General features: G+C 69.4%; 45 protein-coding genes and 1 pseudogene (2 of these 46 cut by a window edge). 31 read left to right on the top strand and 15 right to left on the bottom strand.

What is annotated here, in order from left to right:
• Positions 1-445 carry the 3' portion of a TetR/AcrR family transcriptional regulator gene (locus tag ROP_RS07675; RefSeq protein WP_012688769.1) on the top strand. The gene continues 179 nt to the left of window position 1, outside the view, so the window shows 445 of its 624 coding nt (coding positions 180-624); its start codon lies beyond the left edge, outside the window; the stop codon is at positions 443-445.
• 51 nt (positions 446-496) lie between these two features.
• Complete coding sequence (locus ROP_RS07670) at positions 497-2,074, top strand: FMN-binding glutamate synthase family protein (RefSeq protein WP_012688768.1); 1,578 nt, start codon at positions 497-499, stop codon at positions 2,072-2,074.
• A 16-nt stretch (positions 2,075-2,090) separates the two neighbouring features.
• On the opposite strand, the gene ROP_RS07665 is transcribed toward ROP_RS07670, so the two are convergent.
• The 3 genes from ROP_RS07665 to ROP_RS07655 all read right to left on the bottom strand — a co-directional run bounded on the left by ROP_RS07665 (position 2,091) and on the right by ROP_RS07655 (position 5,645).
• Positions 2,091-3,113, bottom strand: coding sequence for a magnesium transporter CorA family protein (locus ROP_RS07665; protein ID WP_012688767.1), 1,023 nt, complete (start codon positions 3,111-3,113; stop codon positions 2,091-2,093).
• Between the two features lie 37 nt (positions 3,114-3,150).
• Positions 3,151-4,353: an FAD-dependent monooxygenase gene (locus ROP_RS07660; protein ID WP_012688766.1), complete on the bottom strand. Its 1,203-nt coding sequence runs from the start codon at positions 4,351-4,353 to the stop codon at positions 3,151-3,153.
• Positions 4,354-4,421: 68 nt separating this feature from the next.
• Positions 4,422-5,645: an MFS transporter gene (locus ROP_RS07655; RefSeq protein ID WP_012688765.1), complete on the bottom strand. Its 1,224-nt coding sequence runs from the start codon at positions 5,643-5,645 to the stop codon at positions 4,422-4,424.
• A gap of 48 nt (positions 5,646-5,693) precedes the next feature.
• On the opposite strand from ROP_RS07655, the gene ROP_RS07650 reads away from it, so the two are divergent.
• From ROP_RS07650 to ROP_RS07635, 4 genes are all read left to right on the top strand, one after another.
• Positions 5,694-6,500, top strand: coding sequence for an IclR family transcriptional regulator (locus ROP_RS07650; protein ID WP_012688764.1), 807 nt, complete (start codon positions 5,694-5,696; stop codon positions 6,498-6,500).
• A 62-nt stretch (positions 6,501-6,562) separates the two neighbouring features.
• Positions 6,563-7,639, top strand: a complete 1,077-nt coding sequence (locus tag ROP_RS07645; protein WP_012688763.1) for a cupin domain-containing protein — start codon at positions 6,563-6,565, stop codon at positions 7,637-7,639.
• Between the two features lie 6 nt (positions 7,640-7,645).
• A complete protein-coding gene (locus ROP_RS07640; protein WP_012688762.1) occupies positions 7,646-8,473 on the top strand; it encodes a fumarylacetoacetate hydrolase family protein in 828 nt (275 codons plus the stop codon).
• 6 nt (positions 8,474-8,479) lie between these two features.
• A complete protein-coding gene (locus tag ROP_RS07635; protein ID WP_012688761.1) occupies positions 8,480-9,199 on the top strand; it encodes a maleylpyruvate isomerase family mycothiol-dependent enzyme in 720 nt (239 codons plus the stop codon).
• A 1-nt stretch (position 9,200) separates the two neighbouring features.
• On the opposite strand, the gene ROP_RS07630 is transcribed toward ROP_RS07635, so the two are convergent.
• Positions 9,201-9,893 (bottom strand): SDR family NAD(P)-dependent oxidoreductase, encoded by a 693-nt coding sequence (locus ROP_RS07630; protein ID WP_012688760.1) that lies wholly within the window; start codon positions 9,891-9,893, stop codon positions 9,201-9,203.
• Between the two features lie 131 nt (positions 9,894-10,024).
• Between ROP_RS07630 and ROP_RS07625 the strand changes: the two genes are divergently transcribed.
• The 15 genes and pseudogenes from ROP_RS07625 to ROP_RS07555 all read left to right on the top strand — a co-directional run.
• Positions 10,025-10,918: a LysR family transcriptional regulator gene (locus tag ROP_RS07625; RefSeq protein WP_012688759.1), complete on the top strand. Its 894-nt coding sequence runs from the start codon at positions 10,025-10,027 to the stop codon at positions 10,916-10,918.
• A gap of 152 nt (positions 10,919-11,070) precedes the next feature.
• A complete protein-coding gene (locus tag ROP_RS07620; RefSeq protein ID WP_012688758.1) occupies positions 11,071-12,435 on the top strand; it encodes an MFS transporter in 1,365 nt (454 codons plus the stop codon).
• A 28-nt stretch (positions 12,436-12,463) separates the two neighbouring features.
• Complete coding sequence (locus ROP_RS07615) at positions 12,464-13,366, top strand: shikimate dehydrogenase (protein ID WP_012688757.1); 903 nt, start codon at positions 12,464-12,466, stop codon at positions 13,364-13,366.
• Positions 13,363-15,315 (top strand): FAD-dependent oxidoreductase, encoded by a 1,953-nt coding sequence (locus tag ROP_RS07610; RefSeq protein ID WP_012688756.1) that lies wholly within the window; start codon positions 13,363-13,365, stop codon positions 15,313-15,315. The genes ROP_RS07615 and ROP_RS07610 overlap by 4 nt, the downstream gene beginning before the upstream one ends.
• Positions 15,312-16,109 carry an aldo/keto reductase gene (locus ROP_RS07605; protein WP_012688755.1) on the top strand — a complete coding sequence of 266 codons (798 nt, stop codon included), beginning with the start codon at positions 15,312-15,314 and terminating at the stop codon, positions 16,107-16,109. Before ROP_RS07610 ends, ROP_RS07605 begins: the two co-directional genes overlap by 4 nt.
• On the top strand, positions 16,109-17,200 hold the full coding sequence (locus ROP_RS07600) for a Gfo/Idh/MocA family protein (protein ID WP_012688754.1): 1,092 nt from the start codon (positions 16,109-16,111) through the stop codon (positions 17,198-17,200). Before ROP_RS07605 ends, ROP_RS07600 begins: the two co-directional genes overlap by 1 nt.
• Positions 17,197-18,915 carry an FAD-dependent oxidoreductase gene (locus ROP_RS07595; protein ID WP_012688753.1) on the top strand — a complete coding sequence of 573 codons (1,719 nt, stop codon included), beginning with the start codon at positions 17,197-17,199 and terminating at the stop codon, positions 18,913-18,915. Before ROP_RS07600 ends, ROP_RS07595 begins: the two co-directional genes overlap by 4 nt.
• Positions 18,912-19,733: a sugar phosphate isomerase/epimerase family protein gene (locus tag ROP_RS07590; protein WP_012688752.1), complete on the top strand. Its 822-nt coding sequence runs from the start codon at positions 18,912-18,914 to the stop codon at positions 19,731-19,733. The genes ROP_RS07595 and ROP_RS07590 overlap by 4 nt, the downstream gene beginning before the upstream one ends.
• A gap of 28 nt (positions 19,734-19,761) precedes the next feature.
• Positions 19,762-20,673: a LysR substrate-binding domain-containing protein gene (locus tag ROP_RS07585; protein WP_012688751.1), complete on the top strand. Its 912-nt coding sequence runs from the start codon at positions 19,762-19,764 to the stop codon at positions 20,671-20,673.
• A gap of 137 nt (positions 20,674-20,810) precedes the next feature.
• Positions 20,811-22,124, top strand: a complete 1,314-nt coding sequence (locus tag ROP_RS07580) for an MFS transporter (protein ID WP_043824384.1) — start codon at positions 20,811-20,813, stop codon at positions 22,122-22,124.
• A gap of 1 nt (position 22,125) precedes the next feature.
• Positions 22,126-24,072, top strand: coding sequence for an FAD-dependent monooxygenase (locus ROP_RS07575; RefSeq protein WP_012688749.1), 1,947 nt, complete (start codon positions 22,126-22,128; stop codon positions 24,070-24,072).
• Positions 24,073-24,081: 9 nt separating this feature from the next.
• Positions 24,082-25,815 carry a dihydroxyacetone kinase subunit DhaL gene (gene dhaL / locus ROP_RS07570; protein ID WP_012688748.1) on the top strand — a complete coding sequence of 578 codons (1,734 nt, stop codon included), beginning with the start codon at positions 24,082-24,084 and terminating at the stop codon, positions 25,813-25,815.
• A 125-nt stretch (positions 25,816-25,940) separates the two neighbouring features.
• Positions 25,941-26,735, top strand: a complete 795-nt coding sequence (locus ROP_RS07565; protein WP_012688747.1) for a hypothetical protein — start codon at positions 25,941-25,943, stop codon at positions 26,733-26,735.
• Between the two features lie 124 nt (positions 26,736-26,859).
• Positions 26,860-27,183, top strand: a complete 324-nt coding sequence (locus ROP_RS07560) for a hypothetical protein (RefSeq protein ID WP_012688746.1) — start codon at positions 26,860-26,862, stop codon at positions 27,181-27,183.
• Positions 27,184-27,226: 43 nt separating this feature from the next.
• Positions 27,227-31,399 (top strand): annotated as a pseudogene (locus tag ROP_RS07555) (HAD-IC family P-type ATPase); the annotation flags it as partial.
• On the opposite strand, the gene ROP_RS45210 reads toward ROP_RS07555, so the two are convergent.
• Positions 31,333-31,521, bottom strand: coding sequence for an Rv1535 domain-containing protein (locus ROP_RS45210; RefSeq protein ID WP_419789311.1), 189 nt, complete (start codon positions 31,519-31,521; stop codon positions 31,333-31,335). The pseudogene ROP_RS07555 and the gene ROP_RS45210 overlap by 67 nt on opposite strands.
• A 141-nt stretch (positions 31,522-31,662) precedes the next feature.
• Between ROP_RS45210 and ROP_RS07550 the strand changes: the two genes are divergently transcribed.
• Positions 31,663-31,971 (top strand): hypothetical protein, encoded by a 309-nt coding sequence (locus tag ROP_RS07550; RefSeq protein WP_012688744.1) that lies wholly within the window; start codon positions 31,663-31,665, stop codon positions 31,969-31,971.
• A gap of 14 nt (positions 31,972-31,985) precedes the next feature.
• On the opposite strand, the gene ROP_RS07545 is transcribed toward ROP_RS07550, so the two are convergent.
• Complete coding sequence (locus ROP_RS07545) at positions 31,986-32,492, bottom strand: hypothetical protein (protein ID WP_012688743.1); 507 nt, start codon at positions 32,490-32,492, stop codon at positions 31,986-31,988.
• Between the two features lie 113 nt (positions 32,493-32,605).
• Positions 32,606-32,875, bottom strand: coding sequence for an ANTAR domain-containing protein (locus ROP_RS07540; RefSeq protein ID WP_043824382.1), 270 nt, complete (start codon positions 32,873-32,875; stop codon positions 32,606-32,608).
• Positions 32,876-33,010: 135 nt separating this feature from the next.
• Between ROP_RS07540 and ROP_RS07535 the strand changes: the two genes are divergently transcribed.
• On the top strand, positions 33,011-34,108 hold the full coding sequence (locus ROP_RS07535) for a GIY-YIG nuclease family protein (protein ID WP_012688741.1): 1,098 nt from the start codon (positions 33,011-33,013) through the stop codon (positions 34,106-34,108).
• Between the two features lie 76 nt (positions 34,109-34,184).
• Here ROP_RS07535 and ROP_RS43815 read toward each other — a convergent pair whose 3' ends face one another.
• Positions 34,185-35,087: an MSMEG_6728 family protein gene (locus tag ROP_RS43815; protein ID WP_012688740.1), complete on the bottom strand. Its 903-nt coding sequence runs from the start codon at positions 35,085-35,087 to the stop codon at positions 34,185-34,187.
• Positions 35,088-35,243: 156 nt separating this feature from the next.
• On the opposite strand from ROP_RS43815, the gene recC reads away from it, so the two are divergent.
• The 3 genes from recC to recD are packed head-to-tail and all read left to right on the top strand — an operon-like array spanning position 35,244 to position 43,689.
• On the top strand, positions 35,244-38,513 hold the full coding sequence (gene recC, locus ROP_RS07525; RefSeq protein ID WP_012688739.1) for an exodeoxyribonuclease V subunit gamma: 3,270 nt from the start codon (positions 35,244-35,246) through the stop codon (positions 38,511-38,513).
• Entirely contained in the window at positions 38,510-41,821 is a 3,312-nt protein-coding gene (locus ROP_RS07520; RefSeq protein WP_012688738.1) for a UvrD-helicase domain-containing protein, read from the top strand. The genes recC and ROP_RS07520 overlap by 4 nt, the downstream gene beginning before the upstream one ends.
• Positions 41,818-43,689 (top strand): exodeoxyribonuclease V subunit alpha, encoded by a 1,872-nt coding sequence (recD, locus tag ROP_RS07515; RefSeq protein ID WP_012688737.1) that lies wholly within the window; start codon positions 41,818-41,820, stop codon positions 43,687-43,689. Before ROP_RS07520 ends, recD begins: the two co-directional genes overlap by 4 nt.
• On the opposite strand, the gene ROP_RS07510 is transcribed toward recD, so the two are convergent.
• From ROP_RS07510 to ROP_RS07485, 6 genes are all read right to left on the bottom strand, one after another.
• Entirely contained in the window at positions 43,607-44,137 is a 531-nt protein-coding gene (locus ROP_RS07510; protein WP_012688736.1) for a DoxX family protein, read from the bottom strand. The genes recD and ROP_RS07510 overlap by 83 nt on opposite strands.
• Positions 44,138-44,156: 19 nt before the next feature.
• Positions 44,157-44,648, bottom strand: a complete 492-nt coding sequence (locus ROP_RS07505; RefSeq protein ID WP_012688735.1) for a DUF4188 domain-containing protein — start codon at positions 44,646-44,648, stop codon at positions 44,157-44,159.
• A gap of 127 nt (positions 44,649-44,775) precedes the next feature.
• Positions 44,776-45,279, bottom strand: a complete 504-nt coding sequence (locus tag ROP_RS07500) for a pentapeptide repeat-containing protein (protein ID WP_043826347.1) — start codon at positions 45,277-45,279, stop codon at positions 44,776-44,778.
• Between the two features lie 211 nt (positions 45,280-45,490).
• The gene (locus ROP_RS07495; protein WP_012688733.1) at positions 45,491-45,877 is read right to left on the bottom strand and encodes an excalibur calcium-binding domain-containing protein; all 387 of its coding nucleotides are present in this window, start codon (positions 45,875-45,877) and stop codon (positions 45,491-45,493) included.
• 142 nt (positions 45,878-46,019) lie between these two features.
• Entirely contained in the window at positions 46,020-46,943 is a 924-nt protein-coding gene (locus ROP_RS07490; protein ID WP_012688732.1) for a polysaccharide deacetylase family protein, read from the bottom strand.
• Positions 46,944-46,973: 30 nt separating this feature from the next.
• A complete protein-coding gene (locus ROP_RS07485; protein WP_012688731.1) occupies positions 46,974-48,467 on the bottom strand; it encodes a purine-cytosine permease family protein in 1,494 nt (497 codons plus the stop codon).
• 87 nt (positions 48,468-48,554) lie between these two features.
• On the opposite strand from ROP_RS07485, the gene ROP_RS07480 reads away from it, so the two are divergent.
• From ROP_RS07480 to ROP_RS07460, 5 genes are all read left to right on the top strand, one after another.
• Positions 48,555-50,054 (top strand): PucR family transcriptional regulator, encoded by a 1,500-nt coding sequence (locus tag ROP_RS07480; RefSeq protein ID WP_012688730.1) that lies wholly within the window; start codon positions 48,555-48,557, stop codon positions 50,052-50,054.
• A gap of 301 nt (positions 50,055-50,355) precedes the next feature.
• Positions 50,356-51,690, top strand: a complete 1,335-nt coding sequence (locus ROP_RS07475; protein WP_012688729.1) for an MFS transporter — start codon at positions 50,356-50,358, stop codon at positions 51,688-51,690.
• Between the two features lie 64 nt (positions 51,691-51,754).
• Positions 51,755-52,975, top strand: a complete 1,221-nt coding sequence (locus ROP_RS07470; protein ID WP_012688728.1) for a M24 family metallopeptidase — start codon at positions 51,755-51,757, stop codon at positions 52,973-52,975.
• 74 nt (positions 52,976-53,049) lie between these two features.
• Complete coding sequence (locus tag ROP_RS07465; protein WP_012688727.1) at positions 53,050-53,862, top strand: IclR family transcriptional regulator; 813 nt, start codon at positions 53,050-53,052, stop codon at positions 53,860-53,862.
• Positions 53,863-53,928: 66 nt separating this feature from the next.
• The gene (locus ROP_RS07460; protein WP_012688726.1) at positions 53,929-57,414 is read left to right on the top strand and encodes a serine/threonine-protein kinase; all 3,486 of its coding nucleotides are present in this window, start codon (positions 53,929-53,931) and stop codon (positions 57,412-57,414) included.
• Here the strand turns inward: ROP_RS07460 and ROP_RS07455 are convergent.
• On the bottom strand, positions 57,326-57,671 hold the 3' portion of the coding sequence (locus tag ROP_RS07455) for a hypothetical protein (RefSeq protein WP_148222443.1). It continues 338 nt past the right edge of the window; only the last 346 of its 684 coding nucleotides appear in the window; its start codon lies off the right edge, out of view; its stop codon occupies positions 57,326-57,328. The genes ROP_RS07460 and ROP_RS07455 overlap by 89 nt on opposite strands.

The raw sequence follows: 57,671 nt of genomic DNA, 5'->3' as shown, positions 1-57,671 counted from the left end.
TCTCGAGGTGCTCGGGCTCATCCATGCCACCAAGGGGCAGGAGATCGCGGCGGCGCTCGGCGGCGGCGACACGATGGAGGAGCGACTCGAGGCGTTCCAGGCCTGGGCGGAGAAGACGCTCGGCGACGTCGGATGGACCATGCTCGAATTCGAGCTGATCGTGTTGTCCCGTCACGACCCCGAACTCCGCGACGCCCTCACTGCCACCCTCGGTGTCGCGCGGGAGATCACGGTGACGCTGCTGAAGTCGTTCACCGACTCACTCGGAGTGGTCCTGCCCGTGCCCGCGCAGGACGCCGCGAGCAGCATCCTCAGTCTCGGTGTCGGACTGGGCATTCAGCGCGCCATCGATCCCACCATTTCCGCCCGGGTGGTCACCGACAATTTGCGCGTGCTGCTGTCCGTGTCCCAGGAGGCTCCGACGCCGGGGGCGATGCCGGGGTGAAGTTGCCGTGAGGAGCTGATCTGGGCGGCGGCGCGCGCGTACGGTGAATGCATGAAGCGGTGGCATGGTCTGGCAGTTCCGGCCGCCGCTGCGGCTGCGATCGCGTCGTACGACCTAGTTCAGCGAAGTCACGCGCTACTCCGGAACTTTCCCGTGGTCGGGCACGGTCGTTACCTGCTCGAGTCGCTCGGCCCGGAACTCCGGCAGTACATCACGACCAACAACGACGAGGAACGTCCCTTCACCCGGGACCAGCGTCGCTGGGTGTACGCGTCGTCGAAGCGGGTGACCGACACGTTCGGTTTCGGTACCGACAACGATATCGAGTTCACCGATGGCTACACCATCATCAAGCACCGGACGTTCTCGGACATTCCTCCGTCGTCGATGCCGCATGCCGATGAACACCTCGCGATCCCGTCGGCGAAGGTGCTCGGAGCGGCACGGGGCCGGGCACGTGCCTTCCGTCCGCGCTCCATCGTGAACATCTCTGCGATGAGTTTCGGGGCACTGTCGTCCGCCGCAGTGATCGCGCTCAACCGTGGTGCCGCTGCCACTGAATGTCTGCACAACACCGGCGAGGGTGGAATCTCGCGACACCACCGGAACGGCGCAGACCTGATCTTCCAGATCGGGACCGCGTATTTCGGTTGCCGCGACGAGAACGGACGGTTCGACCTGGCACGGCTTCGGGCGCTGGTCGAGTCGGCGCCGGTGCGAGCCATCGAAATCAAACTCAGCCAGGGAGCCAAGCCGGGCCTCGGTGGACTCCTGCCAGGGGCGAAGGTGACACCGGAGATCGCCGAGATCAGAGGCGTACCCGAGGGTCGTGACTGCATCAGCCCGTCCAGGCACACGGCCTTCCGGGACGTCGACAGCATGCTCGACTGGGTGGAGCTCCTCGCTGCCGAGACGGGGCTGCCGGTCGGGATCAAGTCCGCGGTCGGCGACCCGACGTTCTGGGACCTGCTCGTCGAGGCGATGAGCAACTCTGGGCGGGGTGTCGACTTCGTGACCATCGACGGGGGTGAGGGCGGCACCGGCGCTGCGCCGCTGGTGTTCACCGATGCGGTCTCGCTGCCGTTCCGAAGCGGCTTCGCGCGCGTGTACGCCAAGTTCGCGGAAGCCGGGCTGACCGACGGCATCACGTTCATAGGCTCGGGCAAGCTGGGCCTGCCCGACAATGCCGTGGCGGCGATGTCGCTCGGGTGCGACCTGATCAACGTGGCGCGTGAGCCGATGCTCGCGGTCGGATGCATCCAGGCGCAGAAGTGTCACACCGATCGGTGCCCGACGGGTGTTGCGACGCAAAACCCTTGGCTCGCACACGGACTCGATGCCAACATCAAATCCGTCCGGGCCGCGAACTACCTGCGGGCGTTGCGCCGGGACGTATTCAAGGTGGCCGAGGCGTGTGGAGTCGCGCACCCTGGCCTGATCACGGCGTCGGACGTCGAGGTCGCAGACGGCAACCGGCATTCCATCACTCTCGCCGACCTCTATGGTTACCGGGCTGGCTGGGGGCTGCCCGGTGACGCCGACCGTGCCGAGATTGCCCGCCTGATGACCGAGGCCGCCGCCGTTCCCGCAGGCGAGACCGGGTCACCAGGAGCAAAGTCGGCGCCCTGACGGCGTGCCGGTCCCACTACAGCCAGTCGCGCCGGCGGAAGAGGATGTAGAGCACGCTCGCGGACGTCACGATCACGACGGTGCTGACGATCGCCCCCGACACCTGCCCGACTCCGGGGAACAGGACGTTCTGACCGAACCACCCCGTCACCGCGGTGGGTACCGCGATGATGGCCGCCCACCCGGTGAGCTTCTTCATGACGGTGTTGAGCCGGGCATCCTGCAGCGACAGATTCGTCTCGAACACGGTCACCACCATGTCGCGCAACGACTCCGTCCACTCGGCGGCACGCGTCACGTGGTCGTAGAGATCGGTGTACAAGCTGTCGAGAACCGGCGACCGATCGCGTTCGGACTCGGCGCGCCCGCGGATGACGGCGCCCACCACCTCCCGCATCGGCAGCACGACGCGACGCAGTTGCACCAGTTCCTTCCGCAGCCGGTATGTGCGCTGCTGGATCTCCTTGGTCCTCGCGGACTCGTCGAACAGTCCCTCCTCGAGCGCTTCGATCGCGTCGTCGATCGTCTCGATCGTCTCGAACTGCCCGTCCACGACGGCGTCGAGCAGGCCATGCAGGAGCGCGAGCGCGCCGGAACCCGGTGTGAGCAGCGCGGGGTCCTCCTCCCAGCGCTCCACCACCTGCGACATGTCGAACCGGTCGTCCCGCCGCACCGTGATGATCCCGTTCGACAGCACGAACGCCGAGACGCGGCTGAGCCGAAGCCGTGAGTCGAGGACGCCGAGCGTGACGGCGTCCTCGGCGTCGAACCAGGTGGCGTACGCGGTTACGAACGCGTGGCCCGCATAGCGCGTCGCCTTCGGCCGCTCACCGCGGGCGACGGCATCCTCGATGGCGTTCGGATCGAGCGACAGTTCGTTCGCCAACTCGGTCAGACACTCGTGGTCGGGGTCGCACAGATCGACCCACACGAGCGCATTTTCGTCCTGCACCTTCTCGGACACGTCGGCGAGCGGAAAGTCCTCGCCCACGCACTCCCCATCACGCCACACACGGGTTCGCACCAGGTTGAGGGTCACCTCCCCAGTCTGCCGAACCCTCCGCCCGGGGAGGCGGTTATCCCGCGCGGTCGGACGAATAACCCCACAGCCAGTCGGTGTACTTGTAGCTCGACGTGTCGCGGGTGCGGAACAGTTCGTTGCGTGCGATGCGGGCGGTGCCGTCGAGGTGCCACAACTCGCCCCACATGCGCCCGGTGGTGAGGATGCGATTGCAGCGCGGTGCGCGTTCGGTGTTGACCTCCTTCAGGATCTGCGGCCACGCGGAGTTGCCGCCACCCGCGGAGAAGTCCTCGGCGGCATAGTCGGCGAGGCACTTCGCGTCCTCGATCGCCATCACCGCTCCCGAGGCCAGGTACTGCAGTGGCGGGTGCGCGGCGTCGCCGAGGAGGATCATCCGTCCGTCCACCCAGTTCTCGATGGGCTCGCGGTCGTACATCGGCCACCACCGGTCCTTCCACAGGTAGTCGATACCGCGGCGGACGTTCTCGTGGCAGTGCGCGTAGGCCTGTTCGAGTTCCTCGGGGCCACCCCAGTTCTCGACCCCGTTCTTGTAGCCGGGAGATTCGAACACCGCGACCTGGTTGAGCATTTCGCCGCCACGCAGCGGGTACTGGATGAAATGGCAGTGCGGTCCGATGTAGCCGACCACGTCCTCGATGTCCCCGGCGAGTTCCACGTCCTGATAGGGGGTGGTTCCCCGGTAGGCGGCGTAACCGGACGACACCGGTTCGTCGTCCGAGATCTTCTCCCGCAACCGGGATTTGAGGCCGTCCATACCGAGGGCGATGTCGGCCTCGTGGGTGCGGCCGTCGTCCGTGCTCACGTGCACCCGGTCGCCGTCGGTGACCACGTCGGTGACGGTGACGCCCGTGTGCAGTTCCGCGCCCGCGGCGCGGGCCGCGTCGACGAGAGTGGCGTGCAGGTCGCTGCGGTGCGTGACGAAATAGGGCCCGCCGTATCGGGCCCGGAACTCGGCGCCGAGATCGATCTTGGTGAGCACCTCCGCGGTGATCGCGTCGCGGAAGACGATGTTCTTCGGCAGGAACGCGCGGGAGAGGACGTCGTCGAGGACGCCCCAGGAGTCGAGGATGCGGGCACCGTGCGGACCCACCTGCAGTCCCGCGCCGACCTCACCGAATTCGGCGGCCCGCTCGAACAGGGTGACGTTCGCGCCCTTCCTCGCGAGGGCGAGGGCGTTGGCTGCGCCGCCGATCCCGCCTCCGGCGATGATGATGCGTGCGTCCTGCAGGTTCGACATGAGATTTCCTTCGTTTCGAGCGTTCAGGGCAGGTGAGTGGCAAAGCGTGCCGGGGCACACGGCGGCACTCACGTGGGGAAGCGGCGCCAGATCACGGTGAGCAGCAGCGCGGCGACGAGGGCGCTGACGCCGAAGAGGACGAAGTTCGACTCGGCACCGAGCCCGGCGGCGAGCAGCCAGCCACCGATCTGCGGTGCGGCGACGGCGCCGACCCGGCCGACGCCGAGCGCCCAGCCGAGGGCCGTGCCCCGCAGATGGTCGGGGTAGTACGACGCCACCGCGGCGATGATCAGGCACTGGGTTCCGTGTGTCCCGACTCCGGCGAGAACGAAGATGAGGTAGACCAGCGCGACCGGCGGATTCGTGAGCAACGTCAACAGGGCGAGACCCGCGAGGAGTGCGGCGACGATGCTGGTGGGGATCGTGCCGAATCGCACTCCGCCCCAGGCGGTCACGAACGATCCTGCCACGGCGCCCAAGTTGAGCGCCAGCGCGAACGTGAGCGCGCTGCCGAGGTCGGTGCCCTCGCCCTGCATGAGCTTGGGCAGCCACGTTCCGAGGCCGTACCACGCCAGCAGGGTCACCATGGTCGCGAGCGCGAACATGATGCTGACGGAACGGAATCGGGTACCGAGCAGCGCGCTGAAGCCGGTTGCCGGACGCACCTCCGTGGACGTCACCGCCGCAGTGTGCTCGGGCAGCGTCCTCCACGCGAGGGGGACGAGCACGACGAGCGGGATCAGAGCGAACAGGAACATCGGCTCCCAGCCCCAGTGCGGGATGACGGGAATACCCAGCAGGGCGGCCACCGACCCGCCGATCGGCACCCCCGACATCATCATCGTCGCGACCGCGGCTCGCCACCGCGGGGACACGAGTTCCGCCGCAAGCGCATTCGACGTCGGCACGAGACCGCCCAGGCCGAGTCCCGCGATCAGGCGCAGCCCGCCGAACATCACCGGGCCGGTCGCCACTGCGCACAGGGCGGTGAACACGGACAGGACGATGGCGCATCCGATGACGGCGCGCTTGCGTCCGACGATGTCGGACAGGCGGCCTGCCAGGACGGCCCCGATCATCATGCCCAGGAACGCGAGGCTGCCGAGAGTGCCGGCGGTCGCGGCGCTGATGCCCCATTCCTTCTGCAGGCTGGGGATGACATTGCCGTAGACGATGAGGTCGTAGCCGTCGAAGACGACGAACAACCAGCAGACGACGACGGCGATGGCGGCCTTGCGGTCCAGGCCGATGCGGTTCGCCGACGGCGCTACGGAGGTGGCGGTAAGGGGCATGAATCGAGGGTGATGCGGCGCACAGCGCTCCTGCAATAGAGTTCTGCTGTGCAGAAAAAGAAGACGATCGAAAAGCCGGCATACATGTTGGAGTCCGTCGACAACGCCTTGCGCCTGCTGCAGATGCTGCGCGACGTCGGTGGGCTGCGGCTCAAGGGCGCCGCCCAGGAACTCGGAATCGCGCCGTCCACCGCACACCGGCTGCTGGCGATGCTCGTGTACCGGGGTTTCGCGGTCCAGGACGAGAAGCGGATGTACCACCCGGGGCCGGCGATGGGTGCCGGCCCCGCGCAGCGCGGGTGGACCCGCGAGTTCACCGACCTGTGTCGCCCCCACATGGAGGCGCTCTCGATCCTGTGCGGCGAGACGGTCAACCTCGTGATCCGGGTCGGCACCCAAGCGCGTTTTCTATGGTCTGCCGAATCGACGGGGATGCTGCGCGTCGGCGATCGTCAGGGGCAGGTTCTCGATGCGGAATTGACTGCGGGAGGACGGATTTTGCTGGCCGAACTGCCGCGGGAGATTCTCGAACAGTTGTATCTGCTGCCCGCGGATCTGGCCGACGACGAACGCGAGTGGGGCGACCGCCGCCTGCCCGCCGACGCATTCGATCGCTTCTGCCGAGAATTGTCCGCCGCCCGTGCCGTCGGGTTCGCGCTCAACGTCCAGCAGACCGAGGAAGGGGTCGCGGCGTTCGGTGTCGCGATCCGGAACCGGGCGCGGACGGCGGTGGGCGCGTTGACCGTGGCCGTGCCGATCACGCGCTTCCGGCAGCACTCGCAGGGACCGCTCGTGTCGCAGATGAAGAACGCGATCCGCGAACTCGAGGTGGACATCGCCGACCTCGAACCCTGACGCAGTTCTGCACAGCAGAATTATCTCCCTGGGGCGGCCGTCGCCCTCCTAGCGTCGACGACATGACCGCCACCGAACCGCACATCGACGACGCACCCCTCGCCCAGTTGTATCGGGACTTCGAGGCCGAGCACCTCAATCCGTTGTGGACCCAGCTCGGCGATTTGATGCCGATGACGCCGACGTCGCGGGCGGTGCCGTTCGTGTGGAAGTGGTCGACGCTGTATCCGTTGGCGCAGCGCGCCGGCGACCTGGTCCCGGTCGGACGCGGTGGCGAACGCCGGGCGATCGCCCTGGCCAACCCCGGACTGGGTGGGGTGCCGTATGTGACGCCGACGTTGTGGGCGGCGATTCAGTACCTGGGCCCGAAGGAAGTCGCGCCGGAGCATCGGCACGCGCAGAATGCGTTCCGGTTCGTCGTCGAGGGGGAGGGGGTGTGGACGGTCGTCAACGGTGATCCGGTCGCGATGCGCCGCGGTGACTTCCTGCTCACCCCGGGCTGGCATTTTCACGGTCATCACAACGAGACCGATCAGCCGATGGCCTGGATCGACGGCCTCGACATCCCGTTCGTGCACTACACCGACACCGGGTTCTTCGAATTCGGGTCGGAGAACGTCACCGACGACTCCACCCCGGACGTGTCCCGGTCGGAGCGGTTGTGGGCGCATCCGGGTCTGCGACCGCTGGTCGGGCTGGACGCGAAGACGTCGTCGCCGATCGCGGCGTATCGGTGGGAGCACACCGACGCCGCGCTGCGTGAGCAGTTGGCGCTGGAGGACGAGGGGTACGCGGCCACCACCGAACCCGGACACGCCGCGGTCCGGTACACCAACCCGACCACCGGCGGCGACGTGATGCCCACCATCCGGGCCGAGTTCCACCGTCTCCGCGCCGGTGCCCGCACCCGGCCGCGCCGGGACGTCGGGTCGACGGTCTACCAGGTGTTCGAGGGGGCGGGCCGGTTCGTCCTCGGCGGGCAGACCCGTGAGGTCGGCACGGGCGACATGATCGTCGTCCCGTCGTGGACGGAGTGGTCGATCGAGGCCGAGTCCGAGTTCGACCTGTTCGCGTTCTCCGACGCCCCGATCGTCGAGCGCCTGCATTTCCATCGCACGTACATTTCCGAAGGAGCCTGAAATCTCATGAAGCTTGCCACCCTGCGCCACGACGGTGCGACCGTCGCCGTCCGTGTCGATTCCGACACCGCCGCCACGATCATCGACGGGTACCCGGATCTGTCGGCGCTGCTGAGCATTCCGGGCTGGAAGTCGGTCGCGGAGAATGCGTCCGGCGATGTAGTGAGCCTGGACGGCGCGGATTACGCCCCGGTGGTCCCGAACCCGGGCAAGATCATCTGCGTCGGCTTGAACTACGCGAACCACATCAAGGAGATGGGCCGCGACCTGCCCGAGTACCCCACCTTGTTCGCCAAGTTCCGGGAGGCGCTGACCGGCCCGTACGACGACGTGATCGTCCCGTCCTATGCGGCGGAGCAGTTGGACTGGGAGGGGGAGTTGGCGTTCGTGATCGGGAAGCAGGCGTACCAGGTGTCCGAGGCGGACGCCGAGCGGTACATCGCCGGGTACTCGGTGATGAACGATTACACGATGCGGGACTACCAGTACCGCACGCTGCAGTGGGATCAGGGCAAGACGTTCGAGAAGACCAGCGGCTTCGGACCGTTCCTGACCACCACCGACTCGTACACGTTCGGCGGCGCCCTCGTCACGAAACTCGAGGGTCAGGTGGTGCAGACCACCACCACCGACGATCTGGTGTTCACCCCCGCGAAACTGGTGGAGTACATCTCGCACATCGTCACCCTGCAGCCCGGGGACGTGGTCATCACCGGCACCCCCGGCGGGGTCGGACACGCCCGCAAGCCCGGTCTGTACATCCAGGACGGTCAGACGGTCGAGGTCACCATCGAGGGCCTCGGCACCGTCCGCAACAAGACGATCGTCAAGTAGCGGCTCGTGAGTTTTCAGGATCTTTCCCTGGCCGAACAGTTGACGCTCGCCCGCCGCGGCACCGCGTTCTTCGCGCAGCGACTGGCCGAACTGACCGACGCGCAACTGTCCGAGCCGACGGCGCTGGAGGGGTGGTCGCGGCGACATCTGGTCGCGCACGTCGGGTACAACGCGGCCGCGCTGTGCCGGTTGACGGACTGGGCGGCGTCGGGGGTGGAGTCCCCGATGTATGCGTCGGCCGAGCAGCGCGGGCAGGAGATCGCCGAGGGTGCCACCCTGTCGGCGGCGGCGTTGCGGAACCTGTTCACCCACACCGTCGCCCGCCTCGACGAGAAGTGGCGGAACCTCCCCGCGTCGGCGTGGTCGGCGCAGGTCCGCACCGCGCAGGGCAGAACCGTGCCGGCGTCGGAGACGGCGTGGATGCGGACCCGGGAGGTGTGGATCCACGCCGTCGACCTCGGCAACGGCGGCCGGTTCGGCGACTTTCCTGGCGTGGTGACCGATTCGCTGCTCGCCGACATCGTCGGAATGTGGCAGAAGAAGGGTCTCGGTGCCGGGCTCGTGCTCGAGGTCGACGGCTGCGCTCCCATTGCGGTGCAGGAGCATTCGGCACCGACGACGAAGGTGTCCGGACCCCTCGCCGCGGTCGTCCGGTGGGCCGCAGGGCGCGGAGCCGTCGGGGTGAACGTCGAGGGGGACGCCCAGGAGCCGCCGAGGTGGTTGTGAGCTAATACGACGCCCGGCCGCCGCTGGCGTCGTAGACGGCGCCGGTGGAGAAGCTGAGTGCCGTCGACGACAGCCAGGCGACGAGTTCGGCGATCTCCTCCGGCCGTCCCATCCGGGCCATCGGGGTCAGGCTCTGCGAGCGCGCGAGGATCGCCGGGTCGGTGCCGGCGTTCATCGGGCTCTCCACCGCGGCCGGGGCCACCACATTGGCGAGAACGCCGGTGGTCGCGACCTCCTTACCAAGTGATTTCGTCAGGGCGATGACGGCAGCCTTGGAAGCGGAGTACGCACTCTGGCCGGGGTTGCCGTCCTTCGCCGCGATGCTCGCCAGGTTCACGACGCGTCCCCAGCCCGCTTCGACCATCCCCGGCACGAACGCGCGGCACAGGAGGAACGTTCCGTCGACGTTGATCCGGAACGTGCGCCGCCACTCCGCGAGGTCGACGTCCACGAGCGGCGCCGACGGTCCCACGACTCCCGCGCTGTTGACGAGAATGTCCACCCGGCCCAGCCGGGCGCGGAGGCTGTCGACGGCGTCGGGATCGGTGACGTCCAGGCGCTCGTCGGCACCGGCTGCGATATCGGCGGTGACGACTCGGACGCCGTCGTCGGACAGTCGTTTCGCGCAGGCCGCGCCGATTCCACTTGCGCCGCCGGTGACGAGGGCGGTCGCGCCGTCGGGGTAGGTGAGCATGGTGAATTCTCCTCGCGCTGAGTGCGCAGTAGTCTTACTCTATGTGCGAAATCGGCATGATGATTTCCACACTGTGTATGAATCTGGATATATGACGTGAGCGACAAACGTCAAGTCTTCGAGGAGGATTCGTGGAGATCCGCTGGATCCAGGCGTTCGTCGCCGTGGCCGAGGAACTGCATTTCGGGAGGGCCGCGGCCCGGCTCCAGATGGCCCAGTCGCCGCTGAGCCAGACCGTGCGCAAACTCGAGAAGGATCTCGGGGTGCCGCTGTTCGAGCGCAGCACCCGCAGCGTCGCCCTCACCGCGGGGGGCCACGCGTTCCTGCCGCACGCCTACCGCATCCTCGAGAGTGTCGACATCGCGCGGCAGGCCACCCGCGCGTCGGCCGGGGGCGTGTACGGCCGCATCCGGATCGGCTTCACCGGCGTCCTGAATCATCTGTCCCTGCCGCCGCTCACCCGCGCGCTCCGGCAGCGCTACCCCGACATCGAACTCACCCTCGTCGGCCGCATCATGACCCGCGACGCGGTGACCCAGTTGGACAGCGGCGCGCTCGATCTCGCGTTCGTCGGACTGCCGGTCGAAACGGCCTCGGTGTCGACGCGGCTGATCCGCCGCGAGGCGTTCGGAGCCGTGCTGCCCGCGGATCACCCCCTCGCGTCGGAGCCGGAGATCGACCTGCGCGACCTCGCCGACGACGGGTTCGTCACCACCCCGCTGTCGGCCGGATCGGCGCTGCAGGAGGTTGCGATGCGGGCGTGCGTCGATGCCGGTTTCCGGCCGCGGGTGGTGCAGGAGATCACCGATCCGTACATGATCCTGATGCTCGTGGCGACGGGTGTCGGCGTGGCGCTCATGACGTCGGGGATCGCCGCGATCACACCCCCGGGCACGGTGTTCGTGCCGCTCACCGGTGAGCCGATCTACATGAACCACGGACTCGCCTGGTCACCCCGGCGTGTGTCCGACGCGCTCGCCGTGGCCCTGGAGGTGTCGGAGGAGATCCTCCCCACCCCCGAGTAAGACGCTTTTGGTCTTTATCTGAGACTGTTTTGGTGTTGGACGCGACATAGTTATCCGTGACACGCTCGTCACTGTCCGGATCTTCGAGTGAGGTGAGTCACCCCCGAAGAAAGCCTCGCGGCGTCCCGGATTCCTGGGACGAAAGGAACACCATGGCAAGCACGTCTACTCGCGACACCGGGGGACAACCGAACGAGAACGCCCGCCGGGCCGCCGTCTCGGGATTCCTCGGAAGCACGCTGGAGTACTACGACTTCTTCATCTACGGGTCGGCGGCAGCGCTCGTCTTCCCGAAGATCTTCTTTCCCGGCGGTGGAGCGACGGCGACGCTGCTGTCGATCGGCACGCTGGGTGTCGCCTACATCGCCCGTCCGCTCGGCGCCGTGCTGTGGGGGCACCTCGGCGATCGCTACGGACGCAAGAACTCGCTCCTCGCCTGCCTGCTGCTCATGGGTATCGCGACCGTCGTCGTCGGCTGCCTGCCGACCTACGAGCAGATCGGCATCGCCGCGCCCATCATCCTGGTGCTCCTGCGACTGCTGCAGGGACTGTCCGCCGGCGGAGAATCGCCCGGATCGTCGGCACTGACCCTCGAACACGCCCCGGACCGGCGCCGTTCGTTCTTCACCTCGTTCACCATGAGCGGCATCATGTTCGGCATCGTCATCTCGAGCCTCGTGTTCATCCCCGTGGCCGCCCTGCCGGACGACGCGCTCTACTCGTGGGGCTGGCGGGTGCCGTTCCTGCTCAGCATCCTCGTGACGGGTGTCGCGGTCTGGCTGCGTCGCAAACTCGACGAACCGGAAGTCTTCGAAGACCTGCTGGAACACGACGACACCGCCGGAATCCCCGTCGTCGAGATGTTTCGCGCGCACTGGCGCACCGTGATCCGGATCAGCCTCAGCGCGACCTTCGCGATGATCAACACGATCGTCAACGTCTTCGCCCTCGCGTATGCGGTCCAGGTCGCCGGATTCGAACGGTCCACCATGCTGTGGGCCATCGCCACCGCCAACTTCGTCGCGGTGCTCACCCAGCCGCTGTTCGGCATGCTCGCCGACCGCATCGGACGCAAGCCGGTGTTCGTGACGGGCGCCGTCGGGTCTGCCGCGATGGTGTTCGTGTTCTTCCACGCCATCGGAACCGGAAGCGCCCCCATGGTGTTCGCGGCCGGCATCGTCCTGATCGGCCTGTTCTACGCGATGCCCAACGGCGTGTACCCGGCGTACTTCCCCGAGCAGTTCCCCGCGAAGGTCCGGTACACCGGCATGGCCGTGAGCCTCATGCTGGGACTGCTGGTCGCCGGTTTCACCCCGGCCATCGCGCAATGGCTGTCGGCGGGCGACACCGCGAACTGGACCCCCGTCGCCTGGATGTGCCTGGGCTTCGCCCTGCTGTCGTCGGCGGCCGCACTCACCGGTCCCGAGACATACCGCACGCCCACCGACCAGCTCGGCGAGCCCCGCACCGCGACGGCCGCCGCCCGGCCCGAGGCGCTCGTCCGCAACGACGCCTGACCGGACCGAACCACGCAGGAGAATCTTCATGGGCCCCGAATCCAGCTGTCACCGAATCGGACTCGTCGGGGCAGGGATCGCCACGTCCCTGTCGCCGGCGCTGCACGCACACGAAGCGGACGCTCTCGGCCTCACCGGCTACCGCTACGAACTGATCGACCTCGACGCCTCGGCGGTTCCGGTCGAGAGCGCCGGCACGGTTCTGCGCGACGCCGTCGCCATCGGGTACACCGGCCTCAACGTCACGCACCCGTGCAAGCAGATCGTCGTGGACGCCCTCGACGAACTGTCGGACAACGCACGCCTCCTCGGCGCCGTCAACACCGTCGTCGTCCGCGACGGCCGGCTGATCGGCCACAACACCGACCACAGCGGATTCCTCGCCGCCCTGGAACGGGGACTGCCCGACGCGGCGCTCGGCCGGGTCGTCCTCGCCGGCGCCGGTGGGGCTGGATCGGCGGTCGCCTACGCGCTCGCCTCGGCCGGCGTGCGGGACCTGCGGGTCGCCGACGCCGACCCGGCCCGTTCGGCGGACGTGTGCACCCGGGTCGGCGCGGCCTTCCCGTCGACCCGGGCCACGCCGATCCCGATCGCCGCGATCCCCGAGACCCTGCGGTCCTGTGACGGTGTCGTCAACGCGTCCCCCGTCGGCATGGTCGGTCACCCGGGAACCCCCTTCGACACCGGTGCACTGCACCCCGGCCTGTGGGTCGCGGACATCGTGTACCGCCCGCTGCACACCGAGCTGCTCTCGGCCGCAACCAGCCTCGGCTGTTCCGTGCTCGACGGCGGACAGATGCTCGTCGCGCAGGCCGCCGACACGTTCGCCCTCGTCACCGGGGTCCGGCCCGATCCCGAACGTATGCGACACCACCTCGGTGAACTCCTCGCCGGGCAGGGTGTCCCAACCCTTCTCGAGGAGTCCCGATGACCGCACCACTGCCGTTCGCGGCACCGCTCGACCTCGGCAGCGTGCGACTGCGCAACCGCTTCGTGTCCGCGCCGATGGAACGCAACTACTGCGAGATCGACGGCACGATGACCGACGAGTACATCGCCTATCTGGAGCGACGCGCCGCGGGCGGGGCCGCTCTCGTGTTCACCGAGGCCAGTTACGTCCGCGCCGACGGCAAGGGCCGCATCCGGCAGATGGGCGTCGACGTCGACGAACGCATTCCCGGCATCGCGAAGATGGCCGAGGCGATCCACGCGCAGGGCGCGCTGGCCGGTGTCGAGCTCAACCACGGCGGCCGCACCGCGCAGGGCGCCGTGAGCGGCTTCGTCCCCGTCGCACCGACACCCATCCCGTGCGCGGTGGTGGGCGGCGAGATGCCCGAACAACTCGAGAACGACGACATCGAGCACATCATCGAGTGCTTCGGTGAGGCGGCCGTGCGCTGCCGGCAGGCCGGTGTCGACGTCCTGTCCCTGCACGGCGGTCACGGCTACCTCATCCACCAGTTCCTCTCGCCCGTCTACAACCACCGCGACGACGAGTGGGCCGACCCGACGCTGTTCGTCAACCGCATCATCGACGCCGTCCGCACGATGGCCCCGGGTATCGCTCTGGGACTGCGGTTCTCGGCATTCGAAGGGATCGACGGTGGTCTCGACGCCGAGACCACCCGGGCGTGCATCGACGCGATCGACACCGACCGGCTCGACTTCCTCGACGTCTCGGCCGGCAACTACGAGTCCGGGCAGTGGATCATCCAGCCGGGTGAGTGGCCACGCGGACTCCTGGCCCCGTACTCCGAGCAGTACACCCGGGACTTCGACCTTCCCGTGGGTGTCGCGGGCCGGATCAGTTCACCCGAAGCCGCCGCGCGGATCATCGAATCCGGGCAGGCCGACTTCGTCAGCATGGCCCGCACCCTGCACGCCGACCCCGACTTCCCGAACCGCGCGCTGGACGGCGGCCGGTACCGCCCGTGCATCGCCTGCAACTACTGCATCGACAGCCTCGCCGCCGGACCCGTCCCGTGTTCGGTCAACCCCTGGGTGGGCCGCGAACTCGAGCAGCCGTCGAAACCTGTGGACGTGACGGTGCGGGTCGCCGTAGTCGGAGCCGGACCGTCGGGCATGGCCGCCGCCCGCGACCTCGCGCTCGCCGGGCACCGCGTCGATCTGTACGACGAACGCGAGTACCTCGGTGGCGATTTCGCATTGGCGTCGCGGCTGCACGAGTACCCCGAGTACTCGCGGATCGTCGACTGGTATCTCGCCGAGATCGCCGACCTCGATGTCACGTGCCATACCGGCACCCGGGTCGATGCGGCGGCACTCGCCGCCGCGGACTTCGACGCCGTCGTGCTCGCGACCGGCGGCCGCGGACCCGCGGTCGATCTCCCCGGGGCCGAACTGCGCCGAGTCCGGGACGTCCGTGACTTCCTCGCATCCGGAGAACCTGCACCCGACGCGATCACGATCTTCGGCGCCGACCGGGAGGCCGCGGCCGTCGCCGACGACCTGCTGCTGCACGGCACCACAGTGGTCATGATCGGCCCGCAGGAGACCATCGCCCACGACGTGGGCAGGCGCGGCAAGATCGTGCTGCTCCCGCGGCTCGCGGCGAGCGAGAACCTCACCACCCATCTGTCGTCGATCGTGACGCGGGTCGAGGAGGATCGGGTGGTGATCTCGACCGGCGGCGTGGAGCGCACGGTCGACGCACCCGGCGAGTTGCTGATCTCGCACGGCGTCGAGCCGCGTGCCGACCTGCTCGCCGAACTCCGCTCGCTGGCACCGCGACTCGGCGTCCACACGGTCGGTGACGCCAGCGGCGACGGCGGCTCCATCCACGCCGCGATCGTCACCGCCGTCGACGTCGCCACGAAGATCACGGCCGCCGCCGCTGCCCGCGAGCAGGTGAGCGCATGATGGTGACCCCGCCCCTCGGTCTCGGCACGTGGCCGCTGACCGGCGCCGACGCCACGCGTGCGGTGCTGTCGGGCATCGAGTCCGGCTACCGCCTGATCGACACCGCCGCGATCTACGAGAACGAGGACGCCGTCGGCGCCGCGCTGGGCGAATGCGGGGTGCCGCGGGACGAGCTGTTCGTCACCACGAAACTCCGCGGGAGCGACCACGTGTCGGGCGACATCCGCGGCGCGCTCGAACGCAGCCTGAAGCACCTCGGCCTGGATCGGCTGGACCTGTTCCTCATCCACTGGCCGCTCCCGCGGCTCGACCGGTACGTGGCCGCGTTCGAGGCCATGCTCGCCTGCCGGGACGCCGGTCTCGTCCGCTACGTCGGCGTCTCCAACTTCCTCGAGAAGCACCTGTGCCGCATCGTCGCCGAGACCGGAGAGGCGCCGGCCGTCAACCAGATTCAGATGGACCCGTCGCTCGCCCGGCTGCCCGTGCGGCGCGCGAACGACGAACTCGGGGTGTGCACGCAGTCGTGGAGCCCGCTGGGACGCGGCGAGGTCCTGGACGATCCGGTCGTCGTCGACATCGCCCGGCGCCTCGGCTGCACACCCGCGCAGGTGATCCTGGCGTGGCATCGCGCGCAGGGTGTCGTGCCGGTGGCGCGGTCCGCGAATCCGGCCCGCCAGGCCGAGAATCTGGCCGCCCTCGACGTGCGGCTCACCGCCGAGGACGTCGCCGCCCTGAACGGTCTCGACCGCGGCGAGTCCGCCGCCCGGGACGTCGAAACGGAGGAACACTTCTGATGGCACTGCGCATCGGCATCGTCGGCTGCGGAAAGATCGCCGGCAACCACGCCCGGGCCCTGCAGCAGGTGCCCGGCGTCGAGGTGGTCGGGTGCTGCGACCCCGACCTGGAACGGGCCCGGGCGTTCGCGGCGGCACACGGCATCGACCGGGCGGTCGGCTCGGTCGCGGAACTGCTCGCACTCGGCCTCGATGCGTGCACCGTCTGCACGCCGCATCCCGTCCACGAGGAGATGGTTGTCGCCGCGGCCGAGGCCGGCATCCATGTGCTGTGCGAGAAGCCGATCGCCGTCGACGTCGCCGCGGCCGATCGGATGATCGAGGCCGCGGACCGCGCGGGCGTCACGTTCGGGGTGCTGTTCCAGCGCCGCTTCTGGCCCGCCGCCCGGCGGATCAAGGCCGCGATCGACGACGGCCGTCTCGGTGTGCCGGTGCTCGGCGACGCCTCGGTGATCCTGCACCGCCCGTCGTCCTACTACTCCGCCGACGCGTGGCGTGGCCGGTGGGACACCGACGGCGGCGGCGTCCTCATGACGCAGGCCGTGCACCAGATCGACATGCTGCAGTGGTTCATGGGCGAGGCCGTCCAGGTGAGCGGTTTCATCCGCACCCACACGCACGGCGAGCACATCGAGACCGAGGACAGCGCGTCGGCCGTCGTGTCGTTCGCGTCGGGCGGCACCGCCACCGTCACCGCGACCACCGGCGCCAGCCACAACCTCGGCAACCGGGTCACCGTGATCGGGCAGACCGGTGCGATCGCGAGCGTCCTCGAGTTCCCCGAGGGCCGGGAGGGTGTCAACGAAATCTGGACCGTCCCCGGCGAACTGGAGTTCCGTGCACCGTTCACCCCGGACGTCCGAGCCAATCTCGACGTCACCGAGGTCAACGCCGGCCTCGCCGATTTCCACACCCTCCAGGTGCAGGATTTCGCGGACGCCGTCCTCACCGGACGCGAACCCGCCGTCACCGGACGCGACGCCCGCGCCTCGCTCGCGATCGTCGCCGCCGTGTACGAGTCGTCCCGCACCGGCCGGGTCGTGACCCTCGCGCCCGCTCCCACTCTCGCCACCACCGAGGAGAACCGATGACCCCCGACACCACCACCTATGACGTCGTCGTCATCGGCTCCGGCGCGGGCGGCCTGTCCGCGGCGATCGCGGCGGCGCACGGCGGCGCGTCCGTCCTCGTCGCCGAGAAGGCGGACACGTGCGGCGGCGCCACGGCGTGGTCCGGCGGCTGGATGTGGACGCCGCGGAACCTGTTCGCGCACGCGGACGGTGTGACCGAGGACCGCTCGGCGCCCCGTACCTATCTCGAACACCGGCTCGGCGAGAACTTCGACGCCGCCAAGGTGGACGCCCTCCTCGACGGCGCCCCCGAGATGGTGGAGTTCTTCGAGAAGCAGACGGCGCTGCAGTTCGTTCCGGGTGCGAAGATCGCCGACATCCACGGCGACACCCCCGGCGCCGGAACGGGTCACCGCTCGGTCGGGCCGAAGCCGGTGAGCCTGCGGAAGCTCGGCCCCGACGTCGCGGCCCTGCTCCGGCGGCAACTCTACGAGACGTCGTTTCTCGGCATGGGCATCATGGCCGGTCCGGATCTGCAGGCGTTCCTGCATTCGACGCGTTCGGCGAAGGCGTTCGTGCACTGCGCCCGCCGCGTCTCGACGCACCTGCTCGACCTCGCCACCAAGCGGCGCGGCCAGCACCTGGTCAACGGCACCGCGCTCGTCGGCCGGTTGCTGCGGTCCGCGCTCGACGCCGGCGTCGAGATTCGCGTGAGCACGGCCGCCACCGCGCTGACCACCGACTCCGCAGGTAGTGTCACCGGTGTCCGGCTGGAAGGCCCCGGCGGCGCGTACACCGTGCACGCCCGCCGCGGAGTCGTCCTCGCGACGGGCGGTTTCTCCCACGACCTGGACCGGCGCCGCGAACTCTTCCCCCGCACCCCCACCGGGCGCGAGCACTGGACCCTCACCCCGTCGACGACCACCGGCGACGGCATCACCCTCGGCGAATCCGCCGGCGGCCGGCTCGACCGCTCCCTCGCCTCCCCGGTGGCGTACTGCCCGGTGTCGATCATCCGGTATCGCAACGGCAAGGAGGGGGTGTTCCCGCACATCCTCGACCGCGGAAAGCCGGGCGCCATCGGCGTTCTCGCGGACGGTCGCCGGTTCGTCAACGAGGGGCTCGGGTACCACGACTACACCCTCGCGATGGTCGAGCAGGTGCCCGACGGCGAGGAGGTCTGCTCCTGGCTGATCGCCGACCAGCGGTACCTGCGGTACTTCCCGCTGGGGATGGCCAAGCCCCTCCCGATCCCCACCTGGCCGTACCTGAAGTCGGGCTACCTCACCCGCGGCCGCACGGTCCGCGAGTTGGCGGAGAAGATCGGCGTCGACCCGGACGGCCTGGAGAAGACGGTCGCGGCGTTCAACGAGGGCGCCCGCGACGGCGCCGATCCCGAATTCGGCCGCGGCACCACCCCGTTCACCGTCGGCTCCGGCGACCCCGACAACCCGTGGCCGAACCCGGCGCTCGCGCCGCTCGAGGAGGGACCGTTCTACGCCGTCAAGGTGGTCCCCGGCAGCTTCGGGACGTTCGCCGGACTGGTGACCGACGCGACGTCGCGGGTGCTGAACGACGAAAACCAGCCTATCGACGGCCTGTTCGCCGTCGGAGTCGACCAGTCCAGCGTGATGGGCGGTCACTATCCGTCCGGCGGCATCAACCTCGGACCGGCCATGACCTTCGGCTACCTCACCGGTCGCCGCCTCGCCTCGACGACAGGAGTTTCCCGATGACCGCCCCACTCGGCCTTGCCGCGCTCACGGTGCTCGACATCGCGCCGCTGGAGCAGGTGGACCTCGCCGAGAAACACGGCTTCGACACCATCGGCATCCGGTTGCTGCCCGCGGCGCCGGGCACCACCGCGTATCCGCTGCACGAGAACGACGCCGCGCTCGACGCGCTCGTGCGGCGGCTCGACGACTCGCCGGTCGACGTGTTCGACCTCGAAATCATCCGGCTGGGAGCCGATTTCGACCCGAAGCGCTATGTTCCGCTGCTCGAGGCGGGCGCTCGGCTCGGCGCGAGAGCGGTTCTCGTCGGCGGCGACGACCGCGACCGCTCGAGGCTCACCGACTCCTACGTCCGGCTCGCGGAACTGTGCGCGTCGTACGGCATCGTCGCCAGCCTCGAGTTCATGCCGTGGACCGCGGTGCCCGACGCGACCGCGGCGGTCGAGATCGTGTCGCAGGCCGACGGGCCGGCGCGCAGCGTACTGGTGGACGGCCTGCACGTCGGACGGTCCAGCACCACACTCGACGACCTGGCGGCGATCCCGCGGGACTGGCTGCACTACGCGCAGATGTGCGACGGCTCGGTGCCGGTGCCGGTGGACGACGCCGAGTTGATCCGGCAGGCCCGCGAAGAGCGACTCGTGCCGGGGACCGGCGGAATCCCGCTCTCCGGCATCTGGTCGACGTTGCCGGCCGGCCTACCGGTGAGCATCGAACTCCCCAACGAGCCGCTCCGGCGGGCCGTCGGCACGGATGCGTGGCTCGCGCGGCTGGTCGCCGCCACCCGGGACGTTCTCGCGCAGGTCCCGGCGGCCACCTGACCGGGAGGTCCCGCGCTACCGTTCTTCCATGGCCCGCCCCGACAACGTCCCCGTGTACACGATGCGCCAGCTGGCGGCGTTCGTGGCGGTCGCGGAGACCGGAACGATCAGCGGTGCCGCCGAGCGGATGCACCTGTCGCAGTCGGCGCTGTCCGCGGCGGTGACCGACCTGGAGAAGGCGCTGAAGGCGCAGTTGTGTGTGCGCAGGCGCGCCCGCGGTGTGCAGCTGACCCCGACGGGGGAGGCGGTGCTGTCCCGGGCGCGGGCACTGTTGCAGCAGGCGGGGGAGTTGCAGGCAGACGCCTCCGGGGAGGGCGGCGCCGTCGCCGGGCCGATCGCCGTCGGTTGCTACCCGGCGCTGGGCCCGACGATCCTGCCGTCGATGCTGTACGCGTTCACCACCGAGTTTCCGCGGGCGTCCGTGGAGTTCCGGGAAGACACGCAGAACCGGCTGCGCACCCAGCTCGAGGGCGGCGAACTGGACGTCGCGATCGTCTACGACCTCGACCTGCCCCCGGACTGGCAGACCGTGCCGCTGATGACCCGCGAGCCGATGGTGGTGCTCGGGGCGGCGCATCCGCTTGCGGGAGTCCAGGGGCCGGTGCGCCTCGCGGATCTGGCGGAGCACCCGATGGTGCTGCTCGATGCGCCACCGAGCACCAACCACGCGATGGACGTCTGCCGGGAGGCCGGTTTCGCGCCGCGGGTGGCTTACCGGACCGCGAACTTCGAGACCGCCCGGGCCTTCGTCGGGCGCGGCCTCGGATGGACGCTGCTGCTGCAACGGCCACGCGTGGACGTCACGTACGAGGGTCTGCCCGTCGTCGTGAAACCGATCGCCGAACCGAAACCGGCGTCGGTGGCCGTCGTCGTGGCGTGGCATCAGGAGGCGACTTTGAGCCGGGTCGCGCGGGCGTTCATCCGGTTCGTCACGGCCTGAACTGCGAAGACGCGCATTCCACGGAATTTCCGCAATTCATGCGGGGATAGTCCCGCTTTTCAGACGTATGTGAGTGGGGTCATTGTCATTCCGGTAACGCGATGAGTGTGCGCGCAGCAGAACCGGGAAGGCAGAAGATGACGGCAATCACCGAGGCGACACCGACGGTGTCCCCCAAGGAAGCGCGCAGGGCAGTCCTGTCGAGTTTCGTCGGCACCGCGATCGAGTGGTACGACTTCTTCATCTACGGCACTGCCGCGGCCCTGGTGATCGGACCACAATTCTTCCCCGGCGCGTCGACGTTCGCCGGAACCCTCGCCGCGTTCGCCACCTTCGCGGTCGGCTTCATCGCCCGCCCCATCGGTGGCGTCGTCATGGGCCACTTCGGTGACCGCATCGGGCGCAAGTCGATGCTGGTGCTGTCGCTCACGATGATGGGCGCCGCGACCGTCGGCATCGGACTGCTCCCGAACTTCGAGGCCATCGGGGTGGCCGCACCCATCCTGCTGGTCGCGTTGCGGTTCGTGCAGGGCATCGGCGTCGGCGGTGAATGGGGCGGCGCGGTGCTGATGGCCACCGAACACGCCCCCGAAGGCAAGCGCGGACTGTACGGCGCGGCACCGCAGATGGGTGTCCCGGCCGGTGTGATCATGGCGAACGTCGTCTTCCTCGGCGTCACGCAGTTGCTGTCCGACGACGCATTCCAGACCTGGGGCTGGCGCGTGCCGTTCCTCACGAGCGCGGTGCTCGTCGGCGTCGCGATGTGGATTCGCCTCGGCGTCTTCGAATCCCCGGCCTTCGCCGAGGCCAAGGAGAGCGACACGATCGTGAAGATGCCGATCGTCGAGGTACTCACGAAGAACTGGCGGACCGTGCTGCTCGCCGCGGGCACGTTCATCGCGACCAACGGCATCGCCTACGTCTTCATGGTCTACGTGCTGACGTACGGCACGAAGGAACTCGGCTTCAGCCGCGCCACGATGCTGACCCTGCTGATCGTCGCGTGCCCGGTCTGGATGGCGGGCATGGCGGTGTCGGCCCGGAAGTCGGACGTGCTCGGCAGGCGCCGCGTGTACACGTGGAGTTCGATCGCGCTGGTGGTCGTCGCCGCGGTGTTCTTCCCGCTGATCGACACGGCGTCGCTCCCGGTCATGCTGCTCGCGATGGTCGTGATGGCCGCGGTGCTCGGCACCACCGCCGGACCGCAGTCGGCGCTGTTCGCGGAACTCTTCCCCGCCCACATCCGCTACAGCGGAGCATCTCTCGGCTACCAAATCGGCGCCATCCTCGGCGGTGGGCTCGCACCGGTCCTCGCGACGTGGCTGTTCGGGGCCTTCGGCAGTTCCGTCGCGATCAGCGCCTACTTCGTGGTGATCGCCGTGATCAGTCTCGTCGCCATTCTGCTACTGCCGGAAACGAACAAGAACGCACAGAAGGCGGAGGTCGCCTGACATGTCCACCTACTTTCAGCCACAGAAGTATTCGGCGACGGACTTCGCGTCGACCGCCGCAACCGACGACACCCTGCCCGTCGTCGTCGTGGGCGCAGGACCGGTCGGCATGGGCGTGGCGCTCGGTCTCGCGCAGCGCGGCATCCCCGTCACCGTGCTCGAGGCCGCCGACCAGGTGTCGTTCGGCAGCCGCGCGATCTGTATCTCCCGGCACAGCCTCGAGGTGGCCGCCCGGCTCGGTTTCGGCCCGGAACTCGAGAAGATCGTGCTGCCCTGGGTGGGCGGGCGCAGCTTCTACCGCGACGAGCAGGTGCTGCACTTCGAGATGGCGCACGGCGAGCACGACGTCCGCGGTCCCATGGTCAACGTGTCGCAGTCCGAGATCGAGCAGATCATGACCGACACGCTGCTCGCGCACCCGCTGATCACATTCCATTGGTCGTCCAGCGTCGCCGGGGTCCTGCGGTCGGACGAGGACGTGACACTCGACATCGACACCGCGTTCGGCACGCGCCGGCTGCGCGCGCGGTGGGTGGTGGCCGCCGACGGCGGGCGCAGTCGCATGCGCGAACTCGCGGGAATCCGGTTGCAGGGAAACAGCTATCAGGGCAACTACGTCATCGCCGACATCCACTGGGAATCGACGCTGCCCGCCGAACGGATGGTGTGGTTCGACCCGCCGAGCAACCCCGGCTCGACGATCATCATGCATCAGCAGCCCCGCGACATCTGGCGCATCGACTACCAACTCGACGGCTCCGACGACGCCGAACTCGAGACACAAGAAGACCGCATCCGCGACCGGATCACCCGGCACCTCGACTGGCTAGAGAACGACGTGCCGTGGACCCTCGAGTGGCACGGCTTCTACCGCGCGCACGCGCTCGCGCTGGACGACTTCACGCACGGTCGCATCCTGTTCGCCGGCGACGCCGCGCACCTGGTGCCGATCTTCGGCGTCCGCGGGCTGAACTCCGGAATGGAGGACGCCGAGACCCTCGCCTGGACGCTGGCCGCCGTCGTCCACGGAACCGCGGACGAAGCACTGCTGCAGGCATATTCGGCTGAACGTCGCGGTGCCTGGCAGCAGAACGTCGACAACGCCGGAAAGTCGACGCTGATCATGTCGCCCGGCAGCCACGGCTACCGCACCACCCGCGACGCCGTCCTGGCGCTGGCCACGACCCACCCGGAGTTCGGGCACCTGATCAATCCGCGGCAGTCCAGTGCGACGCACGCGCACCTGTCGCCGCTGACGTGGCCGGTGGCCGAGGGCACGACCGGGCTGCTGCCCGGGGATCCGCTGGAAGACAGGCGAGTTCGCGTCGTCACCGCCGAGGGGTCGGTGGAGTCTTCGCTGAACCGTGTGCGCGGAACGGGTTTCGCGGTGCTCGGTGTCGGAGTGGATGCGGCCGGTGCTCGGATGATCGCCGCGCACGCATCTGGGCTCGCGACGGCGCTCTCGCCCGAGTTGGTGCGGGCGGTCGTCGTCCCCGCACCCGGTGCGGTGGTGGACGCGGCGGCGGACCTGACCGTCCTGGACGACCCCGACGGGGCGGTCTCGGCCGCTCTCGGCGCGTCCCCCGGCGAGTGCTTCGTCATCCGCCCGGACGGGCTCGTCCTGTGCCGGGTCCGGGACCTGGCGCTGCTCGGGGAGGTGCACGAGCACGTGAGGGCGGCGACCGCCCCCGCGGTGGGTGTCGTCCCCGCGCACACCGGCACGGCCGCGAGCCCGGAGGAGTCGCTGCGCGAGAACGTGTGGATGGGGCTGTCGGAGGCGCTCGACCAGGCGGGCGAATCGGACCGGGAGGGTTTCCTGACCCGGCTCGCGTTGCTGCTCGGGTCGCAGTCGGGCCGCCGGGAGTTCGAGGAAGCGCTCGCCGCCGCCTCCCACGTGAGTGGCAAAGTGTGCTCCGGTACTCCGCGGCACTCACATGCGGAGGTTTAGCGTGGGGGCATGGCGCAACCACAGTTCCTGAACTCGCCCAAGTCTTTCGTCGTCGACGCGCTCCGCGGGGCCGTCGCCACCACCGACGACCTCGAATGGCATCCGGAACCGGGTTACCTGACGCGGCGGGAACCATTGCCGTCGGGGCAGGTCGCGTTGCTGTCGGGCGGTGGGTCCGGGCACGAACCGCTGCACGCCGGATTCGTCGGCCGGGGCATGCTCACCGGAGCCTGCCCCGGCCTGATCTTCAGCTCACCCAACGCGATGCAGGTGCGGGCCGCCACCCGGGCCGTGGACGCCGGCGGCGGGGTCGTGCACATCGTGAAGAACTACACCGGCGACGTCCTCAACTTCCGCATCGCCGGCGACCTGGCGGCGGAGGACGGCGTCACGGTCGAGCACGTCCTCGTCGACGACGACGTCGCGTCCGAACAGGAGGACGGGCCCGGGCGCCGCGGCACCGCGGCCACGATCGCGGTCGAGAAGATCTGCGGCGCTTCGGCCGAACGCGGAGACGACCTCGCCGCCGTCGCGGAGTTCGGGCGACGCACGGCCCGGAATTCCCGCAGCATGGCCGTGGCACTGCGAGCGTGCACCGTGCCGGGGTCGGACTCGCCGTCGTTCGACCTCCCGGAGGGGCAGATCGAACTCGGGATCGGCATCCACGGCGAACGCGGAACCGAACGGGTCGACGCGCTGCCCGCCGCCGAACTGGTCCGCCGGCTGACCGACCCCGTGCTCGCCTCGCTCGGCGTGCAGCGCGGGGATCCGGTGATCGCGATCGTCAACGGGCTCGGTGCGGCCCATCCGCTCGAATTGCAACTGCTGTTCGCAGAATTCGCCGACTACCTCGCCGAAAGGGGAGTGGTGATCCGGCGCTCGCTGGTCGGCAGTTTCGTCACCGCCCTCGACATGGACGGCGCGTCCATCACGCTGGTGCGCTGCGACGACGAACTCCTCGACCTCTGGGACACCCCGACCGCCGCACCGGGATGGCCGAACGCGCCTGCCGGCGAATTCCGCGGCATCGCAGACCGATCCGCGGTGCAGTTCCGGTCGGACGTCGCCTCCCGCGTGGACGAGGCGAAAGTTCCCGATACCGTCGACGCACTCGGCCGGGCGGCGGTGGGCAGGTGGATCGGCGCGTTCGTCGAGAAGGTCCTCACCGAGGAACCGAACCTCACCGACCTCGACCGCCGCGCGGGCGACGGCGACTTCGGCACCAACATGGTGGCCGCACTCGACCACGTCGACGTCGCCGGGATCCGCGACCGGTACTCCCCGGCGACGATCTTCGAGTCGCTGTCCGACGCCTACCTCGGCCATGCCGGTGGCACGTCGGGCGCGCTGTTCGGCGTCTGGTTCCGGCAGTTCTACCGGGTGGCCGCCGACGCACCGCAGGGTGTGGACGCGAAGGCGATCGCCGCCGCCGCACGGGCAGGCCTCGACACGATCCAGGAACTCGGCGGGGCGCAACCCGGAGACAAGACGATGATCGATGCCATCGCCCCCGCCGTGGCCGCCTTCGAATCGGCCGTCGCCGCGGGGAGGAGTCTGGCCGACGGCCTGGCCGAGGCTGCGGACGCGTCCGCCCGCGGAGCCGAGGCCACCGCCGACCTCACCGCGAGGCGCGGCCGGGCCAGCTACATCGGTGAGGCCGCGCGAGGTGTCGTGGACCCCGGTGCGCTGGTGCTGTCGTGGCTGTTCGCCGAGGCCGCGGAGGTAGCCCACCCGGTCGGGTAGTCACCGCTCACCGGGCACGGCACGTAGGGTGAGGAGGAGAACGCCGAGTCGTGCTGCGCAAACCCGTCGCCACACCTCTCTCCACCTGCGTACGGGACGCAGAATCACGGACGGACACGTACACAGTGGAAGACACCGCCAGCCGGGGAATCCAGGCCTTCATCGCCGATGTCGTGGAACGGGGCGGCAAAGCAGTCCGGCTCACCCACTCGCGTCGCAACCCGGTCCAGGTCTGGGGCGACGACGGCACGAGTTGCATCGTGCGGGTGCGTTCCAAGCTGAGCGGCGACTGGCAGGCCCGTAAACAGGACGAATCGCTCGACGACGACGACACCGGTTCACAGTTCTGGGTGTTCGTGGACCTCGCGAGCACTCCGGAGGAGTTCTTCGTCGTGCCCTCCGCCGAGGTCGCCGACGACATCCGTGCCGAGGTGGATCTGTGGATGATGGACACTCCCGGCCGCACCCGAACCGGGCATCACGCGATTCCGCTGAGCCGGATCGCGCACGGTCGCGGCCGCTGGGACCTGCTCGGCCTGGCGGGGGAGAAGGACCCCAGCCGCTACAGCGACGCCCAGCGTGCCACCACTGCGGCAACGTTGCGGGCGGACGCGCTCGCCGAAGCGTCCGCCCGCAAGAAGCCGGCGAAAGCGGCCGCCGTATCGGACGAACTGGCAGACACCCGACTCGAGGTGGTCGCCGACTTCGAGGGGTATCGACTGGTCGGACGGTTCGACCCCGGCACGCAGTCGCTGGAGATCATGCGCGGACCGATGCAGGGCCGGCGATTCCCCGACCCGACGACGGCTGCGGGTGCCGTTGCCAGTCACATCAGCGGCGACGTCGTGACCTACGACGGTCGGGACTTCTGGCGCACCGAACAGGGCGAGCGAATTCCCCTGGGGCAGAACAGTATCTGAGATTCGTCGAGAGTTCCCTGAAATCTGTTCCGGTGTGCGGCGGTTGAGAATACCCTGAGGGGGGTATCGCAGACATGATCCGCCGTGCACCGGCGGGAGTGGCCACGGCCGATGGGAGCTCATCATGCGAATCGTCGACGGCGCAGTGAACGCCGTGACAGGTGCCGCGAACGCGACGACGAGTGCGGTCGGAGCGGTCGGGGGAGCGGCACTCGGCGGCGTGGTCTGCGGAGTGCGCGGGGCGGCGAGCGGAGCCCGGGCCGGCATGGAGAGCGGAAGTCATTCGACACCGGCCGCGGCTCTGACCCTGGCGGCCGTCGGTGCGGCGGGACTGGTCGAGTGGCCGGTGCTGGTCACCGCGGGCGGGGCGGCGCTCGTGCTGCGGCAGTTCGGCGCGGGGTCGCGAACCTCACGCGACACCGAAGCCCCCACCTCGACCGCACAGTAGCGCCGTGGGACTCGGTCGATATTTCGCCGTCGCCGCCGGTCTGATGACCACCACCGTGCGGACCGCGACACAGATCACCACCGAGGTGCTGGGGGGAACTCCGGCCCGCCGCGCGAGTTCCGGACACGGCCGTGCCTGGATCGAGGTCCGCGGACTCGACGGACCGCACGGCGACGACGTGGCCGCAGCCGTTCTCGCCGCGGTCCGCGCGACCGCCGGTGTGGACGGAGCGGAACTCAACCGCCCGCTGTCCCGGATGGTGGTGACGGTCGGCGACGACGGACCGTCGGTGACCGCACTGTGCGCGGTGGTCGAACGAGCGGAGGATGCCGCCCGCCCGCTCGCGCGCGGCGCAGTCCGGGACCGCCCCAGGGAACTGCCCGGCGACGACGTCGCGCTCGCCGAACGGGCTCTCGCCCTGGCCGCGGCGACGACGGGCCTCGTCGCGGCGGCCGGTGTCCGCCTGCTTCCGATGCCGAGCCTGCCGGCGGCGGTGCCCGCCGCCGTGGTCACCTTCGTCAACTATCAGCCGCGGCTGCGCGACATGGTGGAGAACCGGCTCGGGCCGGACGCCGCCGAACTGCTGCTCGCCACCGCTCAAGCCGTCGGCGACGTGCTGCGGCGCGCACCGGCATCCCTCGCCGTCGACGTGGCACTGCGGTCGGCGATCACGGCAGAGGCGTGGTCCGGCCGGCAGGTGTGGCACCGCCGCGAACCCGAACTGGCCGAGGCCCCGGCGGACGACTCGGACGACCGCCCCCGCGTGCGCGCCACGCCCGGGCCGGTGGAGCGAGACGTCGACCGGGCGGCGATCGCGCAGTTCGTGGGGGCGACGGCGGTGGGGGTCGCGACCCGCAGTGTCGCGGGCGCCGCGGACGCGGCCCTGGTCGCCGCGCCGAAGGCTGCCCGCACCGCACGTGAGGCCTTCGCCGCGACGCTGGGCCGCGGACTCGCCGACCGTCACTCCGTGCTGGTTCTGCGACCCGCCGCACTGCGCTGCCTGGACCGGGTCGACGCGGTGGTCGTGGACCCCGACGTGCTGCACACGGCCGAGCTGCGGGTGAGCGGACTCCGCGCGGTCCGGGACGCCGACCGGACGAGAGTGTGGGAGGCCGCGCGGTCCGCCGTCGAGAACGGCACCCTCGGGGTGGGCTGGCACGCGCTCGCCGACCTTCCGGGCGACGTCGCCTCGGCCGCCGTGGACGAGGATTCCGCGGTCCTCGTGACGCGTGCCCACCACGCGAATGCGGCGGCCGTGCTCACGCAGGCCCGCACGTCGGGCGCCCAGGTGATATCGGTGAACGTGGACGGACTCGGCGGACTCCGCTCGGCTTTCGACGATCTGCTCCCGTCGAGCGGATCGCCGGACGCGGACCTCCGCGACGCCGTCGCGCAGTTGCAGGCGAACGGCGCGACGGTCGCGGTGGTGGCAGGCCGGGCACCGCACGCCCTGTCAGCGGCCGACGTCGGTATCGGGGTTCTCGTCGACGCCGCCCCGCCGCCGTGGTGTGCGGACCTGATGGTCGACGACCTCGCCGGGGTCTGGCGGGTGCTGCGGTCCCTGCCCGACGCCCGGACGGCGAGCCGGCGCGGCGTCGAGATCGCCACGGCGGCGTCGATGCTCGGTGCGCTCGTGATGCTGCCGGGAGTGCGGGGTCGCGGACCGGGGCCCGTCACGGTCGGTGCGGCGGCAGGACTGTGGACGGGACATTCCCTCGCGCGCAGTGTGCTGCGGGCCGAAAATCCCCCGGCCGCCCCGGTACACGCCTGGCACGAGCTGCCGGCGCTGGACGTGCGCCGTCTGCTACCCGTGCACGAGGACGAGGGCGCGGCGGCACCACGCCGCCGATCGGTGCGTCTCGTGCTGGCCCCGGCCGAGGCGATCGGACGGATCACCGCATGGCCGGTCGGCCTGGCCTGGGACTTCGGGCGGGCGATGCGCACGGAACTCTCGGATCCGCTGACCCCCGTCCTGGCCACCGGATCGGCGGCGAGCGCGCTGCTGGGGTCGCCGATCGACGCCGTGCTCGTGGGATCGGTGCTCGCGGGCAACGCCGCGCTGTCGGCCGTGCAACGCCTCCACGCGGAACGATTGCTGAACAGGTTGCTGGCGGCGGGCGATCCGCCGGCGCACCGCGTCGCCGGATCCGCGAACAGCCGGGTGACGGAGCGGGTGGAGGCGTCGCGGTTGCGGCCGGGCGACGTCATCGAGATTCTCCCCGGCGAGGTGGTGCCCGCCGACGGCAGGCTCGTCGAGGCACCCGGCGTCGAGGTCGACGAATCCTCGCTCACCGGGGAATCGCTGCCGGTGAGCAAGCAGACGTCGCCGACCCCGGGCGCACCGATCGGTGAACGCGCCTGCATGGTGTTCGCGGGAACTACGATCCTCACCGGCACGGCGACGGCGATCGTCACCGCGGTCGGTGACGCCACGGAAGCGGGACGTGCCGGCGCGATCACCCCGGCGAGTGCGTCGCAGGTGGGTCTACAGGCGCAGCTCAGGAGCCTCACCGACCGGGTGCTGCCCGTCAGCGTCGGAGGCGGGGCGCTGGTGACCGCCGTCGGGTTCCTGCGCGGCACCGGACTGCGGCAGGCGGTCACCAGCGGTGTCGCGGTCGCGGTGGCAGCGGTTCCGGAGGGTCTGCCGCTCGTCGCGACCCTGGCTCAGCAGGCCGCCGCACGCAGGCTGACCCGGTCGGGCGCGCTGGTGCGGGCGCCGCGGTCCGTCGAGGCGCTCGGCCGCGTCGACGTGGTGTGCTTCGACAAGACGGGCACCCTGAGCGAGAACCGCCTGCGGGTGGTCTCCGCCGTCCCGGAGCGGGGGTTCGATCGCGAAGACGTGCTCGCATGCGCGGGACGCAGTGCCGTGACCCCCGACGGCAGTCCGGCCGCGCACGCCACCGACGTCGCGATCGCCGACGCGGCAGCGGACCTGCTGCCACCGGAGGGCGAGCACCGCAGCTATCTTCCGTTCCGCTCCGGACGGCCCTACTCCGCCTCGCTGTCGAAGACACACCTGTCGTTGAAGGGTGCACCGGAGGTCGTGGTCGCCGCCTGCACCGGAATCGACGCCGACGAGGTTCACGACACTGTCCTCGGCATGGCAGCGGACGGGCTGCGCGTCATCGCCGTCGCCCGCCGGACCGTCACGAAATTCCAGTCGCGTCGCGCGGCCGACGACGCCGACGTACTCGACGAACTGTGCGGCAGCGGGCTGCAACTCGTCGGACTGCTCGGGCTCGCCGACACCCCGCGCCCCGAAGCGGCCGGACTGCTTCCCGACCTGGAACGCCTCCAGGTCGGAGTCCGGCTGATCACCGGCGACCATCCCGTCACGGCCACTGCCATCACGCGAGAGCTGGGACTGCCCGTGTCGTCCGAACAGGTGATCAGCGGCACCGAATGGGACACCCTGTCGCACCGGGGGCAGGAGAACGCCGTCGAGAAGTGCGTCGTCTTCGCCCGGATGACGCCCGAGCACAAGGTACAGATCGTGCAGACCCTCGAACGCGTCGGTCACGTCTGCGCGATGGTCGGCGACGGCGCCAACGACGCCGCCGCGATCCGGGCCGCCAGTGTGGGGATCGGCGTCAGTTCGCGCGGCAGCGACCCCGCCCGCAGCGCAGCGGACGTGGTGCTCCTCGACGGCCGCGTCGACGCGCTGCGCGACGCCCTCGACGAGGGCCGCCAGCTGTGGCGGCGGGTGCAGGCCGGAGTGTCGGTGCTGCTCGGCGGGAACGCCGGCGAGGTGGCGTTCGCCCTGATCGGCAGCGCGATCGCCGGACGGTCGCCGCTCACCGCGCGTCAGCTACTGCTGGTGAACGTGCTCACCGACGCCCTGCCGGCGGCCGCGCTCGCGGTGAGCCCGCCCAACGAACAGACCCGTGGCGAGGGCCGCGGACCGGACAGCGCCGCGCTGTGGCGGACCGTCGCGATCCGCGGCACCGCCACCGCGGCGGGGGCGACCACGGCGTGGGCGCTGGCGAGCGTGACGGGAAGGCAACGCAGGGCGTCGACCGTCGGGCTGGTTGCGCTGGTCGGCACGCAGCTGGGGCAGACGCTCATCGATTCGCGCAGCCCGCTCGTCGTCCTCACCGCGGGCGGGTCGCTCGCCGCGCTCACCGTGATGGTCAGTACGCCCGGCGTCAGTCAGCTGCTGGGATGCACCCCGCTCGGACCGGTCGGCTGGGCCCAGGCGCTGGGATGTGCGGGTGCGGCGACCGCGGCAGCCGCGTTCGCGCCGGCACTGCTGGAGAAGCTTGCGGGTGATTCGACGATCTCGATGACGCCGGCCCGCAGCAGCACGGCGTACACCTCCCGGAGCGGTGGGGTGAGCACCCGGGTGACCACCCCGGTCAACGGGTCCCCGGCGCCGGAGAAGACACCGGCGGCGGTCTGGGCGACGGCACTCAGCACAACCGACACGGTCCGCGGTCAAGGTGGCTGACCGGCAAACGGCACGGACAAGGGAGACGAACTATGGCCCAACGAACGTCGGAGGCGCAGTCGACGCCCGAGGCGCAGTCGACGTCTGGGGCGCAGTCGCACAGCGACGCCGTCCAGCGGGTGCAGGAGGCCCACAGCTTCGCCGTGCAGCTGCCGATCCTCGGCAGGATGCCGCTGCCGCGCCCCGAGCAGCTGGCATTCTTCGCGGCGATCGGCCTGCTCGCCGCCGTCGAAATCATCGAATGGCCGGTTGCGCTGACCATCGCAGCAGGACATGTGCTGATCACCGATCAGCACAACCGGGCCGTCCAGGAGATCGGTGAGGCGCTGGAAGGCGTGTGACGCGGAAGCCCGGATCAGGCGGGCGGGCAGGCCGGCGACGTCAGCTGCGCGATCGCCACGATCGAGCACGCCGTCGCCTTCGACAGTTTCCACGTCCCGTTCTCGCCGGGAACGAAGATGGCGGGCAGGGTGTTCTGCTGCACCTGGCCGTTGATCGTCAACTGCAGCTGCGCGCTGGCGCTGCCGTCGCCGTTGTCGATAACCGGGTCCAGCACCTGAACCTGCGCACCCGCCTGCTGAGCGGCCGCGGCGACCTGGTTGAACAGGTTCGGATCCTGTTCCGAACCCTCCACCATGGCGATCTTCTCGTCGAGCGGAGTGGCCGGGTCTAGGCCCTTCGCCAGCAGCGCATTGAGGTCGGCGGCCGTCGGCAGAACGAGGTCGGCCGTCGTCTCGGTCGCCGACGCGGTGGTGGACGTGGTGGTCCCACTCGAGCCGGACGGCTCGTCGGAACCACAGGCGGACATCGTGAGGGCTGCGGCGATCGCTACCGCGGCAACCGTGATCTTGCGGATCGTCAACTCAGTTACCTCTTCGTATCTCGGTGCGCAGGTCGTTCGGTCTCACATCGAGTCTGAAGGTTTGCGGAGCGTCGCGCCGTCGAAGCCAGAGAATTCTCAGACTTCGCCCGAATTCATGCCGCCGTGCCGAACGCGCCGCGGTACGGAGTGGCGTGGCTCCACTGCAGGGCCGCAGCGGTGATATCGGACGCGGGAAGGTCGTCGTGATGGGTCTGAATGAACGCGATCAGCGCGCGGGCGGTACGGGCGAGGGCAACCTTGTGCTGCCGGGACGTCTCCGCGAGTTCGGTGAACGCGTCGTTCTCGGAGCAGCCCCGGTAGGCGATGAGGACGCCGACCGCGATGTCGACCGCCGTGCGGGTGGAGTAGCTGGGCGTTGCCATGAATGTTCTCCCAACCTGCGTCGGAACGGGTACCACTCCATCTTCCCGCACCGCCTACGACGTCGAAAGAGTTCGAATCGCCCGGTGTATTAGTCGTCCGAGTTCTTCATCGAGGTTTTCCCTTACGGTAGGGGCATGGCTACCGTCTGGACGATCCCGATCGACATCACTTCTCGCTGGCTCGACAATGCCGAGGTCCAGACCTTCCTCGCGTCCAACGACCTGGACAACGCGTCCCCCGACCCGCGGGTGCGGTTCGCGCAGTTCGCGGACGTCACGAAGTCCCTCGAACGGCACGTCGGGCACACCTTCTCCTCCGTGCAGGGCGCCGCCACCGCACTCTTCGACGGCATCGACGGCGGGGTTCCCGTCGCGTTGAAACTGGCGGCCCTGCGCCTGATCCTGAAAGAGGTGTATCAGACCCGCCACGCGCCGCAGCCGTTCCCGAAGCGGGTGGGTGAGGAACTCGGCACCTACGTCTACGCGCTCCTCGACCCCCGCAACAGGTCGGTGTTCTACGTCGGCGCCGGACGCGGCACCCGTGTGTACGGCTACGTGTGGGAGGCGCTGGCCGAGAACGAGCACCGGCAGACGCTCGAGGATCCGGAGACCGACGGCGCCGAGGTGAAAGCGGCGACGATCGCCCGCATCCGGGAGATCTACGACTCCGGCCACGAGGTCGAGCACTACATCGTGGCGCATCGCGTTGCCGACACCGGTGGCGTCGCCGACGCGGTGCGCAACGGAGTGGTGGGAGCGCTGGGGCTCGTCGAGGGTTCCGCGCTGGGCAACCTCGCCGGCGGCGCGGCCGAGCAGCGGGCCGTACCCGTCGACGACCTCGTGTTGCAGTACGCAGCAGAACCCGTGCCGAATCTGCCGACCCCCTGCGTCGTCCTCGAGGTGCCCGCCGCCTCCCGGCGCGGTGTGACCTCGGAGCAGGTCTACGAACTGTCCCGCGGCGCGTGGGCAGCGGGCGCGGCCGTGCGCAACACCGACGACATCCCGGTGATCGTGTTCGCGGACAACATCGTTCGCGCCGCGTACCGGGCGAAGTCCTGGTCGTCGGTGGCACGGCCGGGTGACGCGTCGCTGTGGCGGTTCACGGGCGAGTCCGACACCGAACTGGAGTCGCAGTTCGTGAACAAGCGGATCGTCCCCGCCAAGGTCGGTCTGAAGAAGTGGCCCACCCACGGCTGGGTCCCGCACCTCACCCAGGCCCGCCCCGGCCGCTGAAGCGCCTGCCCCACGTGAGTGGCAAAGTGCGCCCCGGCACGTGAGTGGCAAAGTGTGCCCCGGCACGCATTGCCACTCACCTGGGGGTGCGCAGATGCAGCAGGGGGATCGAGTCGAGACCCTGCGGCGGCGTGCTCGACGACGAGACGACCAGTCCATATCGTTCGGCGTCCGGCACCGGTTGGCCGCTGCGAAAGAACCGGATACGGCGTGGATCGACAACCTCACTCTCCGTCGCCTCCCGATCTTCCGGCGTCGGCTGACGGGCGATGGACGGGCTGGCGGTGCCGGCGTCGTCCGCCGTCGCCGCGGGTTTCTCTGCGTCGTCGGGAACGGGATCGGCGTCGAGCAGCACCGCCGTCAGTCCGGGACGCACCAGGCTCGCCGCGACGACCGTCGCCGGATCGGGCGAGTCCGTCGAGACGGACCGGCCGAGGTGCAGACTGTGCAGGAGGTCCCACGTGTCCGCGCCGCCGGCCAGTGCCTCGGCTTCGGAGGGAGTCAGCACCTCGTGAGGGTCGGCGCCGCGGACGGGCCACCGCGGGTACACGGGCGGCGGCCAGACGTATCCGCCGTCTCCGCTCCACGACCGCGGGTAGGCGTCCGGTGCCTTCTCGGCGAGAACGCGACGGTGGCTGGCATGGACGGCGTCGTCGCCGACCCATGGTGGCAGCAGACCATGGTCGCGGAGATGCTCGAACGAGTCGAGTCGCCCACCCGTGTACTCGAGTAGTTGAGGTTCCAGCGCGTCGGTGTGTCCGCGCGCCGACCACTCGCGGCACATCGCGACGCCGTACGCGACGAGCGCGGGCGTGAAGCCACGCCACATCGCGGTCGCGGGATGGTTTTTCCACCCGTACGACGGCCACACGAGGGCTCGCAGAATCTGAAAGGTTTCCACCCGTTGCTTGCCCAGCCGCCGGTCGTCGAGCAGCGTTCCGCTGCGGGCGAACCCCGGGTCGGGCACGAATGTCTGCATCCTGCCTCCAGGCCTGGAAACCAGTTCGAACCAGGCTAACCCGCACGTGAGTGCGAATGCGTGCCCCGGCACACTTTGCCACTCACCTGGGCCTCCCGAGTCGGTGGGTTGTGGTAAGTCTGAGCCGACCGGAGTTGGGGAGCGAAGGGAGGCCACGTGCTCGTACTGCATCGCGCCGAGCGTTCCACCACTCTCGCGTCGGCTCTCGGCGACGTGCTCTCGACCCCGCTGTCCGATCCGTTCGCCCGTGAGATCGTCGCGGTCCCGGCGAAGGGGGTGGAGCGCTGGCTCACGCAGCGACTGTCGACCGCGCTCGGGGCCCGGCCCGGCGTCGGTGACGGAGTGGCCGCGAACATCGACTTCCCGTCACCGGCCCGCCTCGTGGACGAGTGCCTCGCCGCCGCCACCGGCGTGTCCGCCGACGACGACCCGTGGCATCCGTCCCGGGTGCTGTGGGCGCTGCTCGCCGTCGTCGACGACTGCCTGGACGAGCCCTGGTGCGCCGTCCTCGCGAAACACCTCGGACACTGCCGCCCAGGCAGCGACCCGGACGATCACCGGCCCGGCAGGCGCTACGCCACCGCGTTGCACCTGACCGATCTGTACCGCAGTTACGCCGCGCAGCGTCCGGAGATGCTGGTCGACTGGGCGGCAGGCCGGGACACCGACGGTGCGGGCGGCTCACTCGACGACGACCTGCTGTGGCAGGCCGAACTGTGGCGACGGCTACGGGCGAGGATCGGAGGCCCCGCGCCCGCCGAGCGCCTCGACTCCGCCTGCGCCCGGCTGCGCGAGGAACCGGACCTCGTCGAACTCCCCGGCAGGCTGTCGCTGTTCGGCCCGACGCGCCTCGCGACCGATCAGCTCGCCGTTATCGCCGCCCTGGCCGTCAATCGCGATGTGCACCTGTGGCTTCCGCATCCGAGTCCCGCGCTGTGGTCGTCGTTGTCGACGGCGGGCGGCGTGCTCGCGCGCGCCGACGACCGCACCGCCCTGTCCGTCACCCACCTGTTGCTGTCGAGCCTGGCGCGGGACGTCCGCGAACTCGAGTCGCGACTGACTCGCCTCGACGTCGACGACCTCCACCACCCGGGACCGCCGCCGCCCGACTCCCTGCTGGGGCGCCTGCAGGCCGACGTCCGGGACGACCGGGCGCCGGCTCTCTCCGAGTGCACCGCCGACGCGTCCGTGCAGGTCCACGCATGCCACGGTCCTGCGCGCCAGGTGGAGGTCCTGCGCGAATGCCTCCTGCATCTCTTCGAGGACGATCCGACTCTCGAACCGCGCGACGTGCTCGTCATGTGTCCCGACGTCGAGTCGTACGCGCCGCTGATCCGGGCCGCGTTCGGGCAGGATGTGCTCGGGCATCCCGGTCACCGTCTGCGGGTCCGGCTCGCGGATCGGGCCCTGCACCAGACCAACCCGGTGCTCGCCGTGGTGTCGAGCCTCCTCGAACTCGCCGACGCGAGGGTGACGGCCAGTCAGATTCTGGACCTGTCGGCGGCCGCGCCGGTGCGCAGGCGATTCCGGTTCGGCGACGACGACCTCGAACGGATCCGGGAGTGGGCGACCGCGACGGGCGCCCGCTGGGGAATCGGACCGCGGCAGCGCGCGGCGTTCGGACTCGGCGACTTCCCGCAGAACACGTTCACCACCGCGCTCGACCGCATCCTGCTCGGCGCCGCGGCCGACGAGTCGGAGGGCGAATGGCTCGCCCTCGCACTTCCGCTCGACGACGTCGACAGCAACGACATCGATCTCACCGGAAGGCTGGCCGAGTTCGTCGACCGACTCGACGTCGCGCTGCGCGGGCTCGCCGGGCCGCAGTCGGTCGCGGCGTGGTCGAGCGCGCTCACCCGGGCATTGGATCTACTCGTCGACGTCAGTGCCGGCGACACCTGGCAATTGGCCCAGGCAAGAAGGGAACTCGGGGCCGCGATGGAGCACGGCGGCGACACGGTGCTGCGGCTGTCGGACGTGCGCGCCATGCTGGCCACCCGGCTCGCGGGACGCCCCACCCGCGCGAACTTTCGCACCGGTGAGCTGACGGTGTGCACCATGGTGCCGATGCGGTCGGTGCCGCACCGCGTTGTCGTCCTCCTCGGCCTCGACGACGAGGTGTTCCCGCGGGGCGCGAGTGTGGACGGCGACGACGTGCTGGCCCGTAATCCTCTGATCGGCGAACGTGATCCGCGCAGCGAGGACCGGCAGTTGCTGCTCGACGCCGTCATGTCGGCGAGTGAGAAGCTCCTGCTGTTCTACACGGGCGCCGACCCCGTCACGGGGATGTCCCGGCCGCCGGCGATCCCGCTGTCCGAGCTGCTCGACGCGGTGGCGGCCACCGCCGGGAGTGATGCCCTCCCCGCCATCGTGACCCGGCATCCGTTGCAGCCGTTCGATGCCCGCAACTTCCGGCCGGAGCACCCGTTCAGTTTCGACCGGGCGGCGCTGGCCGGTGCCCGCGCCGCGCAGTATCCGCCCGAACCGGAACCCGCGTTCCTGCCGGCGCCGTTGGGGCCGCCGCAGCGTGGGGACGTCGTCGATCTCGCGGACCTCGTCGCGTTCCTGGTGCACCCGACGCAGGCATTCCTGCGGCAACGGCTCGGGTTGCGGGTTCCCGACGAGGACGAGGACCTCGCCGACGCACTGGACGTGGCGCCCGATCCGCTCGCCCGCTGGGACCTCGGCCAGCGGATGCTCGTCGCGCGACTGTCGGGAACCGAACCCGCCGACTTCCGCGCCGCCGAGTGGCGCCGGGGTACGTTGCCACCGTTCAAGTTGGGGGAGTCGGTGCTCGGCGACATCGAGCGCGCGGTCGAGTCGCTCGTCGCCGTCAGCGGGTCCGTGCACGTCGGGCGCGCGGAGACCGTCGACGTCGACGTCGCTCTCGGCAACGGACGGCGCCTCACCGGCACCGTGGGTGGTGTGCACGGATCGGTGATCGCGAACACCACGTATTCGAGGCTGGGGCCGAAGCACCGCCTCACGGCGTGGGCTCAGTTGCTGGCGGTCGCGGCGTCCGATCGCGACGGCGATACGGAATGGACGGCCGTGACGACCGGCCGCGGCTCGTACAGCCGGCCGGCGTGGCGCTCGACGCTGACGGCGCCGGAGAACGCGGCGGAGGAACTGGTGCGACTCGTCGAACTGCGTGATGCCGGGTTGCATGCGCCGCTGCCGATCGCGACGGGCGCGTCGGCGGCCTACGCCGAGCGACGGTACGGCGGCAGCGGCATGGAGGACGCGATCGAGGCGGCCCGGAAGGAATGGAGCAGTGATTTCGGTGACGCACGCGACCGCCACATCACGTACGTGTACGGGGCATCTCCCGGCATCGACGTCCTCGGCGACGCGGTGACGATCGAGAACTACGCCCGCCAATTGTGGGCGCCGCTGCTCACCGCCGAGACGTTGGCGCAGCCGTGAACGGCGCGCGAGGGTTCGACCTGCTGGGCCCGCTGCCCGAGGGGACGACGGTGCTCGAGGCGAGCGCCGGTACCGGCAAGACGTATGCGATCGTCGGTCTGGCCGCCCGCTTCGTCGCCGAGGGCGGAGTGGACCTGTCGCGGCTGTTGCTGGTCACGTTCAGCCGGGCGGCGACGCAGGAGCTGCGGGAACGCACGCGTGAGCGATTCGGTTCCGCCGCAGCCGCATTGGCCGACCCCGCGGCCGCGCGGCTGAGCGCGGACCTTGTGATCCGGCACCTCGCGGAGGCCGCCGCCGACGAGGTGGCGCTGCGGCGCCGGCGTCTGCTGCAGGCACTGTCGGACTTCGACGCCGCCACCATCGTCACCACCCACAGCTTCTGCCAGCGGATGCTCGACGGACTCGGGATCGCGGGCGAACGCGACCCCGACACGGTGCTCGTCGAGGCCGCCGACGACCTCACGACGGAGGTGATCGCCGACCTGTACCTCCGGGCGTACGGTCGCGCCGACTCCGCGCCGTTCACTCCGGCGGAGGCCACCTCCGCCGCTCGGGCCGCCATCTTCGACCCGCAGGCCGTGCTCGCGCCGGAGGATGCGCGGGGTACCCCGGCCGGAGATCGGGTGGCGTTCGCGGAGGCGGTCCGCGCCGAGGTCGAACGCCGCAAACGCGCGGTGGGGCTGCGTGACTTCGACGATCTCCCGATGCTCCTGCACCGTGTCCTCAGCGACCCCGAGCACGGTGCGGCGGCTTGCAGGCGGGTCCGCGAACGGTACGGCGTCGTGCTCGTCGACGAGTTCCAGGACACCGACCCCCTGCAATGGGACATTCTGCGCCGAACGTTCCACGGCAACGGAACGCTGGTGCTCGTCGGCGATCCGAAGCAGGCCATCTACGCGTTCCGTGGCGCGGAGGTGCTCAGCTACCTCGACGCCGTGCGATCGGCCGACCGACACCAGGAGTTGACCACGAACTGGCGCAGCGATCAGGAACTCCTCGACGGACTCGAATATCTGCACGGCGGCGCCGAGCTCGGGCATCCCGAGATCGTGGTGCACCGCGTCGACGGTGCGAGACCGAAGTCGCGCCTGACGGGTGCCGCGCCGTTGCGGCTGCGGTATCTGCCGCGGACCGGCGCCGGGCCGATCAACAAGTCGGGGTATCCGGCGGTGGGGGCGCTCCGGAAGAGGATCGCCGCAGACCTCGCCGCCGACCTCGTCGCCCTTCTCGACGGCGGCGCGACACTCGACGTCGGGGGTACCACCCGACTCGTCGAGCCCGGCGACATCGCGGTGCTGGTGCGGACCAACGCCCAGATCACAGTGGTCCACGACGCTCTCGACCGGGCAGGGGTGCCGTCCGTGCTCGCCGGCGGGGCCAGTGTCTTCACCACTCCGGCTGCGCAGCACTGGCTCTGGATCCTGCAGGCCATCGAGCAACCGCACCGCGCCGACCGGGTGCGGCTGGCGGCGCTCACACCGCTGCTCGGGCATACGGCCGAGGAACTCGATGCCCACGGCGACGACATCGTCGCGGAGGTGGGCGCGCAGCTCCGCGAGCTCGGCGCGGTGTTCGCGCAGTCCGGTTTCGCGGCCCTGTTCGAACGACTGTCCGCGGTCGGCGCGCTGGAAGCGAGACTGCTGCGGGTGGCGGCGGGCGAGCGGGCGCTGACCGATCTCCGGCACGTGGCGCAGTTGCTCAACAGTGCCGCCGTCGAGCAGTCGCTCGGTCTGACGGCCGTCACCCGCTGGCTCACCGAACGCATGAAGGACCCGACCACGGGCGGGGTCGACCGCAGCCGGCGCCTCGACAGCGACGCCGCGGCCGTGCAGATCGCGACCGTCCACGCCAGCAAGGGCCTCGAATTCCCGCTCGTCTACCTGCCGTATGCGTGGGACGCCGCCAAGATCTCGAAACCGAGCAAACTGCTTCTGCACGACGACGACGGGCGGCGCATCCTCGACGTCGGCGGCCCGGGCAGCCCCGGCTACGCGGACCGCAGGAACCGGCACGACGCGGAAGAGGCGGGGGAGGAGCTGCGTCTGCTGTACGTCGCGGTGACCCGGGCGATGTGCGGGCTCGTGATGTGGTGGGCACCGGCGTTCACGACGCCCGCCGCGCCGCTGCACCGGATGATCCTGGGTCGCCTGCCCGGGCAGCGTGAGGTTCCGCAGAAGGTCATCGTCCCCGAGGATCCGATTGTCGCGGAACGGTTGTCGGCGTGGGGCACGGCGGCGCCGGAGACGGTGACGGTCGAGGCGGTGGGTTGCGAACCGATCCCGCGGGTCGGCTGGACACCCGAGCGTGAGCCCAGCGGAGACCTGGAGGCCGCCCGGTTCCGTCGGCTGCTGGACACGCGGTGGCGTCGCACGTCGTATTCGGCGTTGACGGCGTCCGCGCACGACGCGCCTGCCGTCGGCAGTGAAGCGGAGGTCGAGGAGAAGACGGACGAGCCGGACGAACCGCCGCTGCACGCGCCGGACGGCGTCACTGCGGGAGTGCCGTCGACAATGAACGAACTACCGGGTGGCGCGACGTTCGGCACGCTCGTCCACGCCGTCTTCGAGATCGTCGACACCGCGGCACCCGATCTGGACGACGAAGTCCTGCGGTGCTGCCGCGACGTGATCGCGTCGACCCTCTCGGACGTCGATCCCGCTCAGCTGGCCACCGCACTGGTCCCGGTGCTGCGGACTCCCCTCGGCGCGGGGGCCGAGCGCACCCTCGCCGATCTCGCACCCGCGGACCTGTTGGCGGAACTCGACTTCGAACTGCCCCTCGCCGGCGGCGACACCCCGTCCCTGACCGTGATGCTCGACGGCGTCGGCAGGCTGTTGCGCACGCACCTGCCCGAGAACGACCCGCTGCGGTCGTACGCCGACGCCGTGCAGACACTCGAACCGACCCCGCTGCGCGGATACCTCACCGGCAGCATCGACGCGGTGCTGCGACTGCCCGGCCCGCGGTACGTCGTGGTCGACTACAAGACCAATCGTCTCGCGCAGGGCGACCTGACCACCGCGCACTACACCCGCGGCAGCATGGCCGCCGAGATGTTGCGGGCGCACTATCCGCTGCAGGCGCTGCTGTATTCCGTTGCGCTGCATCGGTACCTGCGCTGGCGGCAACCGGGCTACGATCCCGGGCTGCACCTCGGGGGCGTCCAGTATCTGTTCGTTCGCGGGATGGTCGGACCCGACACGCCACCGGGTTGCGGCGTCTTCGACTGGGCGCCGCCCGCCGCGCTGATCACCGAGCTGTCCGACCTGCTGTCCGGGTCGGCCGCCGCGCAGGAGGCGGCGCGATGACCGAGGTGCAGGTGGCGCAGCGCGGCAAGGGGATGCTGCGGGTCTTCAACGAGGCCGGTGTGCTGGCCGCCGCGGACGTACACGTCGCGCTGCGGTTGTCGGCGCTCGGCGGCGAATCCTCGGAAGACGTCGTGCTGGCGACCGCGCTGGCGGTGCGCGCGGTCCGGTCCGGCTCGGTGTGCCTGGACCTGACGCGGATCCGGGAAGTCACCGTCGACGAGGAATCCGAAGTCGATCTCGACGCCCTGCCCTGGCCGGAAGACTCGACTGTCGTCGCGGCACTGCGCCGGAGCCCGCTGGTCACGGGTGGTCCCGCGGGACCGCTGCGCCCGCTGCGGCTCGTCGACACGGCCGAGGGCGGACTGCTCTACCTCGACCGGTACTTCCGGCAGGAGGCGACCATCCGGCGGGTACTCGACGAGCGCGCCGTCGGGTATCCGCTCGTCGACGAGCGGTCGCTGAGGGAGGGGCTGGACGAGTTGTTCCGCGACCAGCACGACCACACGGCGCCGGCTCCGTCACCGGATCGGCAACGGATCGCCGCCGCCGTGGCCGCCACCCAGTGGACGTCGGTGGTGGTCGGCGGGCCGGGAACGGGCAAGACCCACACCGTCGCCCGGCTGCTGGCGTTGCTGACCAGGCAGCCCGGACCGGGCCGGCGTATCGCGCTCGCCGCCCCCACCGGGAAGGCCGCGGCACGGCTGCAGGAGTCTGTGCGCGAGCAGGCCGACGCACTCGGGTTGCCACCCGAACTGAACGCGATGACGCTGCATCGGCTGCTGGGCTGGCAGCGTGGACGCGGCGCCCGGTTCCGCTTCAACGCGAACAATCACCTGCCGTATGACGTGATCGTGGTCGACGAGACGTCGATGGTGTCGCTGACGATGATGTGCCGGCTCCTCGCGGCCGTCCGCCCCGACACTCGGTTGGTGCTCGTCGGCGACCCGGATCAGCTGACGTCGGTCGACGCGGGCGCGGTCCTCGCCGATCTCGTCGCGCGGCCGGTGTCGGGAACCGAGAATCCGGTGCTCGGGCGAGTCGTCGGGGCCGACCTCGACGCCGCCGACGACCCGCTCGAGGCCGCGTTGAGTGCGAGCGAACGGGACAGGTTGCGGGGCGGAGTGGTCCGGCTCAGCCGCGGTCGGCGTTTCGGCGGCGGTATCGCGAAACTGGCTGTCGCGGTGCGGGACGGCGAGGAAGAACTGGTGATCGACATTCTGCGCGGCGGCGGTGCCCCCGAGGTGTCGTTCCACGGTCCCGAAGATCTGGACGCACTGCGGGCGGACGTGGTGGCGACGGCCGCCGCGGTCACGGATTCCGCGGAATCCGGCGATGCCTCCGCTGCGCTACAGCATTCGGAGAAACACCGGCTGTTGTGCGCGCACCGGGAAGGTCCGTACGGAGTGCAGCGGTGGGCGCGGCAGGCGATGGAGTGGATCGGCGAGACGACGGGACAGCGACTGGACCCGGATCGCTGGTATCCGGGTCAGCCGCTGATGGTGACTGCCAATGACCACGAGACGAAGATCTACAACGGCGACACCGGAGTGATCGTGCGTCGGGACGACGACGAACTCTTCGCCGCGTTCGTGCGGGGCACCGAACCGTTCCTGTTGCATCCGACGCATCTGTCCGCGGTTCAGACGGTGTATGCGATGACGATTCACCGCAGTCAGGGCAGCCAGTACGACACGGTGTCCGTGGTGCTGCCCGGTGCGGCGTCGTCGCTGCTGACCCGAGAATTGCTGTACACCGCGATTACCCGGGCGCGGAACCACGTGCGGATCATCGGGACCGAGGATGCGGTGCGGGCGGGAGTGCAACGCCGGGTGCTGCGAGCGAGTGGGCTTCGGAGGGCGATTCCATAGCACGGCCTCGCACGGACGAGATCACGACGGCGAGAGTCGCCGACAGGAACACGATCTGCAGGAGTGTGCGGGGGAGCAGCGCTTCGAACGGTCCCGTCGAGAGTCCCTCCACGGCGGCGTACACGTTCGCCGGGAACATCAGGATCAGCAGTGCGGTGAGGCCGCCTGCCGCCCACGGCGCGGTGCGCCCGATCAGCAGCCCCGCGGCGCCCGCCAGTTCGAGCAGGCCGGTGACGGTCACCAGCAGGCCCGGGTTCGGCAGCGACGGCGGGACCATCGCGACGAGTTCCGCACGCAGTCCGATGAAGTGGGCCATCCCGGTCAGTGTGAACATGGCCGCGAGTCCACCCCGCAGGGCGACAGGCCACGGCCGCAACCGGCGTATGCCGGCGGCACCTGCGGCCCGGAGTATCAGAGTGACGGCGACGAGGGCGATCAAGGGTTCCATGGGCAGTCTCCTGAATCGATCAGTGCTCGTGGGAGTTGTTGCTGTGGGACAGCCGGTCGCGGGCGGCGCTGAACTTCCGTGCGACGGGCACACGTGTGGTGGCCCGGGCCAGGCCCATCGCCGGCGTGCCGACGTAGATCGACTCGGCGCGGTCTACCGGATAGGTCTCGTGCCACACGCCGACCGCGCCGGGCGCCTTGCGGGCCCGCTTGTTGAAGGCGGCCCAGGCCGGGCGATGCTGCGCTCGGCTGTCGCTGGCGTAGGCGTACAGCTTGTCGACGGAATTCCAGTACTGAATCACTGTCGGGCCGCGTCCCTCGAAGGTCAGGCGGTAGCCCAGCAGGCCCGAATCCGCGTCCTCAGAGAGTTCGCGGAGCATCCTCGGCATCGCCAGAAATGCCGGGAGCCAGAGGTCCGGCCGCCACGGCCGGTTGATGGTCATCCCGATCAGGAAAACCACCAGTTCGCCGTCGTGGTGGTGAGTCGAACGCGCGGGTTCGATCGTCGTCATCAGATGCCTCCCAATTGGATATCGGAACTATCTAATAATGGATAGTGACAGTATCCAATGTCAAGGGGTGCGGGCATGCGAAAACCCGGACCGCGCAGTGCGCGGCCCGGTGATGGTGCGGAGTGAATTACGGCAGTGGGACCTGCGGTGTCACCGGCACGACCGAGGCGAGCGCGCGCTCGTGGGCGTCGGTGGACCATTCGGGCTCGGTCGTGATGTTCATGTCCCCGACGATCGTGCCGAAGATGTCGATATCCGTGCTGTACAGGATCACCGCGTTGCGCTGCGAGTCCGTGAAGTTCGTGCCGGTGATGTTCGCGTCGCTCAGGTCGGCGTACGACAGATTCGCTGCGGCGAAGTTCGTGCCGGTGAGGTTCGCCCGCTTCATGTTCGCGCCCGACAGGTCGGCGAAGCTCAGGTTCACGCCCGCCAGATTCGCGAAACTCAGGTCGGCACCGGGGCACGTCGTGCGGTCCTCGGGCGTCGGATTCGCCACGATCCGGCAGCCGTTGATCTCGGTGAGAACGTCCGCCCCGGCCGTGCCTGCGCCCGCGGTGAGCGCGGCGAGTGCGGCACCTCCGGCCAGCGCCACCGCGCCCAGCGTTCGAACCGTGAAATGTGTCCTGCTCATGCCGGACCGCCCCCTCGCGTAGAACGTCAAACCGTCATCGCCGAACCTAGTGCCGAACGCACCGTGCCGCATGGAGAACGGCGACACCGGCTGGGCTGACGGGTAGAGCACAGACACACCCCTTCTCGGCAGGCGCACCCGTTCCAGGGTCCGAAAAGGGGTGCGTCGGCTCGGAAGGGGTGCGTCCTCGGGTGGAGCCGTCGGTGATCGACTACTCGCAGGCGATGCCGTCGTTGTCGCGGTCGAGGTGCGAGGCGTAGCCGTCCTGGCCGCGGTAGATCGGTGTGACACCGGCGTTGCGGGCCTCGGTGCAGTTCTTGTACCCCGCGCGCGGTGCGGGTGCCGGCGGTGCCGGGGCGGCCTGCGGTGCCGGGGCGGCCTGCGGTGCCGGTGCGACCTGGGGTGCGGCGGGTGCGGCGGGAGCGGCGGGGGCGGGCGGCAGGAGAGGGTTCACGGCGTCGGCCGAACCGCTGGGAATCAGGGACGCGATCTCCGGGGGAAGGAAGTCGAAGATCGTCGCCGCCTGCGCGGAGGGGGCGGCTGCCATCGAAATGGTGGCACAGCCGAGGACGCCGAGAAATATCCGTCGAGCTTTCATACTGACCTCGTTCAGGGGTGGGGTAGGGCTTTCACGGAATGGTCGAGAAGCGCCACGACGGGCGATCCATTCGGTGTGCCGAGAATGGTAGCCAACGGACAACAGGCTTCGAAAGCGGTTGAGGCGCAACAGCCCTGCTGTGTCATTCACTCGAACGACACGGCAGGGCAGGGGATGTCCGCCGAATCTGCACGTCGGGGAAGGTGGGCACCTCGAAACGGGTGTGCACGAAGGGTTCGGTGCAGACCCGTGCGGCGTGTGCGGCGATGTCGCCGAGGGTCGTCACCCACATCCCGTCCATCGCCTTGACGTTCTCGATGAGACGTTCCAACGCGACCGCCTTGGAGGGTCTGCCGGAGATGAACGGGTGGTTGGTGAGGACGAAGCAGCCGCCTTCGGCGTGGTGGGCCTCCGCTTCGAGGGTCCACATCTCCAGCACCTTGGCGGGACTTTCGATGACGCCGCTGCCGGTGACGCCGGGGTAGAAGGCGTATTGCTCCCAGTCGTCGAGTGCCCAGTCGACGGGGATCTCGATCAGAGTGCGCTCCGATTCCGGGCTGGTCGCCATCAGGTAGGGATTGTCTCCGTCGAGCAGGCTCGAGTCGTAGACGAATCCGCGCGCGGCGAGGAGTTCGGGTGTGTGCCAGTTCATTTCCCACCACGGGGCGCGATAGCCGACGGGGCGGATCCCCGCGACCTCTTCGAGCGCGTCGAGTCCGCGGTCGAGGTAACGTGCCTCGGTCGCGGCGTCGAGGCCCTTCATGGGCTCGTGCAGGTACCCGTGGTGGCCCACCTCGTGACCCCCGTCGATGATGGCGCGCACCGTGTCGGGGTAACACTCGGCGGTGAACCCGGGAACGAAGAACGTCGCGTGGATGCCCTGGCGTTCGAGGATGCGCAGAATGCGGGGGACGCCGACGCGGGGACCGTACGACTGATGGCTCATCAGCGACATCCGGTTCGCCGACGTGGGATCGTGCGCGAGGACACAGGATTCGGCATCGACGTCGAATGTGAAAGCGGCGGCGGCGGTGTGGCCCTCGGGCCACAGGAAATCGTTGGTCACGAGTTGCTCCTGGAGGTGTCGGGTGAGGGATCAGTTGCCGGCGAGAACGTCGGCGGAATCGGCTGATCGTGCCGGGTGTCGATCCGCGGTGCGGTAGGGGCGGTGTGCCCGGGGACCGAGGGCTGCGTAGAGGGCGGCGGCAACTCCGCCGCCGGCCAGCCAGGACAGGTCGAGTCCGCCGAATGCTCGTGCGGCGAAGCCCTGCGTGAGGCTCGTGGCGCCGTACATGAACAGCCACGTTGCGACGATGCCGGCGGCGAAGCATCCCATGGTGGTCCAGTTGACGTCGGGCAACCTGTTCGATCCGACAGGTTCGAACAGCCGCCGGGCGTCGATGTGTCGCTTCTCGACCCGGAAGTAGTGGACGAGCATGATGCCGGCCCAACTGGCGATCCAGGCGACGATCGCCGCCAGCCAGGTCTCGAGCACGGTGGCCAGGCTGGACTGGAAGATGAAGAAGATGACGGCGAACAGGGCGAACACGCCGACCAGCAGGTTCAGCTTCCGCCGATTCGCCTTGATGTCGAGGGCCTGTGCGGCGACGGAGAACGTGTAGATGTTGAGGATGTTGGTGGCGATGGGCCCGTGGATCACCAGGAACAGGACGGGCAGCGCCAGTGCGCCGAAGTTCGACACGATGAGTTCGCCCGGATCCACCGCGCCGTTGGTCGTGGCGAGGCCGGCGCCGAGCACGCCGAGCCAGACCACCGGAACGAATTGGCCGAGGGCGCTGGTCAGGTAGAGCTTGCGCCGGGACACGGTCCGGCTCACGAACCGGGAGTAGTCGCAGGCATAGGTGAACCACGTGATGCCCCAGCCGATTCCGATCACGGTCATGACCGTGGACATTGCGGCGATGCGGGCGCCGCCGTGCAGAACTTCGCCGGTGGGCCCGGCGTAGGACCAGTCGATGTCGAGGTGGAACCACGCCACGACGGACATGAGAACGAGCACTGCCAGTGTCGGCGGAACCGTCCAGCGCTCGAACGCGGCGATGACGCGGTAGCCGAACCATGCGATGGTGACCTGGATGGTCATGATGATCGCTCCGACGAGAATCTTCGCCGCCAGGTTCCGTTCATGTGGGTCGACGAGGTCCAGTTTGCCGAGCAGTGCCATGACCAGGTCCAGGACGATCCAGGTGTTCACGGCGCACCACCCGACCGCCAGGCACGCCTGGATCGCGGCCGGAAGGTAGGCGCCGCGGCGGCCGAACGCGGCCCGCGACAACACCATGCCGGTGACACCCGTACGCTGGCCGATGACGACGAAGACGCCGAAAAGTGCCATGCCGACGACGTTTCCGGCGATCAGGACGATGAGTGTGTCACGCAGGCCCAGACCGAGCCCGATGCCGAGGGCGCCGAGGACCCAGTTGATCGGTGCGATGTTCGCGCCGGCCCAGATCCAGAACTGGCCGGACACACGCGTCGTGCGTGCTTCCTCGGGGATGGGTTGGAGTACGTCTTCGATCTCGTGGAGGTCGGGACTGTCGGTGACCATCGGACTCCTTTGTGAGGCCATGTGGGGATACCTATCATGCGGTGCGTGACCCGCGTCACACCATTTACACTTTGACAACTAGCTGGGGCCGAAAACGAACGGAATGTCATGTCACTGTCGCTGGCCGACGTCCTCGCGCACCCGAGTCTCGCCACCGGCCGGCCCGTCGTTCGCGCCGGAGCCGACCTGCTGTCCCGGCCCGTACGCTGGGTGCACTCGAGTGAAGTCCTCGACATCGCGCACCTGCTCCGCGGCGGGGAGTTGCTGCTCACCGGCGGGTTCGCGCTCGCATCCGTCGATCCGGACGGGCTCCGGCGTTACGTGCGTGACCTGTCTGCCCGCCGTGTCGCCGGGGTGGCCATCGAGACTGGTCCGCAATTGCCGCAGATTCCGGCGGCGCTGGTCGAGGAGGCATCGCAAGCGGGCTTGCCCGTCCTCGAACTGCGCGGCGTCGTTCCGTTCGTCGAGGTGGCCGAGGCGATCAACGGCCTGCTGGTGAACGAATCGGTGCAGCGACTGCGCCGGGGTGACGCCGTCGCGCACGCACTGTCCGAGGAGTTGGCCCGTGGCGGCGGCCCCGCGGAGTTGCTCGAGGTGCTCGCGCGACTCTCGCCCGGCGACCTGGTCCTCCTGGGTGCTGCCGGCGACGTGATCGCGGCCCACGGCGACGTGATCGCCGGTGCGGACGCGCTTACGGTGCCCGTCTTCGTCCAGGGTGTCGGTGTGGCGACTCTCCTGGTGTCTCCCCGGGAAGCGACCGATCACGTGACGGCGGAGGCGATCGTCGAGCGGGCGCCTGCGGCACTGGCGATCTCTCTGCTGCGATCCTTTCCTCCCTCGGCCGCGGTGCGCGCGTCGCAGGCATTGCTCCGGATCGCCTCACAGCCGGACGCTGCCCCGGAGCGTCTGGTTGCGGCGGCCCGGGCGGCGGGGCTCGCCGACGGGTCGTCGTACGTCGGGGTCGTGGGACGTGCGGTCGACGGCGCGGGTCCTCTCGCCGCCGTCGATGCCGCGCTGCATCAATACTCGGCCGCAACGGTGTCGGCCACCGTCGGCGACGAACTGCAGGCGATCGTCGTGCTTCGGGTCGAGGACCGTTCCGGTTCCCGCGGCGCACTGGTCGAGTCGTTGCGTGCGACCCCTCGTGCCGAGTCGGCGCGGGTGGCGGTGGGGCCGGTGGTCACGGGTGCCATCGGGCTGCCGGAGACACTGTCGGAGGCGCGGTTCGCGCTAGACCTCGCCATCGACCTGGGCATCGCCGACATGGTGGTGGACGCTGCGGAACTCGCGATCGAACGGCTCGGCCGGCGGATCGGCGACCCGGCACTGTTGTCTTCGTTTGTCCGGGAAGTACTCGGCCCGCTTCTCGCGGCAGGACCGGAACGCGCTCGCCGGCTGATCGAGACGCTGGACGTCTACCTGCAGTGCGGGTGCAACAAGACCGAGGCGGCGTCCCGGCTCCACGTGCAGCGGCAGACGTTGTACCAGCGGCTCGACCAGATCTTCGCGCTGCTCGGCGAAGACCCGACGGGTTCGCCGCGGCTCGCCGCCGTGCACTTCGCGACCCGTCTCTACCTCGGCGGTGTGGTCGACTCCAGCGCGCTGTGATTGTGCGGGGCTGACCGGAGCGAACCATTCCTCGGGTCGACTATTGCAACGGTGTTGCATTCCCGTGAACATTCCCGGGAATGGCCGATCTGGATGGTATGCCCCGGGATTGTGCGTGTTTACCGCGATTTCAGTCCTGTTTCACCATCGGCAACCGCTATTCGTTCATGTGACTACGGCGCACCGTTGACATGTGACGCTGCGCACAATATTGTCATCGAACGAATCGCAGTTGCACTGATAGCAACAAGATGCCATTCGTCGCAGTCGGCAAGAGTCGACGCACCGAGAAGGAGTGGGCATGGCCCAAAACCTCAATTCACCCTCAGCCCCGCAGCGGACGGACGAGGATGGCGTGGTGAATCCCGCGCCCGGTGTCCTCCGGAGGGTCATCACGGCGAGCTTCATCGGCAACTTCGTCGAATGGTTCGACTACGCCGTATACGGTTATCTCGCAACGGTTATCGCGACCGTGTTCTTTCCCGAGACGGAGCCAACGACGGCCCTTCTGGCCACGTTCGCCGTCTTCGCCATCTCGTTCGTCATCCGGCCGATCGGTGGCCTCGTCTGGGGTCATTTCGGCGACAAGATCGGACGGCGCACGGCGCTGTCGCTGTCTATCCTCATCATGTCGGCGTCGACGTTCTGCATCGGCCTGATTCCCGGGTTCCACCAGATCGGGTACTTCGCGCCGGTCCTGTTGCTGCTCGTGCGGATGGTGCAGGGATTCTCCGCGGCCGGTGAGTACGCGGGCGCGTCGGCGTTCCTCGCCGAATACGCCCCGGACCGCAAGCGCGGACTGTTCACCAGCGTGGTGCCCGCGTCCACGGCCGCCGGACTTCTGTTCGGTTCGTTGATCGCGGCACTGCTCACGGCAGTGCTGTCGACGGAACAGCTCGAGGGCTGGGGCTGGCGGCTGCCGTTCCTGCTCGCGGCGCCGATGGGTCTGATCGGCCGCTACATCCGGTTGAAGCTCGAGGACACCCCGAGGTTCCGGGAGATGGAACAGAATGTGGAGTCCAACGCCCCGCTGTCGATCCTGTTCACCCACCATCGGCGCGCGATCCTCATCGCATTCGGGGTCACCTGCCTCAACGCGGTCGGCTTCTACCTGATCCTCAGCTACATGCCGACGTACCTGTCGGAGGTGTTGCACGTCGGCCACACCGCCTCGTTCGTCGCCGCGTCGATCGCGCTCGCCTGCTACATCTTCTTCATCTTCGGGATGGGTGCGCTCTCGGATCGGTTCGGCCGCAAGCGCGTTCTCATCGCCGCGTCGGTCTGCTTCGCAGTGTTCACGGTCCCGCTGTTTGCCGCGCTCGGCGCCGTCGGAATCGCCGGGATGGTCCTCATCCAGATCGTGCTGTGCGCGTTCCTCACGATGAACGACGGCACACTCCCGACCTTCCTGTCCGAGATCTTCCCGACCCAGGTCCGCTACAGCGGCTTCGCATTCAGCTTCAACACCGCAAACGCGCTGTTCGGCGGGACGGCTCCGTTCGTCGCCACCCTGTTGATCGAGGTCACCGGCAGCCCACTCGCCCCCGCCTGGTACCTCGTCGCCGCCGCGGTCGTCGCGATGGGCTCGATGCTCATGGCCCGCGAAACCTCCCGTCGGCCCCTCGCCGACGCCTGACCACCCGTACGTCTCACAGAAGTGCGGCATCACGCGATGCCGCCGGCAACTCGAAAGGAACATCATGAACCTGGAGCGCATCAAGAGCATCCCCAACGGCGAGAAGGTCGTTCCCACCTTCTCCCCGGTGGAAATGGACCGCAGGCTCGTCGCGCTGCGTAAGCACATGGCCGACAACGGGTTCGATGCCGCGGTGTTCACCAGTTACCACAACGTCAACTACTACTCGGACTTCCTCTACACGGCGTTCGGGCGGCCGTACGCGCTCGTCGTCACCCAGGACAGCTCGACCACCGTGTCCGCCAACATCGACGCCGGGATGCCGTGGCGGCGGTCGTTCGGCGAGAACGTCGTCTACACGGATTGGCAGCGGGACAACTTCGAGTACACGGTGCAGCAGGTGCTGGCGAAGCAGGGCATTTCCCGCGGCGTCCTCGGGGTCGAGGACGACCACCTCACCCCCGACGTCCGGGCCCGGATCTCCGCGGTCCTGCCGGGGATGACGTTCGCCGACATCGCGAGGGCCACGATGCGCCAGCGCATGGTGAAGTCGGCGGAGGAGATCGAGCTGATCAAGCACGGCGCCCGGATCGGTGACCTGGGCGGCGAGGCGATCCGGGCGGCGATCACCGAGGGCGTGCCCGAGTACGAGGTGGCGATCGCCGGGTCGAACGCGATGATCCGCGAGATCGCCGCCACGTTCCCGCACGCGGAACTGCGCGACACCTGGGTGTGGTTCCAATCGGGCATCAACACCGACGGTGCCCACAACTGGGCCACCAGCCGCCGGGTGGAGCGCGGAGACATCCTGTCGCTGAACTGTTTCCCGATGATCGCGGGCTACTACACCGCTCTCGAGCGCACCCTCTTCTTCGGCGAGCCGTCGGCCGAGCACCTCCGGCTGTGGGAGGTCAATGTCACGGTGCACCGCCGCGGCCTCGAACTGATCAAGCCGGGCGCGGTGTGCAAGGACATCGCGGCCGAGCTGAACGAGATCTACGAGGCGGAGGGACTGCTGCCGAATCGCACGTTCGGGTACGGGCACTCGTTCGGTGTGCTCTCGCACTACTACGGGCGCGAGGCCGGACTCGAGCTGCGCGAGGACATCGACACGGTCCTCGAGCCCGGCATGGTGGTGTCGATGGAACCGATGATCATGGTTCCCGAGGGAATGCCGGGTGCCGGCGGCTACCGCGAGCACGACATCCTCGTGCTCGGGGAGAACGGTGCCGAGAACATCACCAAGTTCCCGTTCGGGCCCGAACACAACATCCTCGGCGTCTGACCGCCGCGCCGACCCTGCCACCGGTGTGGCAGGGTCGGCGGTGGCGTATGCACAACTGAAGGAGCGCAACGATCATGAGTGTGGACGACGTCGATCGACTCGAAGGCCAGGACGCCGACGCGAAGCCGTCGCCGTCGGTCCTGCTCAACGGTCTCCGCGTGCTCGAATCCTTCTCGATCGCCGAACCGGTCCTCGGTGTCACCGAGATCGCGCGCAAAGTCGACCTGCACAAGAGCAGCGTCTCCCGCATGCTCGCGACCCTGGAGAAGGCCGGCTACGTCGAACGGGACGAGGGCACCGGCCGCTACCGTCTCGGCCTCGGACTGATTGCCCTGGCCGGCCCGTTGCTGGCCAATCTGGACGTGCGCCGGGTCGCGCTCCCCGAACTGGAAGGCCTGACGCGCCGCACCGAGGAGACCAGTGCGCTGATGGTGTGGAACGGCCACGAATCCGTCGTCGTCGAACAGGTTCCGAGTCCCAAGCAGGTCAAGCACACCGCCGCGGTGGGCACCCGCTACGACACGTACGCGAGTTCGTCCATCCAGGTGTTCCTGTCCGAGATGCCGCGGGCGGAGATCGAGCGGCTCTTCGACCGCCGCCTGCTCGTCGGACCCGAGGAGCAGGATTCGCGGAAGGAGTATTTCGACGAGTTGAACGACACCCACGACCGCGGATACGCCGTCAACGACGGCCGGACGTCGATCGAGGAGGTCGGCATCTCGGCGCCGGTCCGCGATCATCGCGGTGTCCTGGTAGCGGCCGTGATGCTGTCCGCGCCCCGGTTCCGGGTCCCCGAATCCATGCTGGAGGCGCTCGGGCGAAGCGTCGCGGAATCCGCGAGGCGCGTGTCGGCCCGGCTGGGGGCCCCCGCCGCGGCCCGCGACTGACGACCCGGTCTTCCGGCGGCCCCGCGGACTATCCTGGGTGAAGCGTGTCGGAGGTGGTGCAGGCCGATGGCGAACGACGATCCGTGGGCAACCCAGCGCCAGACGGACATCACGTCGGAGCTGGCAGCGGCGGGGTTCGACGATGCCGTGGAAATCGGCCGCGGCGGGTTCGGGGTCGTGTACCGCTGCCTGCAGGAAGACCTCGATCGCACGGTCGCCGTCAAAGTCCTGACGTCGAACCTCGATCCCGACAACGTGACGAGGTTCGTGCGGGAGCAACGGGCGATGGGCCGCACGTCCGGCCACCCGAACATCGTCGCCGTCTACCAGATCGGGGTCACCCGGAGCGGGCGCCCGTTTCTCGTCATGCCGTACCACTCTTTCGGTTCCCTCGACGCGCAGATCCGTCGTTCGGGGCCTCTCGGGTGGCAGGACGTGCTGAGGCTCGGGATCAAGATCTCCGGCGCCCTCGAGACCGCGCATCGCGGTGGGATGCTCCACCGCGACGTCAAGCCGGCGAACATCCTGCTCACCGAATACGACGAACCGCAGTTGACCGACTTCGGCATCGCCCGCGTCTCGGGTGGATTCGAGACGACGGCCGGCTCGATCACCGGCTCCCCGGCGTTCACTGCGCCCGAGGTACTCGAAGGCAGGCCGCCGACGGTCGAGTCGGACGTCTACAGTCTCGGGTCCACGCTGTTCTGCGCGCTGACCGGTCACGCCGCGTACGAGCGCCGCAGCGGCGAACAGGTAGTCGGTCAGTTCCTGCGGATTTCCACACAGGCCGTCCCCGATCTGCGGGACGCCGGAATCCCCGGCGACGTGTGCAGTGCCGTCGAACATGCCATGTCTCGCGCGGTCGAGGACAGGCCGGGCGGTGCCGCGGACTTCGGCAACGAGCTTCGCGCGGTGGAGCGACGCAACGGACTGACCGTCGACGACATGTACATCCCGATTCGGCGGGCACCCGAGCAGTCCACCGACATCGCCGGCGAATCCACCCGGTCCCGCGGCACCGGGCTCCCGTACAACGTGCGGACGCCGCCGACTCCGCCCGCGCCGGTGACGAAGTTCCGCCCACCCACCACCACCCGGCGGCTCGTGCCACGGCGGCGGCTGATCACCGCCCTCCGGGCGGGCCGCGACCGAAGGTTGACCCTCGTCCACGCGCCGGCCGGGTTCGGCAAGAGCAGTCTGGTGGCCCAGTGGCGCGACGACCTGGTCGAGGCCGGAACCGCGGTCGCATGGCTCACCGTCGATCGGGACGACAACCATCTGGTGTGGTTTCTCTCCCATCTGGTCGAGGCGATCCGGCGGGTCCGCCCCGAGGTCGTCGGCGAACTCGGTCAAGCCCTCGAGGAACACGGGGGCACGGTGGAGCGCTTCGTTCTCACCTCGCTGATCAACCGGCTTCACGACAGCGGGGAAGCCCTGGTCGTCGTGATCGACGACTGGCATCGGATCACCGATGCCGGACCGGTCGACGCGATGACATTCCTCCTGGACAACGGATGCCACCACCTGAAGATCGTCGTGGCGAGCCGGAGCCGGGCGGGGTTGCCGCTGAGCCGGATGCGGGTGCTCGACGAACTGAACGAAATAGACTCCGGCGAACTGGCTTTCGATTTCGACGAATCGCAGAACTTCCTGTCGGACCGAGTTCGGGTGCCCCTGGACGACACCGACGTCGAACAACTCCGGGACTCGACGGACGGCTGGATCGCGGCGCTGCAGTTGGCGTCGCTGTCGTTGCGGGAAGCGGGAAGTCCGGAGAATCTCATCGAGCAACTCCGGGCGGGTACCGACGCCATCGGTGAGTATCTGGCCGAGAACGTGCTCGACGCCCTCGAACCCGACATGCTCGATTTCATGCTCGCCACGTCGGTCCCCGGCAAGGTGTGCGGTGACCTGGCGTCGGCGCTGGCAGGGGTGCCGGACGGGCAGGCGAAACTCGAGCAGGTCGCCGCGCGCGATCTGTTCCTCGGCCGGACGGGCGACGACCGGCAGTGGTACCGCTACCACCACCTGTTCGCTCAGATCCTCCACCAGCGCCTCGAACGGGACCACCCCGGACGCATCACGGACCTGCACCGCAGGGCGCACGACTGGTTCCGGGAGCGGCACCTGCTCCGCGAGGCCGTCGATCACATCCTCGCCGCCGGTGAACCGCAGCGAGCGGTGGAACTGCTCGAGGAGGACGACCTCTACCTCCTCGACAGGTCCCAGATGTCGACGTTGCTCTGCCTGATCGCGAAGCTGCCTGCCGAGTTGGTGGCCTCGCGCCCCCGGCTGCAGCTCACCATCGGGTGGGCGAACTGCGAACTGCAGCGTCTCGAACTCGCGCAGGCCGCGCGCACCCGCGCGCTCGAACAACTCGACGCCGGGGAGATGCCGGAACGCCGCGCCGCAGAGCTCCGGGTGGAAGCCGATGTCCTGCAAGGCGACATCGAGGCGACCGCCGACCGCATCGAGGGGGTGCGCGATCTCGTCGCCGAATGCCTCGCGCAGCCCGCGGAGTATCACCCGTTCGTGGTGTCGATGGCCGCGCTCATCGAGACGTACGTCGACTGCTACGAATTCCGGTTCGAGGATGCGTACCGGAGGCAGAGCTGGGCCGCCCCGTACCACCGGCAGAACACCGGGCCGTACTCGGTGGCGTACGGATACTGCTTCGCCGGACTCGCGAAGTTCGAGCAGCTCGACCTCGGTGGTGCGATGGAGTTGTACCGCAGGGCGTTCGACTTGGTCCGGGAGGCGGCGAACACGCAGTCGCCGCATGCGCGCCTGACACGCGCGCTGCTCGCCGAAGTTCACTACGAACAGGGCCGGGTCGACGAGGCCGAGGAGTTGCTCAACGAGAGTTTCGACGCGGCCGCGCTCGGCGGCGCAGCGGATTTCATGATCCGGCACTACTGCCTCGGAGCACGCATCATGGCCGTGCGCGGCGATCGCGAGGCCGCGGCCCGCCGACTCGACGAGGGTGCGCGGACGGCCGAGACGTTCTCCCTGCCACGGCTGCGCGCCGCGGTCGACGCCGAGCGGGTGCGGATCGGGTTGCCTCCGGGGCCGGGGTTCGTCGCAGTCACCCACGAGACCCGGCGAACCCCCGCCGACGGAATCGGACTGGCGACAGCGCAACTCGAGGAGGAGTCGGCCATCAGGTTGCTCGAGGCGCAGGGTGATCCGGGTGCGGCGGAGCGGGCGTGCGAGTGGGCGAACGACTGGGTGCGGGAACTCGACGGCACCGGACGGCATCGGGCCAGGCTGCAGGCGGTCCGATTGCTGGTCGCGTGCCTGTGGGCGGCGGGACGCGTCGAGGAGGCGCAGGCGGCTCTACTGCCCGCGGCGGTCGACTGCGCCCGGCACGACCTGATCCGGTTCCTCCCCGACGGTGGCCCGAACGTCGTCGCGGCGCTGTCGGCCCTGACCCGGAACGATCACCCGGGCCTGCCGCGGGCGTTCACCGAAGCAGTGCTCGCAGCTGCGAACCGGCCTCCGGCGAGCAGAGGCGCCACGGCCCCAGCAGCGTCTCGAAGTGGGCGCGGGTGAAGTCGCCCGTACCCACCAGATCCGCCACCGCGAACGCGGCCGCCGCGTCACGCACTGCAGTCGCGAGATCCGAGCACAGCCGCTCGTCCTCCCTCAGGGTCACCTCGTCCATGTAGCGCCGTTCCCAGGCAGCGTCCTGGGCGCGGTACCAGGATTTGATCCGTCCCGCCGCCCAGGCCGCATCGCGGGCGCAGACCCAGGCGGCGAGTCTCGGGCGGCTGTCGACGGCATCGCTCGGCCGTCCCAGCTCTTCGAGG

This window comes from Rhodococcus opacus B4, assembly GCF_000010805.1.
Classification (GTDB): Bacteria; Actinomycetota; Actinomycetes; order Mycobacteriales; family Mycobacteriaceae; genus Rhodococcus_F; species Rhodococcus_F opacus_C.
This window is presented reverse-complemented; position numbering and strand designations above follow the sequence as displayed.

Coding starts and splice junctions, on each gene's coding strand:
- ROP_RS07470 (WP_012688728.1), top strand. CDS start 51,755: ATGAACCTGGAGCGCATCAAGAGCATCCCCAACGGCGAGAAGGTCGTT.
- ROP_RS07600 (WP_012688754.1), top strand. CDS start 16,109: ATGGCACTGCGCATCGGCATCGTCGGCTGCGGAAAGATCGCCGGCAAC.
- ROP_RS07505 (WP_012688735.1), bottom strand. CDS start 44,648: ATGACGACGATCGAACCCGCGCGTTCGACTCACCACCACGACGGCGAA.
- ROP_RS07550 (WP_012688744.1), top strand. CDS start 31,663: ATGGCCCAACGAACGTCGGAGGCGCAGTCGACGCCCGAGGCGCAGTCG.
- ROP_RS07495 (WP_012688733.1), bottom strand. CDS start 45,877: ATGAAAGCTCGACGGATATTTCTCGGCGTCCTCGGCTGTGCCACCATT.
- ROP_RS07465 (WP_012688727.1), top strand. CDS start 53,050: ATGAGTGTGGACGACGTCGATCGACTCGAAGGCCAGGACGCCGACGCG.
- ROP_RS07510 (WP_012688736.1), bottom strand. CDS start 44,137: ATGGAACCCTTGATCGCCCTCGTCGCCGTCACTCTGATACTCCGGGCC.
- ROP_RS07485 (WP_012688731.1), bottom strand. CDS start 48,467: ATGGCCTCACAAAGGAGTCCGATGGTCACCGACAGTCCCGACCTCCAC.
- ROP_RS07605 (WP_012688755.1), top strand. CDS start 15,312: ATGATGGTGACCCCGCCCCTCGGTCTCGGCACGTGGCCGCTGACCGGC.
- ROP_RS07460 (WP_012688726.1), top strand. CDS start 53,929: ATGGCGAACGACGATCCGTGGGCAACCCAGCGCCAGACGGACATCACG.
- ROP_RS07560 (WP_012688746.1), top strand. CDS start 26,860: ATGCGAATCGTCGACGGCGCAGTGAACGCCGTGACAGGTGCCGCGAAC.
- ROP_RS07580 (WP_043824384.1), top strand. CDS start 20,811: ATGACGGCAATCACCGAGGCGACACCGACGGTGTCCCCCAAGGAAGCG.
- ROP_RS07620 (WP_012688758.1), top strand. CDS start 11,071: ATGGCAAGCACGTCTACTCGCGACACCGGGGGACAACCGAACGAGAAC.
- ROP_RS07590 (WP_012688752.1), top strand. CDS start 18,912: ATGACCGCCCCACTCGGCCTTGCCGCGCTCACGGTGCTCGACATCGCG.
- dhaL (WP_012688748.1), top strand. CDS start 24,082: ATGGCGCAACCACAGTTCCTGAACTCGCCCAAGTCTTTCGTCGTCGAC.
- recD (WP_012688737.1), top strand. CDS start 41,818: ATGACCGAGGTGCAGGTGGCGCAGCGCGGCAAGGGGATGCTGCGGGTC.
- ROP_RS07645 (WP_012688763.1), top strand. CDS start 6,563: ATGACCGCCACCGAACCGCACATCGACGACGCACCCCTCGCCCAGTTG.
- ROP_RS07610 (WP_012688756.1), top strand. CDS start 13,363: ATGACCGCACCACTGCCGTTCGCGGCACCGCTCGACCTCGGCAGCGTG.
- ROP_RS07660 (WP_012688766.1), bottom strand. CDS start 4,353: ATGTCGAACCTGCAGGACGCACGCATCATCATCGCCGGAGGCGGGATC.
- ROP_RS07500 (WP_043826347.1), bottom strand. CDS start 45,279: ATGAGCAGGACACATTTCACGGTTCGAACGCTGGGCGCGGTGGCGCTG.
- ROP_RS07655 (WP_012688765.1), bottom strand. CDS start 5,645: ATGCCCCTTACCGCCACCTCCGTAGCGCCGTCGGCGAACCGCATCGGC.
- ROP_RS07575 (WP_012688749.1), top strand. CDS start 22,126: ATGTCCACCTACTTTCAGCCACAGAAGTATTCGGCGACGGACTTCGCG.
- ROP_RS07595 (WP_012688753.1), top strand. CDS start 17,197: ATGACCCCCGACACCACCACCTATGACGTCGTCGTCATCGGCTCCGGC.
- ROP_RS07585 (WP_012688751.1), top strand. CDS start 19,762: ATGGCCCGCCCCGACAACGTCCCCGTGTACACGATGCGCCAGCTGGCG.
- ROP_RS07630 (WP_012688760.1), bottom strand. CDS start 9,893: ATGCTCACCTACCCCGACGGCGCGACCGCCCTCGTCACCGGCGGCGCA.
- ROP_RS07475 (WP_012688729.1), top strand. CDS start 50,356: ATGGCCCAAAACCTCAATTCACCCTCAGCCCCGCAGCGGACGGACGAG.
- ROP_RS43815 (WP_012688740.1), bottom strand. CDS start 35,087: ATGCAGACATTCGTGCCCGACCCGGGGTTCGCCCGCAGCGGAACGCTG.
- ROP_RS07640 (WP_012688762.1), top strand. CDS start 7,646: ATGAAGCTTGCCACCCTGCGCCACGACGGTGCGACCGTCGCCGTCCGT.
- ROP_RS07615 (WP_012688757.1), top strand. CDS start 12,464: ATGGGCCCCGAATCCAGCTGTCACCGAATCGGACTCGTCGGGGCAGGG.
- ROP_RS07535 (WP_012688741.1), top strand. CDS start 33,011: ATGGCTACCGTCTGGACGATCCCGATCGACATCACTTCTCGCTGGCTC.
- ROP_RS07540 (WP_043824382.1), bottom strand. CDS start 32,875: ATGGCAACGCCCAGCTACTCCACCCGCACGGCGGTCGACATCGCGGTC.
- ROP_RS07670 (WP_012688768.1), top strand. CDS start 497: ATGAAGCGGTGGCATGGTCTGGCAGTTCCGGCCGCCGCTGCGGCTGCG.
- ROP_RS07480 (WP_012688730.1), top strand. CDS start 48,555: ATGTCACTGTCGCTGGCCGACGTCCTCGCGCACCCGAGTCTCGCCACC.